Genomic DNA, 57141 nt, shown 5'->3' on the forward strand with positions numbered 1-57141 from the left:
CGCCACACCGATGGCGCTCGCCCCGGGGCACCCGGTCGCGACGGCCCGGATCGACCGCGCCGTCGAGGAGTTCGCGGGGGCCATGGCGTCGGCCCTGCCCGTGTCACCCGCGAACGCGGCAACGGACGTCCTGCGCCGGGTTCCTCCGCGGCTGCGCAGCGGATCCGGACTGCCGGCGATCGCGGGGTGCGACCCGGCGACCGCCATCGCCACCGCGCTCGTCGATCTCGACGACTCGTACCTCGCGGTGCAGGGGCCGCCGGGTACCGGCAAGACGTACACCGGGGGGCGGGTCGTCGCGTCTCTCGTCGCCGAACACGGATGGCGGATCGGTGTGGTCGCCCAGTCTCACTCGGTGGTGGAGAACATGTTGGATGCCGTGGTCGACGCGGGGCTCGACGGCTCGATGGTCGCGAAGAAGGCCGACGCCGCGCCGGGCCACCGGTGGACCGCCCTCCCCACCACCGAGTACCCCCGCTTCCTCGCGGACGCCACCGCCGGTTGCGTGATCGGCGGGACGGCTTGGGACTTCGCGCATTCCGGCCGCGTGCCGGTCGGCAGCCTCGATCTGCTGGTGATCGACGAGGCCGGACAGTTCTCGCTCGCGAACACGATCGCGGTGAGCGCGGCCGCCCGCAATCTGCTCCTTCTCGGGGACCCGCAGCAACTTCCGCAGGTCAGCCAGGGCACCCATCCGGAGCCGGTCGACGAGTCCGCACTGGGTTGGCTCGCCGCGGGCCGCGATTCGCTGCCCCGCGACCGTGGCTACTTCCTCGAACGGACGTGGCGCATGCATCCCGCGCTGTGCGAGCGGGTCTCCCAGCTGTCGTACGAGGGCCGGCTCCACTCGGAGGAGACGGTGACGACCGCGCGACGCCTCGCGGGTCTCGACCCCGGAGTGCACGTCGAGATCGTCGAGCACGACGGCAGATCGACCGATTCCCCCGAGGAATCCGCGGCGATCGTCGCCCGGATCCGGGAACTTCTCGGCCGAGCCTGGACCGATCCGAGCGACTTCGCCGGCACCCGGCCGCTCGGCCAGGCCGACGTCCTCGTCGTCGCTCCCTTCAACGCGCAGGTTGCACGGCTCCGGCAGGATCTCGCGGCCGCAGGACTCACCGATGTCCTCGTCGGAACCGTCGACAAGTTTCAGGGACGTCAAGCGGCGCTCGTCCTCGTGTCGATGACGGCGTCGACGGCCACCGACGCTCCTCGCGGGATGTCGTTCCTGTTGTCCCGCAATCGGCTGAACGTCGCGGTGTCGCGCGCCAAGTGGTGCGCGATCGTCGTGCGCTCGCGCACGTTCACGCACTACCTGCCGCCCACCCCCACCGCCCTCGCCGAACTGGGCGCCTTCCTGCGATTGGCGCCCGAGCCGGCCGGGGACCGCGACCGCGAGTCACCGGGTCAGCCGAAGCTCATTCCTTCGCCGCGGTAGGTCGGGGTCGCCGTGGCGCGCCCGTCCTCGTCCACGAGGTGAACCTGGGTGAAGCGCTCGCACAGCTCGCCGGCCTTCGCGTGCCGGAACCACACCCGGTCCCCGACGGCGAGTTCGGCTGCGGCGGCGCCCGTCACCGGGGTCTGCACCTCGCCGGCGCCCTCGTTGCGCAGCAACGTCAATCCGGTCGGCCACACCGGCGCCGGTACGCGCGTCTTCCCCGCGGGACCCGACGCGATGTAGCCGCCGCCGAACAGCGTGGTGATCTTCGGGGTCGGCTTCCGGACCGCGGGCAGCGCGAAGAACATGGCCGGTCGCGGCCTGAACGAGTGGTAGCGGTCGAACAGGGTCGGCACGTACAGGCCGGAGCCCGCGGTGACCTCGGTGACGACCGAATCGGCCGAACTCACCTCGATCGAGCCGGTCCCACCGCTGTTGACGATCTCGAGCCGCCCGACCTCTGCGGTGACGGCGTCGACGACAGCCGTTCGCCGCGTGGACAGTTCGGCCGCGGACGCCTTCTTCACCATCCGCACCGCGAAGCTGGTGTCGGGTAGACCGGCGATCTGTGCCTCGTAGAACATGACACCGACGACGGCGAATCCCCGATCGGCCGCGGTCCGGGCGAGCCGGGCCACCTGGCCCGGCTCACGCAGCGGCGACCGCCGCACCCCGAGGTGCGCCGGTCCGAGCCGCAGCGAGGCGTCGACGTCGAGACAGATTCTCGGCCGCACACCGGCGGAGCCGACCGCGTCGCGGATCAGGTCCAGCTGCGCGACGTCGTCGACCATGAGCGTGATGCGTCCGAGCAGTGCGCTGTCGGAACCGAGTTCGGCGAGCGCGCCCCGATCCACCGTCGGGTAGCCCATCAGCACGTCTTCCGCGCCCTGCCGCGCCAGCCATACGGCCTCCCGCAGCGAGTACGCCATGATGCCCCGGAAGCCGCCCGACGCGGTCAGGCCGGAGCCGAGCGCGATCTCGAGGACGGCTCGGCACCGCACCGACTTGCTCGCGACCCGTACCGGCGTACCCTCCGCGCGCCGCACCAGGTCTTCCGCGTTCGTACGCAACGTCGCGAGATCGAGGGCCGCCAAGGGCGGATCGAGGCTCGCGGTCGCGGCGTTGAGACGGTCGATCGTCGCAGTCACATCAGTTCCGTTCGTCGGTCCCGTCGAACACACGGGAGGCAGGCGTCCGGATCAGTCGATCACTCCCCTGAACGATTGTCCAGGTCCGTACCCGCCTCGACGGCCTTGCTGCCGACGATGCGAACCAGGTCGTCGAGTTCGGTGAGGATCGCGGCGCTGTCGCGATCGACCAGCCAGCGCAGGACGATTCCGTCGATGACGGCGAGCGCGAAACGCGCGATCGCCTCCACCGGCTCGGTCCACGTGCAACCCGTCCGCCGCGCGCTCTCCTCGAGGAACACGGTGGCCTCGATGTCCATGACCCGGTACTGCTCGTCGGCGACGCTCCCGGCGAGCGGCGCGCCGGCCGCACGATGGCGCAGCGCGTAGGCGGTGATCTCGTAGGTGAGCAACTGACGATCGGCCGTGGCCTCGATCAGGGGCCACATGCCGGTCAGGCCGGTGTGCAGCACCTCGCGCAGGTCGCGGAGTCCGCTGAGTTCCTGTGTGTCCCACACCGACGCGAACGCCTCGCGCATGCCCCCGCTGAGCTGCAGCACCAGACTCTCGGCCATGGCCGCGACCAGCGCCTCCTTGCTCTCGAAGCAGTAGTGCACCACCCCGAGTGAGACCCCCGCCTCCTCGGCCACGGCACGGATCGTCACTGCCGCAATGCCACCCCGTTCGGCAATGTTCAACGCCGCTTCGACGAGCTGGGCGCGGCGCTCTTCCGCTGGAAGCCGATTCAACATCCCATGATCGTAAAACCCGGAGACGAAATTTCGTGTCTCATTTGCCTGGACGCTCGTCCAGGTGAATAGTTGCGGGAATGGCACAGGACACGTGGCGCAACTGGGCGGGGACCCACTCGTCGACACCTCACCGATTCGAGACCCCTCGATCGGTAGCCGAACTGAGCACGCTGGTCGCGCAGGCGACCGAGCAGGGATTACGCGTCAAAGCCGTGGGGGCGGGCCATTCGTTCACCGGGGTGGCCGTCACCGACGGCGTCCTCGTCAGCCTCGACAACATCTGTGGCATCGAGTCGGTCCGGCAGACGCCGGAAGGCCCGGTCGCCACGGTGCTGGCCGGGACACGTCTGCGCAGCCTCAACGAGCAGTTGTGGGAGCGCGGGCTGGCGATGATCAACCTCGGCGACATCGACGTGCAGTCGATCGCCGGCGCTCTCGGGACCGGCACCCACGGAACCGGCGCCCGCTTCGGCGGCCTGGCGACGCTGATCCGCGGACTGCAGATCGTGCTCGCCGACGGCACCGTCGCGGACTGCTCGGAGACGGAGAATCCCGAGCTCTACCAGGCCGCCCGCATCGGGCTCGGCGCGTTCGGCATCATCACCAAGCTCGACCTGGCGGTCACCTCGGCCTACGCGCTGCGCGCGGTCGAGGGCCCGGCCCGGCTCGACGACACACTCGACGGACTCGAACACGATCTCGCGACCGTCGACCACTTCGAGTTCTACTGGTTCCCGCACACCAATCGCGTACTGACGAAACGCAACACCCGACTCCCGGGCGACACACCATTGGAACCGGTGAGCCGGATCCGTGGCTTCCTCGACGACGAATTGATGTCGAACACGCTCTTCGAGGGCATCAACCGGATCACCACGGCTTTCCCGGCGGCGATTCCGCAGATCAACCAGATCTCGGCGCGCGCGCTGTCGGCGCGGCAGTTCGTCGACCGCAGCTACCACGTGTTCGCGTCGCCGCGCCGGGTGCGTTTCCGCGAGATGGAGTACGCGGTGCCGGTCGAGACCGTCAAGGACACGTTGCGGGAGATCTCGACCTGGCTCGATCGGTCCGGCTGCAACATCGCGTTCCCCGTCGAGGTGCGCTTCGCGCCCGGCGACGACGTGTGGCTGTCGACCGCGAACGGTCGTGACAGCGCGTACATCGCGGTGCACCAGTACCACCGGCGCGATCACCGCGAGTACTTCGACGCGGTCGAGGCGATCGCGCGCGCTGTCGACGGTCGCCCGCACTGGGGCAAGATGCACGGGCGCACCGCCGACGATCTGCGTCCGACGTACCCACGCTTCGACGACTTCTGCACGGTGCGCGACAAGCACGACCCCGCGCGCACGTTCGACAACGCCTACCTCCGACAGGTTCTGGCCTGACACGGCCTCGATCGACCGAATTACCGGTCGGCGCATGGCTAGTCTGAGCGATGTGCCGACCGGACCGGAGCGACCACGACTCGATCGCCGCGCGTTCCTCCGCGCGAGCGCGGTGGCCGTGATCGCGGGCGGGGCCACCCTGGCGGCGGGCTGCGGTGACGGACCCGAGGATCCCGGTGTTCCGCCGCTGCCGGGCGGGAACGTCGTCCCCGAAGACAAGTCGATCTGGCGGGTCATGGGCGATCCACTCGTTCCCGCAACCGGTTCCGGCCCCACGAGCGGCCTACGCGTCGCCGTCACCGACCTCTTCGCGATCGAGGGACAGCGCATCGGCGCCGGCAACCCGGCCTGGCTGGGTCAGGCGGCGACGGAGACCGCTACGGCCGACAGCGTGGCTCGTCTGCTCGCGGGAGGCGCGACGGTCGCCGGTATCGCGCAGACCGTCGGCTTCGGGTTCGGGCACTCGGGAATCAACACGTCGTACGGGACGCCTCCGAACGCGGCCGCCTCGGGACGCGTCCCCGGCGGCGCGACGTCCGGGGCGTCGACCGCGGTGGCCCGCCGCACGGCGACCGTCGGCCTGGGTCCGGACACCACCGGGTCGATCCGGATCCCCGCCGCCTACCAGGGGATGTACGGGTTCGGCCCCACGCACGGTGCGGTCTCGACGGCCGGGGCGATGCCGCTCTCGCGAACCTTCGACAACGTCGGCTGGGTGTGCGCCGACGCGCCGACACTCGCCACCGTCGGCGATGCCCTCCTCCCCTCCGCACCCGAGATCGAATTCGACGCGGCCGTCACCTGGCCGGGACTGCTCGCCGTCGCCGACGCCGACGTCCAGCCCGCGGTGCGTGCCGCGCTGGCGCAGTGGAAGCGGTCCGGTCTGCCGCCGCTCACCGAGGAGGACCTCGACATCGCCGCGCTGCCCGACTGGTACGACGCGGTCGTCGCCGTACAGGGATACGAGGCGTGGCAGCAGTACGGCGGCTGGGTGTCCACCGCGACCGGTTCGGTCACGGACGAGGCGCGGGTGAACTTCCTTGCCGCATCCAAGGTTTCGGCGTCCACGTACGACCGCAGCCTGGCCGACGTACGCCGGGCCGCGCAGACCGTCCGCGACTTCCTCGGCTCCCGGGTGCTGCTGCTGCCGACCACGGGATCGGCGGCGCCGTCGTCCTCCGACGACCCCGGAAGCGTCCACCTCGCCGCCACGCTGCGCACCACGGGACTGCTGATCACGGTGGCGACCGTCGCCGGACTGCCGGTGGCCACCGTTCCGGTGCGGTCCGAAGGGGGCTTACCGGTGGGGCTCTCGGTGATCGGTCCCGCCGGGCGTGACCGGGACGTGCTCGCGCTGGTCGGCCGGATCGTCCGGGCCGGCGTCGCAGTGTGACGAACGGCGTTACCGACGGCCGGTCATCAGCACATTTCTTGAACTGATTACACTCGATCCACTTACCTTCGGAGAGAGTGAGGCGACATGCGTGACGCAGTAATCGTCGAGGCAGTACGTACCCCCATCGGCAAGCGCAAGGGTTCACTTGCGGATGTGCACGCGGTGGAGCTGTCCGCCCACGTGCTCCGCTCGATCGCTCAGCGCACCGGGATCGATCCCGCGATCGTCGACGACGTGTACTGGGGCAACGTCAACAGCGTCGGCATGCAGACGGGCAACATCGGCCGCATGGCCGTCCTCGGCGCCGGCTGGCCCGAGTCCGTTCCCGGCCTGACCGTCGACCGCCAGTGCGGCTCGTCGCAGCAGACCATCTCGATGGCCGCCGCGTCGGTCATCTCCGGGCAGGCCGACGTCATCGTCGCCGGCGGTGTCGAGATGATGACCTCGGTTCCGCTCGGCTCCTCGAACGTCCCCGGTACCGGCGATTCCGCCGGCCCGGCCCGTGAGCGCTACGCCGCGCAGCTCGAGGCGCCCGGCTTCAACGGCCGCTTCAACCAGGGCGTCGGCTCCGAGCTGATCGCGCAGCAGTGGAACATCTCCCGCGCGCAGCTCGACGAGTACTCGGTGGCCTCGCACGAGCGCGCCGCCGCCGCGCAGGACGCCGGCGCCTTCGACGCCGAGATCGCGCCCTTCACGCTGGCCGACGGCACCGTGTTCTGCGCCGACGAGGGCATCCGCCGCGGTTCCACGACCGAGAAGCTCGGGCAGCTGAAGTCTCCGTTCCTCGAGGGTGGCGTCATCACCGCCGGCAGCGCGTCGCAGATCTCCGACGGTGCCGCCGCGGTGCTGGTGATGACCTCGGAGAAGGCCAAGGCCCTGGGCCTGACGCCGCTCGCGCGCATCCACACCGCCGTCGTCGCCGGCGACGACCCGGTCAAGATGCTGACCGGGCCGATCCCGGCGACCGCGCTGGCGTTGAAGAAGTCGGGACTGTCGATCGACGACCTCGACGCCTTCGAGGTCAACGAGGCGTTCGCCTCGGTGCCCATGGCGTGGCAGCTCGAGACCGGCGCGTCGATGGACAAGATGAACCCGCTGGGTGGCGCGATCGCCCTCGGCCACCCGCTGGGCGGTTCGGGTGCACGTCTCGCCGCGACGCTGGTGCATCACCTGCAGCGCACCGGCGGCCGCTACGGCCTGCAGACGATGTGTGAGGGTGGCGGCACCGCGAACGCCACCATCTACGAGCGCATCTGACGCGCGACGCGAACAGTGAAGGCGGCCGCCCCTGCAAAGGGTCGGCCGCCTTCGGCGTTCCTCAGGACCGACGCGCGTGCACCGCGAGCGCCGGGACGATCAGCAGGGAGACCAGCCCACCGAGGATTGCCAGCCAGCCGTAGCTCGCGGCTCCGACGACCATGCCCGACGTCAATCCGCCGCCGGCGCCGGCGATCGCGATCGTGAGGTCCACGGTCCCCTGGGTGCGGGCGCGGGTGGCGATCGGCACGGAGTCGGTGATGATCGCGGTTCCGCTGACGAGTCCGAAGTTCCAGCCCAGGCCGAGAAGGGCGAGTGCGACCGCGAGCGCGAGGACCGACTCCGCCGGCGCCGCCGCGGCAGTGACACCGGCGGCCAGCATGGTCAGCGCGGCTGCGCCCGCGACCGGACGCGGGCCGAACCGGTCCGCGAGTCGTCCCGACAGCGGCGACGGCAGGTACATCGCCGCGACGTGGATCGCGATGACCAGCCCTGCGGCGCCCGTGCCGTGACCGTGGTGGAGCATGTGGATCGGGGTCATCGTCATGACCGCAACCATCACGAGTTGGGTGAGGACCATGACCGTCGCTCCGAGGGTCACCGACGGGTTCCAGGTCCGGGCCGCCGCCTCCTCGTCCGCACTGCCCGCGGCGCTCGAGACGAATTCGCCCGCCGCGGCGTCGATGTCGCGGGCGAGCAACAAGGGATCCGGTCGCAGCATCGACCACAACACCGCCGCGGCCGCCGCGTACGCGACGGCGGCCAGGATGAACGGCCCTGCGAGCGCGGGGATTCCGAGGCCGTCGGCGACACGGCCCATCACCGTCACCAGATTCGGGCCCACGACGGCGCCGAGGGTCGTCGCGACGAGCACGGTGCTCACCGCCCGGCCACGATGCGCGGGCTCGGCCAGATCGGCTCCTGCATAACGCGCCTGCAGATTTGTCGCCGTCCCCGCCCCGTAGACGAACAGCGCGATCAGCAGCAACACGACGTTGTCGACCGCGGCCGCGGCCACCACGCCCACGCTGCCGAGGGCGCCGACGCCGTATCCCGCGGCCAGGCCGGCCCGGCGACCGAGGCGTTGCGAGAGCCGACCGACGGCCACCGCCGCCGCGGCGGAGCCGATCGTGAACAGCGCACTGGGGACGCCCGCGAGCCCGGTACCGCCCAGCATGTCCTGGGCGAGCAGGGCACCGACGGTGATCCCGGCAGCGAGCCCGGCACCGCTGAGGATCTGCGCGGTCACCAGCACCGCCAGCACCCGGCGCTGGGCGCCCGCGACATCGGGCGTCGTCGTCACATTCTCCGAGGTCACGACACGAGATCCTAGCGACGGCGCTCAGCGCAGTTCGGCGACCGCAGCGTCCGCGTCGGCAACGCGCCGGTCCGCGTGCTCGGCGGCATCGTGTGCGGTGGCGAGCGCGTCCACGGCCGCGACCTCCGCTCGCGTCAGGAACTCCGCACGCTCCTCGAGCTGCGCGAGTTCACGTCGCACGCTCTGCAGACGTCGTTCCCCGTCGGCCACGTCGGACCGGATGCGCGCCAACTCGTCCTCGGCCGCCGACAGCGCCTCCTGTGCGGCCTCCGCTTCGGCCCGGGCCGCGGCCGCCGCGAGCTGCGCGCGCTCGCGCTCCGCCGCGCGCTCGGCCTCACGCCCGCCCTCGCCCTCGCCCTCGCGGTTGCCGGGATGCGACTCGGGCCGGTCCTCGACGGCCTCGAGCCCGGACGGGCCGAAGCCGCTGTAGGTGGCTGCGCCCAGCAATCGACCTCGACGTACGGTGTCGGCGAGTTCGCGGTCGGCCATCGCCGCGTGCAGGGTTTGCGAAACCTCCCGCAGCGCAGATTCGTTCAGCGCTCGGCCGTGCTCGCGCACGAGCTTCTGCGCCCGCGTCGTGAGCGAACGCACCAACCGCTGCCGCTGCTCGGTGAGCCCGCGCAGGGTCTCGGAATCGAGTCGGCGCTGTGCCCTCTGGAGTGCGTCGCCCAGCGCGAGGACGGCGTCGACCTCGTCCGGCAGTTCCCGCGCCAGGAGGTTGACAGCCCACCCCACCACCGTCGGCTTCTTCAGGCGGGCGATCGCGGTGGCGGCCTCTCGGTCCTTCGACGCCTTCGCCTCCGCGACCCGAGTGGTGCGGGCCGCGACGAAGCCGGAGGGATCGAGCGCGTAAAGCTCGTCGGCCACCTGGTCGACATTCGTCATCGGTCGATCTTGACACCGGGATGCACGCTCGACCAGCAGGCCGAACACCCCGCTCGACCTGCGGCAACTTATCTGCCGTGCGCGACATAGATTTTGTAGTACGGTTGGAGACGACAACATCACTTCTCCGAATAAGGGTTGCATCCGGCGAATCGGATGCATGAACCCCGCGGCGAAGGGGAATACCTGGAGAGGACGAAAGGACAGACGATGACGAACTTCACGGTTCCGGGACTGACCGCCGAACAGGGCTCCGAAGTCGCCCAGACTCTGCAGAACCGGCTCAGCGCCTACAACGATCTGCATCTGACCCTCAAGCACATCCATTGGAACGTCGTCGGACCCAACTTCATCGGCGTGCACGAGATGATCGACCCACAGGTGGAACTGGTCCGCGGGTACGCGGACGCGGCGGCCGAGCGCATCGCCGCTCTCGGCGCCTCCCCCAAGGGCACGCCGGGCGCCATCGAGAAGGACCGGTCGTGGGACGACTACTCGGTCGGCCGCGACAGCGCGCAGGCCCACCTCGCGGCGCTCGACCTGGTCTACACCGGACTGATCGAGGACAACCGGAAGGCGATCGGCAAGGTCGGCGAGATCGATCCCATCACCGAGGACATGCTGATCGGTCAGACGGCGGAACTGGAGAAGTTCCAGTGGTTCGTCCGCGCCCACCTCGAGAACTCCGGCGGGCAACTCGCGAACGAGGGCGAACCCACCGAGAAGAAGGCGGCCGCTGCGGCCCGCTGATCCACCCGACCGAAACGATCCACCCGACCGTCAACTCCCCGAGGGGAAAGGAACCGCGATGACCGAACAGCGCAAGAGTGGGCCCGCTGAAGCCGTCGAAGGCGTCGTCGAAGGCATCAAGGGCAAGGTGAAGGAAGTTGCCGGCGCCGTGACCGGACAGGACTCGCTGCGCCGCGAGGGCGAGGCCCAACAGGACAAGGCAGAAGCGCAGCGCGAGGTCGCTCAGAAGGAAGCCGAGGCCGAGAAGGCCCGAGCCGAAGCCTCCGCGCAGGAAGCGCGCCAGCGCGCCGAGCAGTAGACACGCGCCGGACGAATCCTGGTCCGGGTGCCGGTCGGGGGTGCCCGGACCGGCCCGGACCGCCCTCATCTCGAAAGGACCGCCATGCTCTCTCTCGGAATCATCGGTTGGATCATCATCGGCGGTCTCGCCGGCTGGATCGGCAGCAAGGTCATGAAGACCGACGAACAGATGGGAATCATCCTCAACGTCGTCGTCGGCATCGTCGGTGGTCTCATCGGTGGCTTCATTCTCAGCGCGTTCCTCGACGTCGAGGGCGGCGGCTTGATCTTCAGCTTCTTCACGTGCCTGTTCGGCGCGATCATTCTGCTGTTCCTCGTCAAGCTGGTCACCGGTCGACGCTGACGGCCACGATCACGGAATGGGCCCGGCCACCTCGAGGTGGCCGGGCCCATTCGTCTGCGGAGACACCGACAGGCGTCGGCGCCACTCGGTCAGACGGCGAGCAGCTCCGCCTTTCTCGCATCACTCGCGAACGATGCCTCGATCGAGTTCCGCGCCAACGTCTCGACCTCGTCGTCCGTGAGGCCGATTCCGCGCCGAAGTTGAGCGAAGTTCTCGCCGACGTCCCCGCCGAAGTACGCCGGGTCGTCGGAGTTGACGGTGACGCGCAGACCGGCCCGGAGCATCGTCCGCAGCGGATGGTCGTCGATCGTATCCACCACGCGCAGGCGCACGTTGGACAGCGGGCACACCGTCAACGGAATCTCCTCGTCCACCAGACGCGCCACCAGGGCCGGGTCCTCGAGACAGCGCACGCCGTGATCGATCCGCTCGGCGCCGAGCAGATCGAGCGCCTGCCAGATGTACTCGGGTGGCCCCTCCTCCCCCGCATGCGCCACCACGTGCAGGCCCTCGGCCCGCGCCCGTGCGAACACGTCCTCGAACAGCGTCGGCGGATAGCCGACCTCCGCCGAATCGAGGCCCACACCGAGTAGCGGCGCTCGCAGGCGCAGCAGTTCCCCGAGCGTCTCCTCGGCGTCGTGCACCGGCTGGTCTCGGAGGAAGGCCGCGAGCAGACCGCTGCTCACTCCGAATTCGCGCTCGCTCGAGTCGAGCGCATCGAGCAGGCCGTCGAGCACCTCCTGGAGGGGGACACCGCGACTGACGTGCGCCTGTGGGTCGAAGAAGATCTCCGCGTGCCGCACCCCGGCCGCCGCGGCGCGGCGCAGGTAGTCGCGGGTGAGGTCGGCGAAATCCTCCGCGGTCCGCAGCACCGCCATGTTGGCGTAGTACAGATCGAGGAAAGACTGCAGGTCGGTGAACTCGTAGCGCGACTCGAGGTCGGCCAACCCGCTGTAGGGAAGATGCATGCGGTTGCGCTCGGCCAGCGCGAAGATCAGCTCCGGCCCCAGCGCACCCTCGATGTGCATGTGCAGCTCCGCGAAAGGTGTCACGCCCACGATCGTCAACGCCCCTTCCACACGGGTGCGCGCTTTTCCGCGAATGCGGTGGCACCCTCGCGCGCGTCCTCGGAACCGAAGACCGGCCCGATCACCTCGAGCTGCCGGGCGAACGCCTCGTCGGCGGCCCACTCGCCGGATCGGACGAGTACCTCCTTCGTCTTCGCGACGGCGAGTGGCCCGTTGGCGGTGATCCGGTCCGCCAACGCGAGGGCGCCGGCGAGTGCACCGCCGGGTTCGGTCAGCGTGTTGACGAAACCGTATGCGGCGGCCTCCTCGGCGGTGAACGGGTCGCCGGTGAGCGCGTACTCCATCGCCTTCTGATACGGAATCCTCTGAGGCAGACGCAGGAGCCCTCCCGCACCGGCGGCCAACCCGCGCTTGACCTCGGGGATACCGAAACGGGCCTCACGCGAGGCCACCACCAGGTCGGTGGCGAGCACCAACTCGGTACCGCCCGCGAGCGCGTAGCCCTCGACCGCCGAGATGATCGGCTTGCGCGGCGGCGACTCCGTGAAGCCGAGCCCCCGGCCCGGAGCCACGATGTTCTCACCGGCTACGAACGCCTTGAGATCCATACCGGCGCAGAAGTTTCCGCCCGCTCCCGTGAGGATCGCGAGCGACAGACCGTCGTCCTCGTCCAGCTCGTCGACCGCCGCCGCCAGGCCCCGGCTGACCGCACCGTTGATCGCGTTGCGGGCCTGCGGGCGATTGATCGTGATGACCAGCACCCGCCCCCGGCGCTCGAGGAGAACCTCATCCGACATCTGCGTTTCCCTTCGTCGTGGAACACGAATTCTCCAACCACGCGCGCACCGACGGCCGATCGACCCGTCCGGTCGATCCTCGCGGCAGGTGCCGCACACGCGCACACAGCCGAGGCGGCAGACGGTGCCCGAGGGGGCCGTCGAGGTACTCCCGGACCGCGTCGAGATCGAGCGCGACGCCCGGCGCCGGCACCACCGCGACCGCGAGGTCGGGTCCCCGTGGCGTCGACACTCCGACCACGACGGCCTCCTCGATTCCCGGGAAGTCCAGCAGGACAGCCTCCATCTCACGGCTGTAGACCACCCCACGCGGGATCTCGACTGCATCCGCCGCCCGACCGACGAGCCGGACCTCGCCACCCCGGCCCATCCGTACGACGTCGCCGGTGTGCAGCCATCCCCCGGCGATCGTGCGCGCTGTGGCTGCGGGGTCGCCCCAGTACCCACGCATCACGCTCGGCCCCCGGCACCACAACTCGCCGATCCCGTCCTCCGAGCCGGCGACCGCGAACTCCATTCCCCCGTGCGGCGATTCGGGGCGATCGGCACCCGAACTCATCTGGACCACGAGCCCGGCACCGCCGGTCTCGGTCATCCCCCAGCCCGAGACGACGTCCGCGGCGGGAAAACGCTCGCGCAACAGGCGCAGGGTGGCCCCGGACAGCAACTCGTCGTCGTGGGCCAGGACCCGTAGCCGCCCGAGACGGGCCGAGGAGACGCGTGCCACCTCCCGGCACAACGGAGCGGGAGCCGAAAGACGTTCGATACCTTCGCTTTCGATCGCGTACAGCACGCTGTCGGCGTCGAACTCGGGAGCGAGAACGACGGTCCCGCCAGCCACCAGGGTCGGCAGCAACTGCGCGACACACGCGGCCGCCGAACTGAGCGGCAACGCCACCGCGTGCCGGACCCCGTCCGCCCCGCCGGCCCACGAACCGATCACCGCCTCGACGGTGGACAGAACGTTCTCGTGGCTCAGTTCGACGCCCTTGGGGGCTCCGGTCGTCCCGCCGGTGTAGAACAGCAGCGCCGTGTCGGGGGGCGACGCGCCGTCGTCGATGAAGGGTGTGCCGCTGGGGAGTTCACCGTCGAGCACCAGCAGACAGCCGCTGTCCGCGAGAACGTGCCGGAGCTGCCGGCTCCCGTGTCCCGGGTGCACCGGCACCGGCACACCGCCGGCGAGCAGCACTCCCAGGAAGGCCTGCACCCATCGCACGCCGTTCGGCATCCGGACCCCGACCCGGTCACCGATGCCGACTCCCTGCTCGAGCAGACCGCCGGCGACTCGGGACGCCGACGTCCACAACTGCGCGTAGGTGAGCCGCGGCCCGCCGCCCGCCTCGACGACGGCCTCGCGCCCGCCGTACCGGTGCGCGGAGATGTCCAGCAGTTCGGTGAGGCACGGCGTCAGCCCGGTGTAGTGGAGCAGGCCGTCGGCACGGCGCACCATGCGGCCGCCGAGCGACGGGTCCGCGACGGCCGGATACTCGAGCAGCGACGCCATTGCCACCTCCACCGGGTCGGTTTGGCCCCGACTATATGACCCGCGTCACAGAAGTGGCGAGCGAACCACGCGGCACCGGCCGGCCTCACCGGCCGGTGTAGGTCGCGTGCCCGGGTCCTACGTCGAGGAAACTACGGACCGCCCGGCGCAGGTCGTCGGTGTCGAACAGTTCGCCCGACACCTCCGGAGTGACCGAATCCGCGTGCGTCACACCGCCCGCCCTCCAGGCGGCGACGATCTTCTTGGTCGCGGCGTGGGCACGGGTCGGGCCGTTCGCGAGTCGCTCGACGAGTGCTCGCGATTGCGCGTCGACGTCCTCGTGCACGTAGTTCACGACACCCCACTCACGCAGGGTGGGCGCGTCGTACAGGTCGGCGGTCATCACCAGTTCCCGGGCCCGGCCGGAGCCGGCCCGTTCGGCCAGCCGCTGCGGGCCACCCATCGACGGAGTGAGGGCGACAACCGTCTCCACCAGCCCGAACCGGGCCTTCGGTCCGGCGACGACGATGTCGCACGCGAGCGCGATCTCGAATGCCGCGGTGAGCGTGAGCCCGTGCGCCGCGAACACCACAGGGCACGGCAGCGCCTCGATCGGATGGCAGATGCGCGCGAACAACGACTCCCAAAGCTCGCTTCCCTGCTCCGGCGTCAACCCGTCGAACACGTGGACGTCGACACCCCCGGAGACGACCTTCCCCTCGGCCCGCAGCAGCACGGCCCGCGGCGGATGCGCCGTGAGGTCTGCGATGTCGGCGACGACGGCGTCGAACATCGCCTGGTCGAAGAGATTCAGTGGCCCGTTGTCCAGGGTGAGCACGGCGACCTCGGCGCCACCGGCAGTGGCGACGCGTTCGAGTCGGGTGGGACGGACACTTCCGGACGCCTGCGCGGATGACTCGGTCATCGCCCCAGCGTCGCACAGGCCGTCAGGCCGCGGCACTCGTCGTCGACAGCAGGACACTGCCCATCGCCCGGCCGAAGCCGTCCGGGTCCCCGATCAACCAGCCGTGGCAGCCGGCGACCCGGTGCACCTGCGGCTCTCGCAGCGCAGTTCGCAACGACTCGAAACTTGCGCGGGGAATGAAGGTGTCACCACTGCTCCACACCAGTGTGGCCGGTACGCCGCGGTCGACGACCTGCTCGGCTTCGGCACGCAGATCCGCGGACCGGGCCAGTTCCCCGATCCGCCACAGCGCGGCCGGATCCCGTACCGCGTTGCGCAGGCTGGCGCCCGCGATGGACGCGATCGCCGACCCCGGGGTTCCCGTGAGGACCGCGTCGGCGAGCGCGGACGCACCCCACCGCCACAGCGGCCGGTGCCGGATCTCGCGGACGGTGCCGCTCGGGGACCACGCGCCGCCGCCGACGGAGTTGACGAGCACGAGTTGCGACACCCGGTCGACGCGCGCGTGGGCGGACGCCAGCGCCACGCCGCCGCCGAACGAATGACCGACCACCGGGACGGGTTCGTCGATGCCGACCGCGTCGAGGAAGCGGGCGACCCAGTGGCCGTAACCCGCGAAACCGTGCTCGCGGTGCGGCAGGGCGCCGGTGCCACCGAAGCCGGGCAGCGCGGGCGCGTACACGCGCACGCCGACGGCGGCCAACCGCTCCACGGCAGCGGCGTAGGTGCGCGGCGCCAGCCCGAATCCGTGCAGGAACAGCACCGGAGTACCCGACCCCGCGATCCCGTACGGCACGGTGCGCCCGTCGACCGGCACGTCGCGCCAGCGCAGGCGGGGCCGGACCTCGGGCACGACTGCGGCGGCCGGGTCGATCGAACGATGGACGGGCGGCTGGTGATGCAAGGCGGCACCTCGACTTCCGGTATGCGTTGCATCACACGTTTCCGGCCGCCCGCGGATACCGGGACGGTGGATCTACCCGTTTCGGCTACCTGTTTCCGGCTCGGGCGCCATCGCGGATCACGCCCGGTTCCGCTCCGCCACCCATGCCGCGATCTGGGTGCGGGATCCGAAGCCCAACTTGGCGAGCACCCGCTCGACATGCCCCTCCGCGGTGCGCTGCGAGATCACCAGGGTCTCGGCGATCTCCCGGTTCGTCATGCCCTGCGCGACCAGATCGGCGACCTGCCGTTCCCTCCGGGTGAGGCCCGGCGACTCCTCCGCGGGCACCACGATCCGCATGGGGGCCGTCGGGGCGTCCATCTCGCCTCGGGTCAACCCCGAACTGTCGCTCCGGTGCAGCGCGTAGTCCGTGGCGTCGGCGAACTCCAGTGCGGCCCCGCGAGCGAGTGCGCCCTCGAACGCGCGCTCACCGAGCAGCGCGCGGGAGCGGCGACGGCACTCCTCGTGGAACATCAGCATGGTCGGTATCAGCACCGGGGGTACCCCCATCGTCTGCCGGAGGGACTGTGCGGCGCCGGAGAGCACTGCCGCCCGGTCGCCGTCCCGCGCCTGGGCCGCCTCCCAGGCCAGCGCCTCGATACACCCCGCGCCCGCGAACCGGTCGTCCACCAGGACGGCCAGCGCCAGCGCCTCGGTGAACAGTGAGCTCGCACGTTCGTATTCGCCCTGCCGCCACAGGCTCAGCCCCAGGAGGAACATCGCCCGCGCGCGGTACTCCGACTCGCCACGCGAACGGGTGATGGCGAGCACTTCCTCGAGGCAGGCCCGTGCGACGCCGACGTCCCCGCTCATACCGGTCACCAAGCCCAGTCCCAGCAGCGCCCAGATGAGCCCGTGCGGATCCGGCAGGCTCCGCATGGGCCCGACCGCACGCTCGAAGAACCCGATCGACTCGGCCAACTCGCCCCGGTACAGCGCCTGACGCCCCCGGGCATGCGCGACGAGGGCGTCCACGACGGGATCACCGATCACCACCGCGAGCTGCCCGGCCTCGGCGACCAGCGCCGCTCCCGCCGTGAAGTCCTCCTGCATGCCCGCGAGTTGGCTGGCGAAGCACAGAGCCGAGATCCGCGCCCGGCCCGGACCGGCATCCGACGCGTCGAGCGCCCGTGCGAACCAGTGCCGTCCCTCGCCGAGCATCCCGCGGCAGAACCAGAAGGGGTACAGGGCGTTCGCCATCCGCACCGCGTACTCGCCCGAGCCGGGCTCGGTCACGCCGAATTCGAGGGCGTCGCGCAGGTTCGCCCGCTCCCGGGTCAGTCGAGCGATCCGCACCGGCTGCTCGGGGCCCACCCAATTCGCGTGCGAACTCTCGGCGAATCCGAGGTACCAGTCCCGGTGCCGCGTCCGACACTCCCGGCACAGGCCCGACTCCTCGAGCTTCTCCTGCCCGTAGTCGCGCAGCGTCTCGAGCATGCCGTAGCGCACACCGGCCGCCGACTTCTCCACCGTGAGGATGGACTTGTCGACCAACGAGGCCACCAGGTCGACCATGTTGCCCGCACCACCTCGATCGGCGCAGATGCTCTCCACGGCGTCGAGTTCGAATCCTCCCGAGAACACCGACAGCCTGGCCCACAATCGCTGTTCCTCCCGGGTGCAGAGGTCGTAGCTCCAGTCGACGCTCAGGCGCAGGGTCTGCTGCCGCGTCGGCGCCACACGGCTCCCCGCAGTGAGGATGCGATAGCGGTCGGTCAAACGTTCGAGAATCTGGTCGAGCGAGAGCGCCCGAAGCCGTGCCGCAGCCAGTTCGATCGGCAGCGGCAGCCCGTCCAGTCGGTGACAGATCCGGACCACCGTCTCCCGGTTGTCGTCCGTGACCGCGAAATCCGGGACGGCCGCGCGGGCGCGTTCCTCGAACAGCGTCACCGACTCGTATCCGGGCAACGCCTCGAGGCTCGGTGGCCGGTCGGGATCCGGCACCGCCAGCGGGGGGACGCGCAGGACGGCCTCACCGCCTACCCCGAGCGGCTCCCGGCTCGTTGCGACGACCCGAACCCCCGGGCACTCCCGCAGCAGTTCGTCGACGAGCTTCGCAGCCGCGTCCAACAGGTGTTCGCAGTTGTCGAGGACGATCAGGGCGTTCCGGCTCGTCAGGTGTTCCGCCAGCAGGTGGGACGGCGACTGCGCAGCCTGGTCGTGCAGTCCGAACACCGCCGCGACCGTGTCGGGCACCAGACCCGGATCGTGCAGATCCGCGAGTTCGACGAACCATGCACCGTCCGGGAAGTCGCGCCGCACATCCTCGGCCACCCGCAGCGCCAATCGCGTCTTGCCGACTCCGCCGATTCCGATGAGTGTCACCAGCCGCGACTCGGCGAGCAACCTCTTAGCACCGGTGACATCGCGCCGCCTACCGACGAAGGTCGTCAACGTGGAGGGGAGGTTTCCCAGCCCCGTGCTACGTGCGGTGGGCGACATGAGCACTCACGCTCCCTCGATCCGCCTTGCTGATTCGACGGTACGCCCATCGGCGCCGGATCAGTGGTCCGCGGCAGGCACTACCGTTGTTCGCGTGGACGGCCATCAGATCGACATCATCCGGCTGGCGTGGGCCCGGGAACTGGGGCTTCCGGACCGCGCCCTCGGCGAGCCCGGCACCCGCCACGTGCGGGTCGACGAGACGACGGACCGGATCCGGTTCGTCACGGTCTCGGGTGCGAGTGCGCTCGTGGGTCCGGACTGGGCGGTGGAACGGGCACGGCTGCACGACGACGACGAACTGGTCCACGGCGGCGGGCTGCTCGCCCTCGCGAAGGACCACGCCGGACGCTGTTCGGGTCCCGTGGAACTGGGCTGGGCGGCCGACTTCGGCAAGAGCATCGCGGTCGACGAGCCGCTCGTCTCGCACGAGCGCGAGCACGTCGTCGCGCTCCAGAGTCTGTGCCCACCGGACGACGTCGCCGAAGCCGGCCTCACCGGCAAGTCCACGTGGTACACGATCGTCGACGACGATCACCGTCCCCTCGCATCCGCCGGTTACACGGAATGGCAGGGCATCGTCGCCGACATGGGCGCACTGACGGCCCCGTTCGCGCGGCGCCGCGGGCTGGGGATGACCGCGGCGCAGCTGGCCACCAACGACGCCCTCGATGCCGGCCTGATCCCGCAGTGGCGCGCCCACCGCGACAACGTCGCGTCCCGGCGGCTGGCGGCCCGGCTGGGCTACGAAGAACTCGGAACCCACCTGTCGATCGCGGTCACCCCCAGTACCGTGTGAGAAGGACCGACACACGGAGCTGATGCGCGATGAGTGACGACGGGGACGACCGCACGGACAGCACGTCCGAGACGGGAGCGGGCGCCGATTTCGTGGAGCCCGGCAAGGAATTCACGCGCGACACCCGCTACATCACCACCCGGATCACCGCCGACGGCCGGGACGGCTATCCCGTAGAGCCCGGGCGGTACCGGTTGATCGTGGCCCGCGCGTGCCCGTGGGCCAATCGCGCGATCATCGTCCGCCGCCTGCTGGGCCTGGAAGATGTTCTGTCCATGGGCATCTGCGGTCCCACGCACGACGAGCGGAGCTGGACGTTCGACCTCGATCCGGGCGGTGTCGATCCCGTGCTGCGGATCCCCCGACTGCAGGACGCCTACTTCGCCCGCTTCCCCGACTACCCGCGCGGCATCACCGTGCCGGCGATGGTGGAGATCACCACCGGGCAGGTGGTCACCAACGACTTCGCCCAGATCACTCTCGACCTGTCGACCGAGTGGAAACAGTTCCATCGCGAGGGCGCCCCCGACCTGTATCCCGAAGATCTGCGCACCGAGATCGACGAGGTGTCCGATCTGGTGTTCCACGACGTCAACAACGGAGTGTACCGCTGCGGCTTCGCCGGATCACAGGAAGCCTACGACGCCGCCTACGACCGACTCTTCGCCCGACTCGACTGGCTCACCGAACGCCTGTCGACACAGCGCTTCCTGCTGGGCGACACCATCACCGAGGCCGACGTCCGGCTGTTCACGACGCTCGCCCGATTCGACGCCGTGTACCACGGACATTTCAAGTGCAACCGCAGCAAGCTGTCGGAGATGCCTGTGCTGTGGAACTATGCGCGAGATCTGTTCCAGACGCCCGGGTTCGGTGACACCATCGACTTCACCCAGATCAAGCAGCACTACTACATCGTGCACCGCGACATCAATCCGACGCAGATCGTGCCGAAGGGTCCGGACCTGTCGCACTGGCTCGAACCGCACGGCCGCGAAGCGCTGGGCGGACGCCCCTTCGGGAACGGCACCGCGCCACATCCTCCGCGGCCGGAAGAGGTTGTGCCCCCGTCACACTGGGCCACCGAACGGCACGAGTGAGCGTGGTTCACTCACCGGTGTAGGTACCGAAACTCCAGTACACGCCCTCCGGATCGCGGCACGTGAATCCGCGCGAGCCGTAGTCCTCGTCGCGCAGACCGTCGACAACGGAGGCGCCTGCATCCACCGCCCGCAGGTACAGCCCGTCCGGGTCGTCCGTAACGAGGTACACCGCCCCGACGCCGCTGGGCAGCTCGCCGAGCACGGAGTCCTCACGCGGGGAGCCGAGCATCACGCCCCCGCCGCCCGGCCACACCAACTCGGCGTGGTCGACGCGGCTGCCCTCGCCGTACACCGCCTTCTCCTCGAAACCGAACGCCTCGACGAGGAACACGATCGCCGCACGGGCGTCCGCGTATCGCAGGGCGGGCCAGACCCGGGTCGCACCGGACATGTCGAACACCTGCTCTCGGCTCGGCGTCACGGACCGGTCCAGCCTATCCGCGCCACCACCACCCGAGCGGGGAATTCGGCGGTCGTCTCGCCCGTTTCCATATAGTTGGCTGACGACCGCCCGGACCGCCGACACCGGAAACCGATGTGAGGACCGACGATGGCCGATAAGCAGAGCCGAATGGAGTCGACGATCGTGTCCGTCCTGGACAACGCGAGCCGACTGCAGGCCCCAGCGGTCGCGAAGTACGTCGAACGCGTGCGGCGCGCCCACCCCGATGAGACGCCCGCGCAGATCGTCGCGCGCATGGAGAAGATGTTCCTGAGGGCCGTCACCGGCAGCGGCAGCGCGGTCGGGGCCACCGCTGCGGTTCCCGCGGTGGGCACGGTGGCGTCGATCGCCGCGGTCGGCGCCGAGACCGCATTCTTCCTCGAGGCCTCGGCACTGCTCACGCTCGCGATCGCGTCCGTTCACGGCATCTCCCCCGTCGACCACCAGCAACGTCGCGCCCTCGTCCTGGCCGTGGCGCTGGGCGAATCCGGAATGGAGATCGTCGAGAAGGCCACCGGAATCACCGCGACCAACTGGGCGCGACTCGTCACCGGCCGGATTCCGTCCGGGACGATGAAGACGATGAACACCTCCCTGGTCCGCAAGTTCGTGACCAAGTACGCCGCCAAGCGCAGTGCCCTGGTCCTCGGCAAACTCCTGCCGGCGGGTGTCGGCGCCGTCATCGGTGGTGCGGGAAACCGCGCGATCGGACGTGGTGTGATCGACAATGCTCGTGAGGCTTTCGGACCGGCACCGGTGCTGTGGCACGACCGGGCCGGTCTGTCGGGCGAGGCGCGACTGCACGTGGTCGAGCCTCCCGACAGTGAGACCCGCGCCATCCGGCGCTGAGGACCGGGGCCGGACGAGGAAAGGTAGGGCGCCCGTGCGTTCCGAGACTCCTGACCCACCCCACGTCCTGGCCGTCGGCGCCGGGGACCGCACCGTGGTGCTCGTCCACGGGTACTCCGACCACGGCGGCACGTGGCAGAAGGTGATCCCGACGCTCGCCGAGCGATATCGGGTGCTCGCGGTGGACCTGCCCGGTTTCGGGCGCAGCTCCGGGTACTGGCGCGAACCGCTCATCGACGGCTACGTGGAGGCCCTCGCCGATCTCGTCGCCGACGAACCGGAGCCCGTGAGCGTGATCGGCAACTCGCTCGGATCGGTGACGGCACTCGCCTTCGCTTCGCAGCGGCCGGACCTCGTCGCGAACGTCGTGCTGTCGGACATGCCCGGCGTCACCGGAATCCCGCGCACGTGGACGCGGGGCACCCAGCTGCGGCTCGACAGGATCACCCGGCTGCTCACCGCACCGCTGCCCGACCGCTACCTACAACAGATGATGGGCGCCGTCTATGCGGGCCTGGCGCTGCGTCATCCGCTCCGCGCCGACGCGGCCGTCCGCGCCGGATACAGCGAGCACTACGCGACGCGGCAACAGGTCTCGAACCTGCTCGCGATCGGCACCGTCGTCATCCGCGAGATCGCGGATCTCCCGATTCCCCGGATGCTCGACGAGCTGACCGTGCCCGCACTCCTGCTGTGGGGCGAGAACGACCTCCTCACCCCCGCCAAGGCCGCGCGCCGGGTGACCGTCACCGCGGACCGCGCCGTCGCCGTCATCCCGAGTTGCGGGCATTGTCCGCAGCTGGACTGCCCCAGCGAGTTCCTCGCGGAGGTGTTGCCCTTTCTGGCCCGGTGACCGACCCTTCCGGTCGGTACAGTCGAAGGCATGCCCGGCCAGCTTCGAGTGACGTTCGCTCGACTCGTGGCCCTCTGCGCGCTCACTCTCGGTGTTCTCGCGATGCATCACGTGACGACGGGCACGCTCGCGGAGCCGACCGCCTCCAGCCACCACGGGCCGGGACATGACGGCCACCCCGCACCGGACCCGAGCGGTGCGCCCGACGACACCGACCACGCCCCGGATCACGGGGCCTTCCACCTCTGCCTCGCAGTGCTCGTCGCGGCGACCCTCACCCTCGCGATCTGGTTGCTCCTGCGGACCGCCCGGACCCGGCGCATCCGCCTGCCCCGAGCAGCGGGACCTGCAGGCCGCGCCGGCCGCGGGCCACCGTTCGCCCCCACCACGTCGGCGTTCCTGTCGTCGCTCTGCATCCTGCGGGTGTGACAGGGCCACTGCGGCGCGGCTTCTCCGCCGTTCCGGCCGCAGTCCGGACCCCGATCACCGAATACGTGAGGAAAGTACGAATCATGAACAGCAAGCGCATGCTCGTCGCCGTCGGATCCGCAGCAGCGGTCGTCGCACTCCTCGCCGGATGCACCAGCGACGAATCCGACGACAACGCGACCACCAGCGCCACCACGAGCGCCTCGGTCAGCGCGTCCGGCACCGCCGAACAGGGCGGCCCGCACAACGACGCGGACGTGGAGTACGTCCAGATGATGATCCCGCATCACGAACAGGCCGTCGAAATGGCCGAGCTGGTCCCGAGCCGCACCGGGAATCCCGACATCATCGCGTTGGCCGACCAGATCGAGAAGGCCCAGGGCCCCGAGATCGAGCAGATGGAGGGTTGGCTGAAGGCGTGGGGCGCACCGGAGCCGAGCAAGGCCGAGGCCCCCGGCGCCACCAGCGACGGCATGGATCACGACGGCATGGAGGGTGACGGGACGTCGATGCCCATGCAGTCGATGCCCATGACGTCGATGAACTCGATGCCCGGCATGGAGGGCGGCGGCCACGGCATGATGTCCGCCGAGCAGATGCAGGCACTCGAGAACGCGAAGGACGCCGAGTTCGACAAGATGTGGCTCGAGCTGATGATCGCCCACCATCAGGGCGCGGTCGCCAGTTCCGAGCAGATCCTGCAGACCGGTGAGAGCGAGCAGGTGCGCCAACTGGCGCAGCAGATCGTGTCCTCTCAGCAGGCGGAGATCGCGCAGATGGAAGCCCTGCTGAACAAGTAGGTCCGCGCCCGTCGGGATGTCGGGTGCCCGGCTCGTCCTTCGACGCCGGGCACCCGTCGTCCGAACCGGTCGGTACCCTCGTCGGGATTCGATCGCCACCGGTCGACACGAGGGGGGACATTCGTGAGTGTGCAGATGGGACCGCCGGCCGCGATCGAAGCGCGCGGGCTGTCCAAACAGTTCAAGACCGTACGGGCCGTGACCGACCTGAGTTTCACCGTCCCGCTCGGGTCGATCACGGGATTCCTCGGCCCCAACGGTTCCGGAAAGACGACGACCCTCCGGATGCTGCTGGGCCTCGTCCGTCCGACCGGCGGCGACTCTCGCATCCTCGGGGTTCCGTTCCACACCATCGAGGAGCCCGCGCGTGCCGTCGGGGTCGTCCTGGACTCGCGCGGCCTGCATCCCGCCCGCACGGCGCTCGACCACCTCCGCGTGTACGCGTCGGCCATCGGCGTCCCGGACGGACGCGCCGCTCAGATGCTGCACCTCGTCGGCCTGACCGAGGCCGCCGACCGTAAGGCCGGCACGTTCTCGCTCGGCATGCGTCAACGGCTGACCATCGCCACCGCCATGCTCGGCGACCCGCAGATACTCGTCCTCGACGAGCCGTCGAACGGCCTCGACCCCGAGGGCATCGCGTGGCTGCGCGACTTCCTGATCGGTTTCGCGCGCTCCGGACGCACCGTGCTCGTCTCCAGCCACCTGCTCCGGGAGGTCGAGCAGATGGTGAGCCATGTCGTGATCGTCAGCCGCGGCACGCTCGTCCACCAGGGATCGATGGACGCGCTGCGGGCCGCTCACCGGGCGCGCCTGCTGGTGTCGTGCTCGGATCCGGCCCGCCTCGCGACCGCACTGGCTGCGACCGGCGTCGTCGACATCCAGCACCTCGCGGACGGCCGCATCGCGATCGGCGGAGCCGATCCCGCCACTGTCGGCCATGTCGCTGCGGAAGCGGACGTCACGGTGTTCGGTGCGGTCACCGAACACGTGGACCTCGAGCAGGTGTTCCTGGCCATGACGTCCGGGCAGTACGCCGCCGCACCGGGCTCCGGGTTCGCGCCGGGCTACGGACCGCCGCCACCCGGCTACGGCGCCCCTCCCGCATACCCGCAGGCCCCGATACCGCCACCGGTCCAGCCGTGGTTCGGTCCCACGAACGGCGGTGGACCGCGATGAACCGACTGCTGACCGCCGAGTTCCGCAAGATCACCACCCTGCGTCTGTGGTGGGCGCTCGGGCTGGCTCCGCTCCTGATCGGCCTGCTCTCCGGCGCGATCAGTGTGCCGTTCGTGTCGGCACTCGCGCAGGAGACCGAGTCCGACGAGCTCGCGATCGCCGTCGCTGCAATCGGCCTGTTCGTCGCGCTCGGTTCGGTGTTCCTGTTCGCGGCGCTCTTCGGCGCGCTCAACGCCGGTGCCGAATACCGGCACAACACGTTCGCCGGCACCTTCCTCACCACCCGCGGCCGCGACCGGGTCGTCGCCGCCAAGCTCCTCGCGACGGCCGCCGTCGGACTCCTCTACTGCCTGGTCGTCGAAGTCGTCAGCGTGCCGCTGCTGCTCGCCTTCGCACCCGACGACTTCCGGGTCGATTCCACGATCGTCGGCGTGCTCCTGATCGGACTGGTCGCGTCCACGCTGTGGACGTTGCTCGGTGCCGGACTGGCACTGGCGACGGCGTCGTCGATCGGCAGCGCCGTCGGCATCGTGGCCTGGTACGTGGTCGGCGAAGGGACAGTGCGTCTCGTGCTGTCCGGACTCGGACTGGGCACCGTCGCCCAGTGGCTACCAGGATCGGTGACGCTCACCGCTTTCGCCGCTGTCGTCGACGACAGCATCACACCCGGTTGGCCGCAGTGCCTGGTCGCGTTGGCACTCTGGGCGGCTGCGTCGTGCGGACTCGGATGGTGGGCCACCCGGCGCCGCGACATCACCTGATCCGGTATCGCCCGATCCGGGGCCTCGGCGCCCCCGACATGACTGTCGGGGGACCGGACTACCGTTGATCGGGATGGCAACACAGGATGCGACACCGGTCACCGACATTCGCCGCGGCTGGATACGACGACTCGCCGCGGAGTGCTTCAGCCACCGGAGGACCGCCGTGGGCGCGCTCGCGGTGACGGCGGTGGCGGCGCTCATCGACATCGTGTTCCCGCTGCTCACGAAGGTCGCGGTCGATGCGGCGTCGGGCGGCGAATCCTCCGCCACCCGTGTCATCGCGGGCATCGCCGCGCTCATCGCGCTCCTCGGCCTCGTTCGGTTCGGATGCCAGTACGGGCGACGAATGCTCGCGGGACGGCTGTCCCTCGACGTGCAGCACGACCTGCGGCTGGGCCTGCTCGGCTCCCTGCAGCGGCTCGACGGCCGCGGCCAGGACCAGATCCGCACCGGCCAGGTGGTGTCGCGGTCGATCACCGACCTGCAACTCGTCCAGGGGCTGCTCGCGATGGTGCCCATGTCGGCGGGCGTGGTGCTGCAGTTCGTCCTCGCGCTGGTGATCATGGCGTGGCTCTCGCCGCTGCTGACCCTCGTTGCGCTCGTGGTGGTGCCCGCGGTCGCCCTCGTCGTGTACCTGGTGCGGCCCACACTGTTCGCGGCCACGTGGTCTGCCCAGCAGCGCGCCGCCGACCTCGCCCAGCACGTCGAGGAGACCGTGACCGGCGTGCGGGTGGTCAAGGGCTTCGGACAGGAATCCCGGGCGGTGGATCAGCTCGAGGGCCTCGGACGCACGCTGTACGCCGAGCGTCTGCGAGCCGCCCGGATCAACGCTCGGTTCGCGCCGTCGATGGCAGCGATCCCCCAGCTCGGCCTCGTCGGTGTCGTGGCGCTCGGCGGGTACCTGGCCCTGCACGACCGGATCACCGTCGGCACGTTCCTCGCGTTCGCCGCATACGTCGCCACCATGACGGCCGCGACCCGCACACTGTCGCAGGTCGTGATCATGGCGCAGCTGTCGCGGGCCGCGGTCGAGCGGGTGTACGAAGTCATCGACACCGAACCCGAGGTGTCGGATCCACCGCACCCGATCGACCTTCCGGACGGCCCGCTCGGCGTCCGGCTCCGTGACGTCGGTTTCGGCTTCGACGCCGACCGGGCCGTCCTGTCCGGCCTCGACCTGAACATCGCGCCCGGCGAATCCGTCGCTGTCGTCGGCCCGGCCGGATCCGGCAAGACCGCACTGTCGCTGCTGCTCCCCCGCTTCTACACCCCGAGTGCCGGAACCGTCGCGCTCACCGCCGACGGCCGAGAGTTCGACGTCGCCGACGTGCGCGCCGACCAGCTTCGCGAGGCCGTCGGTCTGGTGTTCGACGAGCCGTTCCTGTTCTCGGACACCATCGCGGCCAACATCGCGCTCGGACGCCCGGACGCGAGCGCCGAAGAGATCCGGGCCGCCGCGAAACTCGCCCAGGCCGACGAGTTCGTCTCCGCGCTCGCCGACGGATACGACACCGTCGTGGGCGAGCGGGGTCTCACCCTGTCGGGCGGTCAGCGCCAGCGCGTCGCGCTCGCCCGCGCGCTGCTCGTCGACCCGCGCGTCCTGATCCTCGACGACGCGACGTCCGCGGTGGACGCGACCACGGAGGCCGTCATCTTCGACGCCATCCGCAGCGGACGGGAGCGGACGACGCTCATCCTGGCGCACCGGCGGTCCACGCTCACGCTCGCCGATCGCGTCGCGGTCCTGGACGAGGGCCGGATCATCGACATCGGCACGGTCGACGAGCTCGACGAGCGGTGCCCGCTGTTCCGTGCGCTGCTCGCGTCCCCGGATCCGACCGACACCACCGAGGACGCCGCTCCCGTCGCCACCGCGCCGGACCCCACCGAGGCCCAGCTGTGGCCGGACGTCGAGGACGACGACGGCGAGTACGCAACCGGCGACGGCACCCCGGCCCGACCGGGCCACGGGCACGGCGGTGGCGGCGGAAACATGAGCGGCGCACTCGGCGGGGTGGCGGCGACACCGGAGTTGCGGCGTGCGGTCGATGCACTGCCGCCCGCCGACGAGGACCCCGAGACCGACACGCGCAAGCTGCGTCGCGACGACCCCGAGTTCCGGTTGAGCCGGCTGCTGCGTCCGGTGCGGTGGATCCTCGCCGGCGTCGTCGTGTGCCTGGCGCTGGACTCGCTGATCGGCATCACCTTCCCGGCGATCGTCCGGTACGCGATCGACCACGGCATCGTCCCGGGCGATTCGGGACCGCTCTGGGCGGCCGCGGCTCTCGGCACGGTGCTGGCCCTGATCGGTTGGCTCGTCGTCGCGGTCCTCACGGTCATCACGGCCCGGGCCGGCGAGCGGGTGCTGTTCGGGCTGCGCGTGCGCAGCTACGCCCACCTGCAGCGGCTGGGCCTGGACTACTACGAGCGCGAGCTGTCCGGTCGGATCATGACGCGGATGACGACCGACGTCGATGCGCTGTCGTCGTTCATCCAAACAGGCCTGTCCACGGCCGTGGTGTCGCTGTTGACCCTGGTCGGGATCGCGGTCGCGCTGCTCGTCACCGACGTCACCCTGGCTCTCGTCGCGCTGGCCGCGCTCGTGCCGTTGACGATCGCGACCGTCGTCTTCCGTCGCGTCTCCAGCACCGCGTACTCGGTGTCGCGGGAGCGTATCTCGCTCGTCAACGCCGAGTTCCAGGAGAACGTCGCCGGCCTCCGCGCCGCGCAGGCGTACCGCCGCGAGGAGTTCACCGCACAGCGGTTCGCCGAGCGCGCGGACAGCTACCGCCGCAGCCGGATGCGCTCGCAGCGGGCGATCTCGGTGTACTTCCCGTTCATCACGCTGCTGTCCGACCTGGCGCTGGCCGCGGTCGTGTTCGTGGGCGCGCAGCGGGTGGCCGACGGGTCCGCGACCGCCGGCACGCTCGTCGCGTTCGTGCTGTACCTCGGGCTTCTGTTCGGACCGATCCAGCAGCTCTCCCAGGTGTTCGACGGCTACCAGCAGGCCGACGTGGGCCTGCGCCGGATCGGGGATCTGCTCGCCACCCCCAGTTCGATCGAGACAGCCGGCGCCGAGCACACCGTCCCGATCAGCGGCCACCTGCGCGGCGACGTGACCTTCGACGACGTCAGTTTCCGGTATCAGGGCGCCGAGTCCGACGCGCTCAGCGACGTCTCACTGCACATTCCGCCCGGCACCACCGTCGCGCTCGTCGGGCGTACCGGCGCGGGCAAGTCGACCGTCGTCAAGCTCCTCGCCCGCTTCTACGACCCGACGACGGGCTCGGTGCGGGTGGATTCCGAGGACCTGCGCCGCTATCCCCTGCACGACTATCGGCGTCGCCTCGGGGTCGTGCCGCAGGAGGCACACCTGTTCACCGGTACCGTCGCGAGCAACATCGCGTACGGGCGGCCGGAGGCGAGCCGCGCCGAGATCGAGGCGGCCGCACGTGCGGTGGGCGCGTTGCCGACGATCGCGGCGCTCCGCGGCGGCATGAATCAACCGATCGGTGAGCGGGGCCAAGGTCTGTCCGCCGGGCAGCGTCAGTTGATCGCGCTGGCACGCGCCGAGATGGTCGATCCGGACGTGTTGTTGCTCGACGAGGCGACCGCGACCCTCGACCCCGCGACCGAGCGGCTCGTCCTCGAATCGAACCGCATGGTCACCCGGAAACGCACGTCAGTGGTGGTCGCGCACCGACTGGCGACCGCCGCCCGCGCCGATCTCGTCGTGGTGGTGGACGGCGGCCGGATCGTCGAAAGCGGTGCTCACAGCGCACTTCGTCATGCGGGTGGTCACTACACGCGACTGTGTGATGCGGCAGCGCGCGAACAGGGGAATAATCGGTCGGCGAGAACCGTCTTCGATGGTGACCCCATCGCAACAGTGTGAGACAGCCGACACGCGGCGGACCGGATGGCCGAGCCCGACGCGCGGAGGCTAGCCTCATGTGTATAGGCGCTCTGATCGGGTACCGAAGAAAGAAACGAGGCGAACACCTGCCGTGAGCAGCAGCTCTACTTCCCAGTTCGGACAGAACCAGTGGTTGGTTGACGAGATGTACCAACGCTTCCAGGATGATCCCTCATCCGTGGACGCGAGTTGGCACGAGTTTCTGACGGATTACTCGCCCGACGCGGCGAATGCCGCCGGGAACGGTGAGGCGCTCAACGGCGCCGGTGATGTCGCCACCAAGGCCGCGAACGGGGCCACCGCCCCCGCACCGGCTGCTGCAGCTCCCGCCGCACCGGCACCCGCTGCGCCCCCGGCCGCGCCTGCCGCTCCGGCACCCAAGCCCGCCGCCGCCCCGGCGCCCAAGGCTGCGGCACCGAAGGCCCCGGCCCCGAAGGCTGCGGCACCCAAGCCCGCCGCGGCTGCTCCCGCGGAGACCTCCACGCAGGACACCAACCAGGTCCTGCGCGGTGCGGCCGCCACCGTGGCCCGCAACATGTCCGCCTCGCTGACCATCCCGACGGCCACCAGTGTTCGCGCCGTCCCGGCCAAGTTGATGTTCGACAACCGCATCGTCATCAACAACCACCTCGCCCGTACCCGTGGCGGCAAGGTCTCCTTCACCCACATCCTCGGCTACGCGATCGTGCAGGCGGTCAAGTCGTTCCCGAACATGAATCGGCACTTCGCCGAGATCGACGGCAAGCCGAACGTCGTCACCCCGGCGAGCACCAACCTGGGTCTGGCCATCGACCTGCCGGGCAAGAACGGCAGCCGTTCGCTGGTCGTCGCAGCCATCAAGGGCTGCGAGTCGATGAACTTCGTGCAGTTCTACGGCGCCTACGAGGACATCGTCCGGCGTGCGCGCGACGGCAAGCTCACTGCCGAGGACTTCTCCGGTGTCACGATCTCGCTGACCAACCCGGGCGGCATCGGCACCGTGCACTCCGTGCCGCGCCTGATGCAGGGCCAGGGCGCCATCATCGGCGCCGGCGCGATGGAGTACCCGGCCGAGTTCCAGGGTGCCAGCGACGAGCGCATCGCGGAGATGGGCGTCGGCAAGCTCATGACGCTGACCTCCACCTACGATCACCGGATCATCCAGGGCGCCGAGTCCGGCGACTTCCTGCGCACGATCCACAACCTGCTGATCAGCGACGAGTTCTACGACGAGGTCTTCCACTCGCTGCACATTCCTTACGAGCCGGTCCGCTGGCGCAAGGACGTGCCGGAGGGCGCCGTCGACAAGAGCACCCGCGTGCTCGAGATGATCGCCGCGTACCGCAACCGTGGCCACCTGATGGCCGACACGGATCCGCTGCAGTTCGTCAAGGACAAGTTCCGCAGCCACCCGGACCTCGACGTCACGAGCCACGGCCTGACGCTGTGGGACCTCGATCGCGAGTTCAACGTCGGTGGTTTCCACGGCAAGTCGCGGATGAAGCTGCGCGACGTCCTGTCGATCCTGCGCGACGCGTACGCCCGCCACATCGGCGTCGAGTACACGCACATCCTCGAGCCGGAGCAGCAGGCATGGCTGCAGGAGCGGGTCGAGGCTCCGCACGTCAAGCCGACGGTGGCGCAGCAGAAGTACATCCTGAGCAAGCTCAATGCCGCCGAGGCGTTCGAGACGTTCCTGCAGACCAAGTACGTCGGCCAGAAGCGCTTCTCGCTCGAGGGTGCCGAGTCCGTCATCCCGATGATGGACGCGATCATCGACCAGGCAGCCGAGCACAAGCTCGACGAGGTTGTCATCGGCATGCCGCACCGTGGTCGCCTGAACGTCCTGGCGAACATCGTCGGCAAGCCCTACTCGAAGATCTTCACCGAGTTCGAGGGCAACATGAACCCGGCGGCCGCGCACGGCTCCGGCGACGTGAAGTACCACCTGGGCGCCGAGGGCACCTACATCCAGATGTTCGGCGAGAACGACATCAAGGTCTCGCTCACCGCGAACCCGTCGCACCTGGAAGCGGTCGACCCGGTCCTCGAGGGCCTCGTCCGCGCGAAGCAGGACCTGCTGGACAAGGGCCAGGACGGCTTCACCGTCATGCCGCTGATGCTGCACGGTGACGCGGCGTTCGCTGGTCAGGGTGTCGTGGCCGAGACGCTGAACCTGGCGCTGCTGCGCGGCTACCGCACGGGCGGCACCGTGCACGTGGTCGTCAACAACCAGGTCGGCTTCACCACCGCCCCGGAGCACTCGCGTTCGTCCGAGTACTGCACCGACGTCGCGAAGATGATCGGCGCGCCGATCTTCCACGTCAACGGCGACGACCCCGAGGCCTGTGTCTGGGTTGCCCAGCTGGCCGTCGACTTCCGCGAGAAGTTCGGCAAGGACGTCGTCATCGACCTCATCTGCTACCGCCGTCGCGGTCACAACGAGGGCGACGACCCGTCGATGACGCAGCCGGCGATGTACGACCTGATCGACACCAAGCGCAGCGTTCGCAAGAGCTACACCGAGGCGCTGATCGGCCGCGGCGACATCTCGCTCAAGGAGGCCGAGGACGCGCTGCGCGACTACCAGGGCCAGCTGGAGCGGGTGTTCAACGAGGTTCGTGAGCTCGAGAAGTTCAAGCCGGAACCGTCGGAGTCGGTCGAGCTCGACCAGACCCCGCCTGCCCGCCTGACCACGGCTGTCGATGCCGCGACGCTCGCCCGTATCGGCGACGCGTTCGTCAACGTGCCCGACGGCTTCACGGTGCACCCGCGCGTCAAGCCGGTCATCGAGAAGCGCAAGGAGATGTCCCGCGAGGGCCACATCGACTGGGCGTTCGCCGAGCTCCTCGCGTTCGGTTCGCTGGCCGAGCAGGGCGCCCTGGTGCGCCTGGCCGGTCAGGACTCGCGCCGCGGCACGTTCACGCAGCGCCATTCGGTGCTCATCGACCGCAAGACCGGCGACGAGTACAACCCCATCGCGGAGCTCGCGACGGCAGCCGACAACGGCGGCAAGTTCATGGTGTACGACTCGGCGCTCACCGAGTTCGCGGGCCTGGGCTTCGAGTACGGCTACTCGGTCGGCAACCCCGACGCCCTCGTGCTGTGGGAGGCGCAGTTCGGCGACTTCGTCAACGGCGCGCAGACCATCATCGACGAGTTCATCTCGTCCGGTGAGGCCAAGTGGGGTCAGCTGTCCGACGTCGTGCTGCTGCTGCCGCACGGCCACGAAGGCCAGGGCCCGGACCACACGTCGGGCCGCATCGAGCGGTTCCTGCAGCTGTGCGCCGAGGGCTCGATGACGGTTGCCATGCCGTCGACCCCGGCCAGCTACTTCCACCTGCTGCGTCGTCACCACCTCGACGGCATCCGCCGTCCGCTCGTGGTGTTCACGCCGAAGTCGATGCTGCGCAACAAGGCTGCGGTCAGCAACCTCGAGGACTTCACCACCGGCAAGTTCCGGTCGGTGTTCGAGGAGCCGTCGTACGAGTCCGAGGGCGCCGACCGCTCCAAGGTCAAGCGCGTGCTGCTGACCTCGGGCAAGATCTACTGGGAGCTGCTCGCCAAGAAGCAGAAGGAGAACCGCGACGACGTCGCGATCGTCCGGATCGAGCAGCTGTACCCGATCCCGCGCCGCCGCATCGCGGAGACGCTGGACCGCTACCCGAACGTCAGCGAGTTCTTCTGGGTCCAGGAGGAGCCGGCGAACCAGGGTGCGTGGCCGTTCCTCGGCCTGGCTCTGCCGGAGCTGCTCCCCGAGCGGCTCGCGGGCATCAAGCGCGTCTCCCGTCGCGCGATGTCGGCACCGTCCTCCGGCTCGAGCAAGGTTCACGCCGTCGAGCAGCAGGAGATCATCGAGACCGCGTTCTCGCCGACGAAGTGATCCCGCTGATCGGCTGACCAGCCGAACACGACACCGGCCCGTCCACTTTCCGAGTGGGCGGGCCGGTGTCGTTCTCTGCCCCGTATCGGGCGTCCCCGCGATAAGTGCGCAAAACGCGAGACCGAGCCGGCGTGCCCCCGCGATAAGTGCGCAAAACGCGGGGCAGGGTCAGCCGCCGAGAAGGGCCTTCGCGGCGCCGGCGCTGAGGGCCACCGCGGGCAAGGCGGTGACAAGTAGTTCGATCAGTTCGTCCCGGGGGATTTCGGGTCCTCGCAGCCACGTGATCGTGGCCTCCTCGACGAACGCGATCCACCCCCGCACCGACAGGGCGATGCGGGCGTCGGGCTCGATTCCGAGACTCGGCAGTTGTTCGACGACGCGTCGCGCCATCTCGGCTCGGGTGCTCTCGAACACCTCGCGCATCGCCGGATCACCACTCGCGGTCCCCCGCAGCAGCGACACGTACGTGTCACGGTTCTCGGAGACGTAGTCGACGTACGCAGCCATGACGTCGCGCAGCATGTCGATGACCGGGAGCTCGAGGTTCGGCGCGGTGCGCGCCAGCATCTCGGCACTGGAGTGGCGCACGATGGCGACATGGAAGTCGTGCTTGGACGCGAAGTAATGGAACAGCAGACCACGGGACACGCCGGCCTGGTCGGCGATGTCCTCGACGGAGATCTGTTCGAGCGGCCGGTCGGCCAGCATCCGGACACCGAGGTCGATGAGCTGGGCACGCCGTTCCTCCGGGCTCAGGCGTACTCGTTTGACGGCATCCATGGACCACACCTTACTGAATTGCAGTCAGTAAGCTATTGACTGCTGATCAACAAGCTCCTACGCTCCCATACATGAGTCTTCCAGTCACAGATACTTCCGCCCGGGCCGCGTCCCCGCGCCAGGTCGACACCCTGATCATCGGCAGCGGCTTCGCAGGCCTCGGCGCTGCTATCAAGCTGGTCCAGGAGGGCAAGCACGACTTCCTGGTACTCGAGCGCGGCAACGACGTCGGCGGCACGTGGCGCGACAACACGTACCCGGGTGCCGCGTGCGACGTCCCGTCCCACCTGTACTCGTACTCGTTCGCACTCAATCCCGAGTGGACGCGTTCGTTCTCGCCGCAGCCGGAGATCCAGAACTACATCGCTTCGGTGGCTCGCAAGCACAACGTGCTCGACAAGCACATCTTCGGGTGCGAGGTGCAGTCCGCTCATTGGAACGCGGAGACTGCGCACTGGGATGTGCAGACGTCGAAGGGCAACTTCGTCGCGAAGATCGTCGTCGCCGCTGTCGGCGCCCTGTGCGAGCCGTCGCTGCCGGACATCGCGGGCATCGAGGGCTTCGAGGGCGAGATCTTCCACTCCGCGCAGTGGAATCACGACGCCGACCTGAACGGCAAGCGGATCGCGGTGATCGGCACCGGGGCGTCGGCCATCCAGATCGTGCCGCAGCTGGCGGCCAAGGCCGCGCAGCTCGACGTCTACCAGCGGACCGCGCCGTGGATCCTGCCGCGGGCCGACCGCGAGTACACCAAGGCCGAGCACCTTGCGTTCAAGTACATTCCGGGATTCCAGAAGCTGTGTCGCACCGGCATCTACTGGATGCGTGAGACTCAGGTGGTCGGTCTGGCGAAGGCGCCGATCTTCATGAAGCCGTTGCAGTTCGCTGCCGAACGGCACCTGCGCCGGCAGATCAAGGACCGGGAACTGCGCCGTAAGGTGACCCCGAACTTCCAGATCGGCTGCAAGCGCATGCTGATCTCCAACAACTACTACCCCGCCCTCGCGCAGCCGAACGTCGACGTCGTCACCGACGGCATCGCCGAGGTGCGCAAGAACTCCGTCGTCGACCGAAACGGGGTCGAGCGTGAGGTCGACGCGATCGTCGTCGCCACCGGCTTCCACGTCACCGACTCCCCCACGTTCGCCGGCATCTTCGGCAAGGACGGCCGGTCCCTCGCGCAGACGTTCGACGAGGGCGGCCAGCAGGGTTACAAGGGGTCGGCGATCGCGAACTTCCCCAACATGTTCTTCCTCGTCGGTCCCAACACCGGTCTGGGCCACAGCTCGATGGTCTTCATGATCGAGTCGCAGCTCAACTACGTGGTCGACGCGATCAAGGTGATCGAGCGCTACGACATCGGCACCATCGAGGTCCGCAAGGACGCGCAGGACGCGTACAACCGCGAACTGCAGGCCAAGCTCTCGAAGAGTGTGTGGAACAACGGCGGTTGCGCCAGTTGGTATCTCGACAAGCACGGCAACAACACCACGCTGTGGCCGGGCTTCACGTTCGAATTCCGCAACATGACCAAGCAGTTCGATCTCGGGGCGTACCGCAGCGTGACGACCGGCGATCTGCCGGCCACGACGACGGTCGCGGACCGCATCGACACCGAACTGACCGATCTCGACGACGACAAGGTGGCGGCACAGTGAGCGAGTTCGCAGGAAAGGTCTGCGTCATCACCGGCGCAGGCTCGGGAATCGGCCGGGCCCTCGCCCTGAACCTGGCCGGCCAGGGCGCGAAACTTGCGCTCTCCGACATGGATTCGGTGGGACTGGCCGAAACCGTTCGACAGGTGGAGGCACTCGGCGCCGACGTCAAGTCCGATCATCTCGATGTCACGCAGCGCGAGGCGGTGCTCTCCTACGCCGACGCCGTGGTGGCCCACTTCGGCAAGGTGAACCAGGTGTACAACAACGCCGGCATCGCCTTCCACGGCGAGGTGGAGCGCTCGGAGTTCAAGGACATCGAGCGGATCATGGACGTCGACTTCTGGGGAGTCGTCAACGGCACCAAGGCATTCCTGCCGCACGTCATCGCGTCGGGCGACGGGCACATCGTGAACGTCTCGAGCCTGTTCGGCCTGCTGTCCATTCCGGGTCAGAGTGCCTACAACGCCGCGAAGTTCGCGGTGCGTGGGTTCACCGAGTCGCTCCGGCAGGAGATGCTGATCGCGAAGCACCCGGTGAAGGTCACGTGTGTCCACCCCGGCGGTATCAAGACCGCGATCGCACGCAACGCCACGATGCCCGACGGTGACGACCAGGCGACGTTCGCGCAGTTCTTCGACAGGCGCCTCGCCCGCACGACACCCGAGGAGGCCGCGAAGACGATCACCACCGGTGTCCGTAAAGGCAAGCCGCGGGTGCTGATCGGTGCGGACGCGAAGTTCCTCGACGCGTGGGTGCGAATCGTCGGCCCGAGCTACCAGCGGGTGGTCGCGACGGTCACGTCCCGCGTGCTGCCCAAGTCGAAGTAGCGGAGGTATCCACGGTGCGTGCGGTCCGCCTTCCCCTGCCCGTCGTCGAAGCGAGCATCAGGCCGTTCTACCGACTCGCGCTCGACGCGCGTCTCCCGGTCCGGGTACAGCGGGCGCTGTTGGACCTCGCCGCACCGATCCAGACCCTGCCCGACGGGACGGTCGTCGAGAGGACCACTCTCGCCGGCCGTCCCGCCGAGCGGATCACCGTCGGCGCCACCGAGCGGCGGCACGCGGTGCTGTATCTGCACGGCGGGGCGTACACCATCGGATCGCTCGGCACCCACCGTTCGCTCGCCGCGTACCTGGCACGCGAATCCGCCTCGGCCGTCTACACCCTCGACTACCGGCTGGCCCCGGAGCATCCGTTTCCGGCCGCTCTCGACGATGCCGTGGCGGCGTTCACCGAGTTGGTCACCGACCACGGGTTCACGGCCGACCGGGTGGCGGTCGCCGGCGATTCGGCGGGCGGCGGGTTGGCGCTCGCGACGGCCCGCCGGTTGATCGACACTCGGGGCCTGTCCCCGGCCGCACTGGCGCTCATCTCGCCGTGGGTCGATCCGGGTTCGCGCGAGGCCCCGTTCGATCGCGACACCGTGGTGAACACCGCGTGGGCCCACTCGTCCGCCGGGGCCTACCTGGGCGGCGGCGACCCGGCCGATCCGGGCTACGCGCCACTGCACGGCGATCCCGCGGGGCTGCCACCCACCGCGGTCCACGTCGGCACGGCCGAGGTCCTCTACCCGCAGATCGTCGAGTCGGCCGCGCGCCTACGCGCGGCGGGGAACCGTCTCCACTACGTGGAGTACCCACGCCTGTGGCACGTCGCGCACCTGCAGGCGTCGTTGCTCGGGGAAGCCGCGGACGCCGTGGCCGACCTCGGCGGCTTCCTCCGCGGGGCTTTCGATTCAGGCGTGCTCTTCGAGCCAGACGCCGGCGGCGTCGGCTGACGAGATCTCGCCGTCACGCACTCGCGCCGCCATCGCGGTCAGGTCGTCGGTGCTCAGTTGCAGGACCACGCTCAGACTTCGGACGTCGTCCGCGGTCAGCACACCGCTCCGGAAGAGCGGGATCACGTTCTGGGCCGTGAACGCGCCCTCGTCGTCGGTGAGCACGACCAACTCGTCCTGCGCGATCACCGGGTCGGCCGCGGTGGTCCCGCGCACCGGAGATGCCCCGACGACGGCCAGTTCGCGGGTGGCACCGGCCGGCGATCGGGTGGGCACCACCTCGGCGAACGTGCACCCGTACCGCGCCTGCAGCCGGTCGAGAGCGCCCGCGTCGGAAGCGAAGTCGTCGGACGCGTGGAGTGAGAGCGTCGAGCACCGGGGTGCGAGGTCGGCAACCGAACTCGCGCCCCACGACTCCGCCTGCTGCTCGGTCAGCACGAGCGCCGACCGGTCGTCGGCGGGGGCGTACTCGGACACCGAAAGACCCTGCGGCAAGGACCTGCTGAGGGCGTCGTACACGTCCTCGGCCTCGGTGGCGTCCGCCGTCGGGTCGAAGCGGTGCAGCAACCGCCCGGTGTGCTCGGGCACGAGCGAGACGCGGTCGGCGTCCAGCGCGGCCAGGCGGTCCGCCTGGTCGCCCAGGCCCAGGACGAGTTCCGTGGACCGACCGCTCGCGCCGAGGGCACCCGCGTACAGACGGGCGACGAGTTCGCTCTCCACCGTGTCGGCCGCGCCGATCACCACCGTGGGAGCGGTGGGACCGCCCGTCCGGCTGCTCGTGTCGACCCCGCACGCCGTGGCGATCACGACTGCGGGAACCACCGTCAGCCAGGCCGCGAGACCTGCCGCACGCCCGAGGATGCCCCCATTTCCGTTCGGTGCCACCGTGTCCCTCTCCGATCGACGTCTCGTGCGACCCCGGCATCGTCGTGCCGTGCGGTTGTCGTACCTATCGTTACACTGAGTTCGCGCACCATCACGAGCGGTCGACAGATCCGGCTTGCTTCACCGCGCGGCGACCGTTCTCCGGGGATTGCGGGGTGGCGTCACGCCGGATCCGATGGAAGGACGACATGAAGGTTTCCCGGATTCGCACGCGCCGCCGTTTGGGCACGGGGCTGATCGCCCTGCTCGCACTGTCCCTCGCCGCGTGCGGTGGAGATCCCCTGGACAGCGGCGGATCGGGCGGCGACACCGACGCGATCGTCGTCGGATCGGCGAACTTCCCGGAATCGGAGACCGTCGCGTTCGTCTACGCCGAGGCGCTGCAGGCCAACGGGTTCGACGTGCAGACCCGAATGAACATCGGCTCGCGCGAGGTGTACATCCCGGCACTGCGCGACGGATCGCTCACGCTGATCCCCGACTACACCGGGAACCTGCTCGAGTACATCGATTCCGCGTCGACGGCGACCACGGCCGCGGAGATCGACGCGGCGCTGCCGGCTGCGTTGGCGCCGGATCTCGCGATCACGACACCCGCACCGGCCGAGGACAAGGATGCCGTGGTCGTCACCCGGGAGACGGCCGAGAAGTGGAACCTGACGTCCATCGCCGACCTCGCGGCGCACTCCGCCGAGGTGACGTTCGCGGCTCCGGCCGAGTTCCAGGAACGGTCGGTCGGGCTGCCCGGACTGCGTGAGAACTACGGTCTCGACATCGCGCCGGCCAACTTCGTGCCGATCGGCGACGGCGGTGGACCCGCAACCGTCAAGGCACTCACGTCCGGGCAGGTGACGGCCGCGAACATCTTCACGACCTCCCCCGCGATCGAGGCGAACGACCTTGTCGTGCTCACCGATCCCGCGAACAACTTCCCCGCGCAGAACGTCGTTCCGCTGATGCGGGCATCGGCGAAGACCGACCAACTCTCGCGTGTCCTCGACGCGGTGTCCGCCAAGCTCACCACCGAGGAACTCGTCGACCTCAACGACGCAGTGTCCGGCGACAGCAAGACCGAACCGCAGGCCGCCGCGAAGCAGTGGGTGGCACGACAGGGCCTGGACACCCCCGTCTCGTGATCTCCTTCTCCGCTGTCTCCAAGCGTTTTCCGGACGGCACGGTGGCCGTCGACGGACTGGATCTGAAGATCGACGCCGGATCGTTCACGGTCTTCGTCGGCCCGTCCGGCTGCGGCAAGACCACGTCGATGCGGATGATCAACCGGATGGTCGTGCCCACCGCGGGCACCGTGACCGTCGACGGCCGCGACGTCGCGACCACGGATGTCGTCGAACTGCGGCGCAGCATCGGGTACGTCATCCAGGGCGGCGGTCTGCTGCCGCACCGCACCGTCGTCGACAACGTGGCGACGGTGCCCGTCCTGCGGGGGCAGTCCCGCCGTGCCGCCCGACGCGCGGCGCTGGACGTGCTCGATCGGGTGGGGCTCGACCGCGCGCTGGCGAACCGCTATCCGGCGCAGCTGTCGGGTGGCCAACAGCAGCGGGTGGGGGTGGCGCGGGCGCTCGCGGCGGACCCGCCGATCCTCCTGATGGACGAGCCTTTCAGCGCGGTCGATCCGGTGGTGCGCGCCGAACTGCAGTCCGAGATGCAGCGGCTGCAGGCCGAACTGCGCAAGACGATCGTGTTCGTCACCCACGACATCGACGAGGCCGTCCGGCTCGGCGACAGGGTCGCAGTGTTCGGCCCGCACGGCCGGCTGCAACAGTACGACGCCCCGGCCACCGTACTGTCGGCTCCCGCAACCGATTTCGTCGCCGATTTCGTCGGCCGTGACCGTGGCTATCGCGGGCTCTCCTTCCGAAGCGCGGATTCGGTTCCGCTGCACGAGATCCGCCGCCTCCGCGAATCCGAGGTGCCCGCCGCGACTCTCGCTCCCGGCGACTGGGCGCTCGTCGTCACCGATGCCGGACACCCCCAGGGGTGGATCGATGCCGCCGGTCTGGACGCCGTCCGGGCCGGTCGGCCGATCGCGGATGCGTCGGCGGCGGGTGGGTCGCTGTTCACGATGGGCACCGATCTGCGGCAGGCGCTGGACGCGGCGATCTCGTCGCCGTCGGGGACAGGTGTCGCGGTCGACGCCTCCGGGGCGGTGGCCGGTGGCATCGATGCGGCCGACGTCGTCGCCCTGCTCGCCGAGCAGCGACGCACCGAGGATCGCCTCCGGAACGACCGGTGACGGCGTGCGCTACCTGACCGAGAACTTCTCGTACGTGCTGGAACTGACGCGCGAGCACCTGAGCTTGGCCCTGCTCCCGCTGCTGCTGGGACTCGTGATCGCGATACCGCTCGGCACCGCGGTCCGGCGCGTGCGATGGCTGCGGCGCACGACGCTCGTGATCGCGAGCGTTGCATTCACGATCCCGTCGCTCGCGCTGTTCGTCACGGTGCCCACCGTGGTCGGACTGCCGATCCTCGATCCCGCGAACGTGGTGATCGCGCTGACCGTGTACTCGACCGCGCTGCTGGTCCGCGCGGTACCGGAGGCGCTCGACGCGGTGCCGGAGGACGTCGTGGACTCCGCCACCGCGATGGGGTTCACCCCGCTGCGCCGGGCGCTGACCGTCGAACTGCCCCTCGCCCTGCCGGTACTCCTCGCGAACGTTCGCGTCGTCGCGGTCACCAACATCTCGCTGGTGTCGGTGGGCGCGCTCATCGGCGTCGGCGGACTCGGTGAGCTGTTCACGAAGGGCTACCAGCGGGACTACCCGGAGCAGATCGTCGCCGGCATCGTCGCGATCGTCGTGCTGGCGTTGCTGTTCGATGCCGCGCTGTACCTCGCCGGCCGGTTCCTGACGCCGTGGCAGCGCGGCGGCACCCGTCGGACCCGGTCGCGGCGCGCGACCGTCGAACTGTCGGAGGGCCCGGCCTGATGTTCACCAGTGCGTGGGACTACCTCGTCGACCCGGCGAACTGGCAGGGTCCGACGGGCATCGGCGCCCGAATCCTCCAGCACCTCTGGTACAGCCTGCTGGCGGTCGCGGGGGCGGCCGTGATCGCCGTGCCGATCGGGTTGGCGATCGGGCACTTCCGCCGCGGCGAGATCGTGGTCGTGGGCGCCGTGAACGCGCTGCGGTCGCTGCCGACGCTCGGTGTGCTGACGCTCCTGGTCCTGCTGCTCGGCCTGGGTCTGGTCCCCCCGATCCTCGCACTGGTGCTGCTCGGCATCCCGCCCCTGCTCGCGGGGGCCTACGCGGGCGTCGCGAACGTGGATCGACAGGTGGTCGATGCCGCCGAGGCGATGGGGATGACGACGCGGCAGGTGCTGCTGCGCGTGGAGGTCCCCAACGCGCTGCCGTTGATCCTCGGCGGGTTGCGCAGCGCGACACTGCAGGTGATCGCGACCGCGACCGTGGCGGCCTACGTCAACCTCGGTGGACTCGGCCGGTACATCTTCGACGGCCTCGCGCTGCGCAGCTACGACCGGGTACTGGTCGGTGCGCTCCTGGTCGCGGCCCTGGCCCTGATCGTCGACGGTCTGCTCGCCGCCGCAGTGTGGGCTTCGGTGCCCGGCACCGGACGCCTGCGCCGCCCGGCGGCGATCACGTCGTCGCCAGGAACTTCAGAATCGTCGAGTTGACCTCGTCGGGCCGCTCCAGTTGCAGGAAGTGGCCGGCCCCGGAGACGACGTGCGCCTCGCTTCCCGGTGGCAGCCCGGATCCGACCCGCGCCGCGAGACGCGGGTCGAGGCACCCGTCGCGGTCGCCGTGGAGGTAGAGCGTCGGGACGATCGGTGAGCGCATCTCCGCGCCCACCCACCGGCGGTAGCGGACAGGGGGACGAGGTAGCGGCCGAGCCATGGTGCGGTAGTAGCCGATCACGGCGCGCCGGTGTGCCGGATCGGCCATGGCCTCCATCACGGCGGGTAGATCGTCCGACGCGTCGTAGCCGGGTGACCAGTCCGCCCACAGGCGCGGAACAATCCGGCCCGCCAACTTCTCGGGCAGCACCGGCAGTTGGTTGAACAGGATGTACCAGCTGTTGCGGAGCTGACGGGGCAGCGCGGGCAGCACCGCCGGGGTGCGCAGCGCGGGAAACGGTGGCACCGAGAGCGCCACAGCGGCGACGAACGGGCTGTCGGGGTGTGCGGCGAGCGCGTTGGCGGTGATCGCACCCCAGTCGTGGCCGATCAGTACCGCGTCGACTTCCCCTCCCGCGCGGTCGTGGACGGCCACCGCGTCGTCCATCAGGGCGGCGACGTGCCCGCTGCCGTCCGCGGGGATCTCGGACGGTGCGTACCCGCGTGTGAAGGGGGCGACCACCCGCCAGCCGGCGTCGGCCAGGACCGGTCCCAGGTGCCGCCAAGTGTGGGCCGTGTCCGGGAAACCGTGCAGCAGGACCGCGAGCCGGCCCGTCGCAGGGCCCCACGTCAGTGCCCGCAGCCGGACCGCGTCGAGCTCGAGGGTGATCTCACGCATGCCGACCATCCTGGACGAGGCGGCCCGCGTGCGCACCCGATCCGGCGACATCACGCGTCAGGGCCCCGCCGCAGTCGCGGCGGGGCCCTGTTCACGCGTCGAGCGGTGCGTCGTCAGGCGACGCCCTCGTCCTTGGCCGCCTGCGCGACTGCAGCAGCCACGGCCGGCGCGACCCGCGGGTCCAGCGGGCTCGGCACGATCTTGTCGACCGCGAGCTCGTCCCCGAGCACCGACAGGATCGCCTCGGCGGCGGCGAGCTTCATGCCCTCGGTGATCCGGCGGGCACCGGCGTCCAGGGCGCCCTTGAAGACGCCCGGGAACGCGAGCACGTTGTTGATCTGGTTCGGGAAGTCGCTGCGACCCGTCGCGACGATCGCCGCGTACTTGGCGGCGATGTCGGGGTGGATCTCCGGGTCCGGGTTCGACATCGCGAAGATGATCGACTCGGGCGCCATCGTCGCGATGATCTCCTCGGGCACGGTTCCGGCAGAGACCCCGAGGAACACGTCTGCGCCGTCGAGCGCCTCGACCAGGCCGCCGCTGCGGCCGGCCGGGTTGGTGCGGGCCGCGAGATCGGCCTTGATCTCGCCCAGGTCCTCGCGATCGGAGGACACGATGCCCTTCGAGTCGAGAACGGTGACGTCGGCGATGCCCGCAGCGAGCAGGATGTTGGCGCACGCGACACCGGCCGCGCCGGCCCCGGAGATCACGACGCGCAGCGCGGTGATGTCACGGTTCTGGACCTTGGCCGCACCGCGCAGCGCGGCGAGCGCGACGATCGCGGTGCCGTGCTGGTCGTCGTGCATGACCGGGCAGTCGAGGGCCTCGATGACGCGGCGCTCGATTTCGAAGCAGCGCGGAGCCGAGATGTCCTCGAGGTTCACTGCGCCGAAACTCGGGCGCAGTCGCACGAGGGTCTCGACGATCTCGTCGGGGTCCTTGGTGTCCAGAACCAGCGGGATCGAGTTGAGGCCCGCGAAGTTCTTGAACAGGGCCGACTTGCCCTCCATCACCGGCAGCGACGCGCGGGGGCCGATGTCCCCGAGGCCGAGGACCGCGGTGCCGTCACTCACGACCACGACGAGACGGTTGGTCCACGTGTAGCGATCGGCCAGCGTCTCGTCGGCGTGAATTGCGCGGCTCACCTGCGCAACGCCGGGCGTGTACGCGATCGACAGCGCACGCTGGGAATCGAGCGGGGCGGTGGTCTCGACCGAGAGCTTGCCACCGATGTGGCCCGCGAAAATTTCCTCGTCGGTTATTTCGACCTTTGGCGTAACGGAAGCTTCAGACACAGGGGACACGATGACACTCCTCTTGAGACCAGACTCACTCGGGTCCTGGTTACTGAGAAGTAACCGAGTCGTGGAGGTGAAAACGACGCGGCACTTGACGAACGCAGGATTGATCGGTTGCAGCTACCGGAACGCGCGATCGTTGCACTGCTAGCCGGAGCGTGATGGCGCCGGGCGGGGTGGGCCCTGGCACAAGTTCTTGCCACCTGAAGAACTCCGAGAAGGGCGGTAGCACCCACGCGGAGTGCAATGATTCTGCACCATCGGAAGGCCGGAATCAAATCTGCCAGAACGGTCACGATCTCACGGAAACAGGCCTCTACCTGTGAGGATGCGTCGGCCCACGACGAACGGTCAGGACCACCACTGGGTCCACAGCAACAGGCCGGTGAGCGCGAGGATCAGTCCCGAGGCCAGGACGGAGGCGGCGCCCCGGCGCCGGTCGGCGAAGATCTGCAGGCCGACGGCGAGCACGCTCACCACCACATGCGCCGCGATCGACTCCGCGCCGGGACCCGGGAAATCCCGGTTCGTGGCGAGGTATGCCGCGACGATCACGACGACGGTCAGCACGACGACACCGCCGGAGACGACACCGGACAGTCCGCGCAGCATCCTCGCGACCCACGGATCACGCGGGCGGCGACGGACGGAACCGAGGTTCTCGTAGGTCATCGACGCGCTCCGTCGGTCGCGGGGACGTCCGTGACCGCGTCGCCGGTCAGCACCGGGACGCCGGTCGCGCGGGCGACGATCTCCTCGAGCGCCTCCGGTGCGGTCGTGTGCTGCCCCAGGGCGATCGTCTTGTTCTTTCCGTGGTAGTCCGAGGACCCGGTGGCGACGAGGTCGAGTTCGGCGGCCAGGGAGCGCAGCAGGGCCGTGTCGGCCGCCCCGTGATCGGGATGATCGACTTCGAGTCCGCCGAGCCCGTGCTCGGCGAGTTCCCGGATGTGTTCGAGATCGAGGAGTCGGCCGCGGGCACGCGCGCGGGCGTGGGCGATCACACTGACACCGCCCGCGTCGGCGACCATCTCGACGGCCCGCTCGAGCGGGGTGTCGGACTTCTCCACGTAGTACGGGCTGCGTGTGGAGAGCAGATCGGTGAAGGCGTCTCCGACAGTGTCCACGACGCCGGCCCGGACCAGCGCCCGCGCCAGGTGCGGACGGCCCACCGCGGGCCCGGCGTCCGCGAGAATCGCCTCCGGATCGATCGGCAGGCCCGCGGCGGCCATCCGGACCGCCATCGCCCGCAGCCGGGTCACCCGCTCGTCGCGCAGACGTTCACGCTCGACGGCGAACTCCTGCGACTCGGGATCGAACAGGTACGCGAGCAGGTGCACCGCGACGGGCCGGCCGTCCTCGCCGCGCCCCTCGCACGACATCTCCATTCCGCGCACCAGTCGCAGCCCGGACGGCAGCGCGGCCGCGGCTTCCTTCCAGCCGGCCGTGGTGTCGTGATCGGTGATCGCGAGCACGTCCACGCCCGAGGCGGCAGCCTTCCGCACCAACTCCGCCGGGGAGTCGGTGCCGTCCGAAGCGGTCGAGTGTGTGTGGAGATCGATACGCACCGAACCAGTGTGTCAGGTTCGCTCCGGCGACGCCGCGCGCCCGCGGTAGCAGTGATCGACCCCCGACGCTTTCGGTTGGCCCGCAACCGAATCGGACATCACCGCACCGACCGGGACGGCGTCAGAGCGCGGCGGCCCCACGACCGGGGTCGCGGACGTCGATGCCCGCCTCCGTCCACGCCTCGCGCAGCGCTGCGGCTCCCTTCAGACGGACCCACGCCGTCTCGGTGCCGGTGAGGGGCACCACCTCGAGGAACTGCACGGGGTCCAGCGGTTCGGGCAACTCGAGGTCCGGGATGTCGCTCTCGCCGAGCAGCACAGCGGTGAAGGGCACGCCCTTCCACAGCGGTTCCCCGAGGTCGATCAGCCCGTCCGGGCGCAGTACCACTCCCTCGACGGCAGGCGCGGCCGCGAGCACCGCCAGCGTCCGATGCACGCCTGAGGCGACGCCCGCGCCCCCGACCAGGCTCAGGACGATTTCTGCCCGTGGACCGCGGGTGGGGTCCGCGATCATGTCGCTCGGATCGCCCATCGGGTGCCGGGAGCACCCCAGGCTGACGTACCGGACGGGCGCGTCGCCGGTGCCCGGATAGCGCAGGACGTCGACGGGTTCCAGACCCAGGAAGGTCACCGACGCCGCCGTGGGCTCGGGACCGCCGATGTGCTGGTCGAGATGGGAACGCACGGCCGAGACAACGCTGTCAGTCACACACCCATCTAACACCGGCGGCGCAGCCGTCTCACCGACGCCTCGAACGCGCTTGCGCGCGAGGTCTTTCGGCCCCGTCTCCCGGCCACAGGGAACGCGACTGTACTTCGGGACGCGGAGCCACTAGTTAAATGAGGTAAACAATTTTGCAGGAGTTACCTTGTCTCGCCCCGATAGGCGCGTGCCCCGCACGGGCACGTCCGGAACGCTGCTCACCGCGGCGCTCTGCTTCGTCATCCTCGTCGTGTCCGTCCAGCAGACGGTCGTGCTCCCGCTGTCCGGGGTCATCAGCCGTCAGCTGGACATCGGCACCACCGCCGTGGGATGGACCCTCACCGCCGGATTCCTCGCCGCCGCCGTCATGACTCCCGTCGCCGGGCGCATGGCCGACCTGCGCAGCAAGAGGACGGTGCTCCTCGCGGTGCTCGGCATCGTCCTCGCCGGATCGGTGGTCGCGGCTGTGACCGAGTCACTGCCACTGCTGATCGTCGCCCGGGTCCTGCAGGGCGTGTCGTTCGCGGCGTTCCCGGTGAGCCTCGCGATCGTGCGCGAGGAACTGGCGCCCGGCAAGCTTGCGTCCGCGATGGGCCTGCTGTCCGGCACACTCGGTTTCGGCGGCGCCGTCGGCATGGTCCTCACCGGACTCGTCGTTCCCGACGGCGCGGACTACCGCCACGCCTTCTGGCTCGCGACCGCCCTGACGGTCGTCGCGATCGTCCTGGTGATCGCCGTCGTCCCCGCACGCGCGAATCCCGCGAGCGGTCGCGTGGACTGGCCCGGCGCGGTACTCCTCGGCATCGGACTCGTGCTGATCCTGCTGCCGCTCTCGGAGGCCAACGCTTGGGGTTGGGCGTCGGCCCGCACGCTCGGCTGCGCGAGCGCGGGCATCGTGGTGCTCGGGTGCTGGTTCGTCCTCGAGCGCCGCATCGCCCATCCGCTGGTGCCGACCGAGATGCTGACGCACCGCCCGGTGCTGTTCACCCACCTCGCGGGGCTGCTGGTGGGCGCCGGCATGTTCGTGAACATCACGACGCTCACGTATTTCGTCCAGACGTCGCGCGAGAACACCGGCTACGGGTTCGGCGCGAACCCCATGGAGTCGGGGCTGGTCTACATCCTCCCGGGCGCGACGGTGGGCGTCGTCGCGTCGATCTGCTCGGGCGCCCTCATCACTCGCTTCGGCGCACGCACCGTGATGACGGCCTCGGGGGGCCTGGGTGTGATCGGCTTCGGATCTCTCGCCGTCGCGCACGACGCTTCGTGGCAGGTGATCGTGGGATCGATGGTGGCGTCGGCCTTCACGAGCCTCGCGTACGCCGCGATGCCGGCACTTCTCGTGGCCGAGGTGAGCAGCGAGAACACCGGAGTCGCGAACAGCGTCAACTCGATCGCCCGCACCGCTGGTAGTTCCGTCGCGAGCGCTCTGCTGGCAACGCTGCTCGCGAGCCTCACGATCGGCGACACCACGTTCGCCCGGGTGGACGCCTACCTGATCGCGTTCGGGTTCGGTGTGGTGTGCGCGGTCGTGTCGACCGTGCTGGTCCACGTCGGCGGCGGAGGCCGACGCCCCACGGGCCTGCGGGACGAGATCCCCGCGCCCGATCAGAGTGCGAGCTTGGCCAGCATGTCGCGGGCCGACTCCGCCGTCTTGGGATCGCAGAGCACGTCGTAGCGGCCGGCCACCAGTTGCATCGTCGACGAGAAGTCGCGTGTGCCACGGGCTGCCGCGTACGGAATCGTGGTCGAGATCAGGCCGAAGACGATGCCGCCGAAGATGCCCACCAACAGCGGTCCGAGGAACTGACCGGTGAAGATCCCGAGCAGCAGACCGAAGAACACGCCCAGCCAGGCACCCGAAACGATGCCACCGCCAATGACTTTGGCCCAGGTGAGGCGTCCGAGCACGCGCTCGACCTGCATGAGGTCGACGCCGACGATCGTGACGTCCTCGACCGAGAACTGTTGATCCGACAGGTAGTCCACCGCACGCTGCGCCTCGGCGTAGGTGGGGTACGAGCCGATGGGCCAGCCGGTGGGCGGGGTCGGCAATCCGCGCCCCTGTCGGTTCGGCTGCGAGAGTGGATTCGTCATCGTCTTCGTCTCTCCTGCTCGGGCGTGCGGTATGTCCGATTTCTACCGGTGGCCGGTCCTTGATATCAATTGTGCCCGCACCGCTGGCCGGACGCCCCCTAGTCGGACGGGGGCGTGAACGTCGACGTCCGGGTCATACCCGCGGCGCGCCCCTTGGCCGAGATGACCAAGGCCATCTTGCGACTCGCCTCGTCGATCATCTCGTCGCCGAGCATCACCGCCCCGCGGGCGCCACCGGCGGCGGAGGTGTGGAACTCGTACGCGTCGAGGATCAACTCGGCCTGGTCGAAGTCCTCCTGACGCGGGCTGAACACCTCGTTGGCCGCATCGATCTGGGAGGGGTGCAGCACCCACTTGCCGTCGAACCCGAGCGCGGCGGTGCGCTGCGCCGACCGCCGGAACGCCTCGACGTCTCGGATGGCGAGGTACGGGCCGTCGATCGCCTGCAGATCGTGCGCCCGGGCCGCCATCAGGATGCTCATCAGGATGTGGTGGTAGGCGTCGCCGCGGTCGTAGCCGTCGGGCTGTTCGCCGACGACCAGGGTGCGCATGTTGATGCTGGCCATGAAGTCCGCCGGGCCGAAGACGAGGGTCTGCACGCGCGGGCTCGCCGCCGCGATCGCGTTGATGTTCGTGAGCCCGATCGCGTTCTCGATCTGCGGCTCGATCCCGATCCGGCCGACCTCGAGGCCGTTGGCCTTCTCGATCTGGGTGAGCAGGAGATCCAGCGCCTGAACGTGACTCGCGTCCGGCACCTTCGGCAGCAGCACGGCGTCGAGATAGGCGCCAGCCCCGCCCACGACGGTTGCGATGTCGGCGTGCGTCCACTCGGTGGTCCAGTCGTTGACCCGCACCACCTTGAGCTGGTCGCCCCACCCGTCCTCGCCCAGGGCGTCCACGATCCGGGCCCGCGCCTCGGCTTTGGCGATCGGCGCCACCGCGTCCTCGAGGTCGAGGAAGATCGCGTCCGCCGGAAGACCCTTCGCCTTGTCGATCATCTTGCGGCTGGATCCCGGGACAGCGAGAACCGACCGACGCGGCCTGAAGCGAGAAGTCATGACCGGCGGCCTCCGAATTCAGTGGATATCCCAATGAGGATTTAGCCTTTTCATCATGGCAGCTGTGAACAAGGTATTCGCAGCCAGGCTCGCCGGCCTGGTGGTTCTCGGACCCGACGGCGAGTCGATCGGTCGTGTGCGCGACGTCGTGCTCACCATCCGAATAGGCAGACAGCCGCCGCGAGTGCTGGGTCTCGTCATCGAGATGTTCACGCGCAAGCGCATTTTCGTTCCCATGCTCCGCGTCACCGCGATCGAGCCGGCGTCGGTGACCCTCAAGACCGGCAACGTCAGTCTGCGCCGGTTCGACCAGCGTCCCACCGAGATCCTCGCGCTCGCCCAGGTACTCGATTCGCGGGTCCGCATCGACGATCCGGAGGTCACCGAGGCCATCGGCACCGAGGCCGTCATCGTCGACCTCGGCATCGAACTCACCCGCACCCGCGACTGGGTGGTGTCCCGGGTGGCGGTGCGTGCCCAGCGGGGCCGGCTCGGCCGGCGCTCGGCGATCCACGTCGTCGACTGGCAGCACGTTCACGGATTGACCCCCACCGCGCTGTCGATGCCGGGTCAGGGCGTCTCCCAGTTGCTGATGCAGTTCGAGGGCATGCGCGCCGCCGACGTCGCGCACGCGATGCGGGAACTGCCCGAGAAGCGACGGCACGAGGTGGCTCTCGCGCTCGACGACGAACGACTGGCGGACGTCGTCCAGGAATTGCCGGCGGACGACCAGACCGACCTGCTGCTGCACCTCGAGGTGGAACGCGCGGCCGACGTGCTCGAGGCGATGGACCCCGACGACGCCGCCGATCTGCTCGGTGAGTTGCCCGAGACCGACGCCGAGTCGTTGCTGCAGTTGATGGATCCCGAGGACTCCGAGCCGGTCCGGCGGCTACTCGAACACTCCCCCGACACGGCCGGCGGTCTCATGACCCCCGAGCCGGTGGTGCTGACGCCGTCGACGACGGTCGCCGAGGCCCTCGCCCGTGCCCGCAACGCCGATCTCACCCCGGCCCTCGCGAGCATGGTGTTCGTGGTGCGCCCGCCCACCGCGACGCCCACCGGTCGCTATCTGGGCTGTGTCCACCTGCAACGGTTGCTCCGAGAACCGCCCGCCAACCTGGTGGGGGGCGTCCTGGACGACGACCTGCCCCGCCTCGATCCGGAGGACTCGCTCGCGACCGTCACCCGGTTCTTCGCGACCTACAACCTCGTGTGCGCACCCGTCGTCGACGACGAGCACCACCTGCTCGGCGCGGTGACCGTCGACGACGTCCTCGACCACCTCCTGCCCACCGACTGGCGCGAGGAGGACCACAACCATGAGTGAGCTGAGCGGACGTCAGCGGCTCGAGACCCCTCGCGGTACCCGGGGTCTGCGATTCCACATCGACGTCGAGGCCGTGGGGCGGGTGAGCGAGAACATCGCCCGCTTCCTCGGCACGGGCCGCTACCTGCTGATCCAGACGGTGATCGTGATCGTGTGGGTGGCCCTCAACGTGTTCGCGGTCCGGTTGCAGTGGGATCCGTACCCGTTCATCCTCCTCAACCTGGCGTTCTCGACGCAGGCCGCGTACGCCGCACCGTTGATCCTGCTGGCCCAGAACCGGCAGGAGAACCGCGACCGGGTGTCACTCGAGGAGGACCGGGCACGCGCCGCCCAGACGAAGGCCGACACCGAGTTCCTGGCCCGCGAGCTCGCGGCCCTGCGGCTCGCGGTCGGCGAGGTCGCGACCCGCGACTACCTGCGCCGCGAGCTCGACGACATCCGCCAGATGCTGACCGACCTCGCCGAGCGGGAATCCGGACGCGACGAGGACGAGCCCAGGCCGACCACTCCCAAGCCGCGCAGCCGCAAGTAGCGGACCGGTGCCCCGACCTCCGTCGGCAAGCCGTGGCGAACGCTCGGCCCGTTCTCCGACACGACCCGTCACCAATATGTAACGTGTGTCACATCGATCGAGATGTAGCGGACGGCGACGCTCGGTCGTGCAACACGAGTGGATGCGGGTTTGCCGCAAGGAGGGGTCTGAAGAGTGCGTGTGCGTGGAATTCTCGGTACGTCGTCCCTCGTCCTCGCCGGAGTCGTGACCGCAGCGGCATCGATCGGAGGCGTTTTCGACACCTCGTCTCCGGAACCGGCGTCGCCGGCCGCGGCTGTGTCTTCGTCTTCGTCGCTCGCCACCACGACCGAGGCGCCGGCGGCGCAGGCCGCGATGGTCCCCACCGTCGGACTCGTTCCCGCCGCGCCCCGGCCCGAACGGCAGCTGCGCACCGCCAAACCGGCGCCGGCGCCCACGCTCCCGGACCCGACCGCGCTGCTCGCGGGAGCCGCGCCGCGGTCGGTGCCGGTCCCCGTGGTCGTCGGGCCGCTCGGCATCCCCGAGATCGTCCTCAACGCGTACCGATCGGCAGAGCTGGCGATGGCGGGCGCGCAACCCGGATGCGGCCTGCAGTGGAACCTCCTGGCAGGCATCGGCAAGATCGAATCCGGACACGCCGGCGGCGGCCAGACCGACGCCGCGGGCACCACGGTGACGCCGATCCTCGGTCCCACCCTCAACGGCCACCTGGCCGGCAACGAGATCATCACCGACACCGACCGCGGCGCACTCGACGGCGACCCGGTGCACGATCGGGCGGTGGGCCCGATGCAGTTCATCCCGAGTACCTGGGTGCGCTACGCGTCCGACGGCAACGGCGACGGCGTCGCCGACCCGAACAACGTCTTCGACGCGACGCTGTCGGCCGCGCGGTACCTGTGTGCGGGCGGATTGAATCTGAACGACCCGTCCCAGCTGACGCGCGCGGTGCTCCGCTACAACAACTCGTCGACGTACATGGCGAACGTGCTGTCGTGGTCGGCCGCCTACCGGACCGGTGGCACGCCGGCCCCCGCCGTTCCGGTCGCCCCGGCACCACCCGAGCGTTCCCCCGACACGGAGGCGGTGGCCGAGGCCGCACCGACGCCGGTTCCGTCGCCGACCGAGCCCACGACGACCCCGGCCGCACCACCCGCCGAGCAGCCGGGGGCGACCGTCCCCGCCCCCATGCCACTGCCGACCGTTCCGGGTCTGCCGCAGCTGCCCTGCCTCGTCTTCTGCTCACCGCCGGCACCCGCGCCGACGCCGGGGCCCGCCGCATAGTGGGTGCCGCTTAACATGGGGGCATGGCAGCCCTGACCGAGACCGCCGTCCGCACCGCATTGTCGAAGGTGCAGGACCCCGAGATCCGTAAACCCATCACGGAACTCGGCATGGTCAAGAGCATCGACATCGGCGACGACGGCAGCGTCGACGTCGGCATCTACCTGACCACGGCAGGATGCCCCCTGCGCACCGAGATCACCGAGCGGGTCACCAAGGCCATCGCGGACGTCGAGGGTGCCGGCGCGGTCCGCGTCGAACTCGATGTGATGAACGACGAGCAGCGCACCGAACTGCGGCGCTCGCTGCGGGGCGACTCCACCGAACCCGTGATCCCGTTCGCCCAGCCCGGATCGCTCACCCGCGTGTACGCCGTCGCGTCCGGCAAGGGTGGCGTCGGAAAGTCCAGCGTCACAGTCAACCTCGCGGCCGCGATGGCGGCCAAGGGGCTGTCGGTGGGTGTGCTCGACGCCGACATCTACGGTCACTCCGTCCCCCGCATGCTCGGCACCGACGCCAAGCCCACGCAGGTGGAGCGGATGATCATGCCGCCGCAGTCGCACGATGTGAAGCTGATCTCCATCGCCCAGTTCACGCAGGGCAACACCCCGGTCGTGTGGCGCGGACCGATGCTGCACCGCGCCCTGCAGCAGTTCCTGGCCGACGTGTTCTGGGGCGATCTCGACGTGCTGCTGCTGGACCTGCCGCCCGGAACCGGCGACGTCGCCATCTCGGTGGCCCAGCTCATCCCGGGCGCTGAGATCCTCGTCGTGACGACTCCGCAGCAGGCGGCCGCCGAGGTGGCCGAGCGGGCCGGAGCGATCGCGCTGCAGACGCGTCAGCGCATCGCGGGTGTGGTCGAGAACATGTCGTGGATGGAGCTGCCGGACGGCACCCGGATGGAGGTGTTCGGCTCGGGCGGCGGCCAGGCTGTCGCCGACCGTCTCACGAAGGCCGTGGGCGCCACGGTGCCGCTGCTGGGTCAGATCCCGCTCGAGCAGGCGGTCCGCGAGGGCGGCGACGCCGGGCTCCCGATCGTCCTCGGTGCCCCGGACTCCCCCGCCGGTACGGCGCTGCGCGACATCGCGGACAAGCTGTCGGTGCGTTCGCGTGGCCTCGCCGGTATGTCGCTCGGGATCGACACCGTCCGCCACCTCTGACCCGGGACCGCTCGTAGCACAAGAGCCGGATCGCGTACGCGATCCGGCTCTTTGCGCTGCTCTCCCGGCGGAGGTCAGGTGGCGTCGGGGTCGACCGGCGGCCTCTCACCGGCCGCGAGCGGCTTCGACTCGGGTGCGGCGGCCGCGGCCCCCGGGGCGCCGGTCCCGTTCCCGAAGGGCTTGCCGTCGAAGGTTCCCTTGAGCACCGAGTCGTCGCCGTCCAGCAGATGCTTGGTGATGACGGCGCGCGGGGTCATGCCGCGCAGTTCGTTGAGGTCGGCGAGCGGCTTGCGGAGATCGTCGAACTCCGGGCCCAGTTCGTCCTTGAGCTGTTGGCTGGCACCGCTGGCGTAGTCGCGGACCTGCCGGATCGATTTGGTGACCCAGCTGACGGCGCCGGGTAGCCGCTCGGGACCGAGGATGACGAGCGCTGCGATGAGGAGCACCATGAACTCGCCCCAGCCGATGTTGCCAAACACGGGTTCAGAGTACGTGTCCGCACGCGGACCCGCTCGTGCGATACGTAAATTTCACATACGCGACGCATTCCGTCAGTCCGATGTCGGGGTCACTTCCACGTCGACGGACCGTCCGGACCGGAACAACTGCACGGTCACCGGTTTGCCGACCTCTTGGTCGTGCACCGCGACGATCAGTTCGTCGGCGCTGGACACCGACCGATCCCCGACGTTGACGATCACGTCGCCCTCGACGATGCCGGCCTTCTGTGCGGGGCTGTCCGCCTGCACGTTCGCCACCTCGGCGCCGCTGGTCGCGTCGTTGATGACGGTCCGCGCATTGACGCCGATCTCGGGGTGGTGGACGACTCCGTTGCGGATCAGCTCCTGCGCGACCGCCGTGACGTCGTCGATCGGAATCGCGAAGCCGAGACCCACCGACCCACCGCTCTCCGAACGGATCGCCGAGTTGATGCCGATGACCCGGCCGTCCATGTCGATCAGCGGGCCACCCGAATTGCCGGGGTTGATCGCGGCGTCCGTCTGCACGGCGTCGATCACCGCATCGGTGTCGGTGCCCGCACCGTTGAGCCGGACGGGCCGGTTGAGGGCGCTGACGATTCCCCGGGTCACGGTTTTGTTCAGCCCGAGCGGTGACCCGACGGCCACGACGTCCTGGCCGACCTGCACCTCCGAGGACTTGCCGAGATCGGCAACCGTGAGGTTGCGCGCGTCGGTCTTGAGGACCGCGAGGTCGGTCTTGATGTCGCGGCCGACGATCTGCGCCGGCACCTTGGTTCCGTCGGAGAACGTCACCCGGATCGTCGCGCCCTCCGGGGCGGTGGCGGCCATCGAGATGACGTGGTTGTTGGTGACGATGTATCCGGCGCCGTCGACGACGACGCCCGAGCCGGTGCCCGACTGCTCGCCCTGCGCCACCTGGATGGAGACGACCGACGGCAGGACCGCGTCGGCGACCGCCGCGATCTGTCCCACCGGTTCCTCGCCGTCGTCGCCCGACTGCGACAGCGTCACGCTGCGACTGGTGAGGCTGTCCCGATCCGACGTCGCCGCGATTCCGATGAGCCCACCGACGAGCCCGATCGCGAGCGCGAGCGCCGCCAGCCCGGCCAGCGCCTTGCCCTCGACGTGGCCGCCGAGCAGGACGTCCCGCACACCCAGTTTGGGTGCGTCGGGCATCCGGGCCGGACCGTCGCCCGCCTCGGCGGGCGCGCCGAGGCGCACGGGTGCATCGGGATCGCGCCACGGATCGGCGGGAGTGTCGTCGGCGGCCGGGATCTCGACCACGGGTTCGGGTGCGCGCTGGATCGAGTCGGACTCGCCGTCGGGGCGGCCGAAAGCCTCGGCCAGCACCGGGTCGGGTCGTCCGACTCGGATCGGGGACGGTCCACCGGCCCGGGGATCGGCGGCGCGGACGAACGAGCCGGTGACGTCCGCGGGACGACCGAAGGCGTGCGTGGCGGCCGGATCCACCTCGGGGCGGTACACCGGGCGCGGGGCCAGACGGGGCCCCTCGGGTCGATCCGATCCGGCGTCCGCCGCTCCGGGCGTCCTCGAGTCAGCCGTCACGCGCGTGTATCCCCCTCGTGTGCGTCGATCACGGATGCCAGTATCGCCGATTCGGGCGACCGCGCGGGTCGCGGCACGTCAGCGCCGACGGCGGAAGGGCCAACGCCGGGCGATGTCGCTGTCGCGTTCGAAGGAGATGATCCCGGGCACGGAGTCCTGCCGGGGCGCGGGATCGGGCTCGGCCGGATGACACCGGGGAATCTGGCTGAGGAGGCCGAGCAGGGAACTCGGCATCGACACCTCGGAGGCGGCGCGGCGCAACGCGATGCGGGCCTGCTGCTGCGCCTCCACCTCGGCCGCGCAGTCCGGACACAGCGCCAAGTGCTGCGACGCGCGCAGATAGGCGTTCATCCGCAGTTCGCCGTCCACGTACGACGCGATCGCTTCGCTCGCAAGGTGCTCGGTAGAGCCGAACTGACGAGGTCTGCGCGCCTGCGTCATCAAACCCTCCTGCATTGCCTACCCGACACCGATCTGGTCGGCATCAACCTTTCCATTCGCGGCGAGGTGCTCACGCAGCGCCTGTCGTCCACGATGGATCCTGCTGCGAACAGTACCCAGCTTGACGCCAAGTGTCGCACCGATCTCCTCGTACGACAGGCCCTCGATGTCACACAGGACCACGGCGGCGCGGAACTCCGGCGCGAGCGAGTCCAGCGCGGACTGCAGGTCGGGGGCCAGCCGGGCGTCGTGGTAGATCTGCTCGGGGTTGGGCGAGTCGGAGGGGACGCGGTCGTAGTCCTCCGGCAGCGCCTCCATGCGGATGCGGTTGCGGCGGCGGACCATGTCCAGGAAGAGGTTCGTGGTGATGCGGTGCAGCCAGCCCTCGAACGTGCCGGGCTGATAGTTCTGCAGCGATCGGAACACGCGGATGAAGGTGTCCTGGGTGAGATCCTCGGCGTCCT

Annotated in this window: 53 protein-coding genes (2 of these 53 running past the window's edge); 29 read left to right on the forward strand and 24 right to left on the reverse strand. The window is 69.7% G+C overall.

Annotated features, from left to right (window positions below; genetic code table 11):
* Positions 1–1438 carry the 3' end of a TM0106 family RecB-like putative nuclease gene (locus PSS76_RS09800; RefSeq protein WP_084968165.1) on the forward strand. It extends 2093 nt beyond the left edge of the window, so 1438 of the gene's 3531 nt are visible here — the last part of the coding sequence; its start codon lies beyond the left edge, outside the window; the stop codon is at positions 1436–1438.
* Here PSS76_RS09800 and PSS76_RS09805 read toward each other — a convergent pair.
* Together PSS76_RS09805 and PSS76_RS09810 are read right to left on the reverse strand one after the other, a co-directional pair.
* A complete protein-coding gene (locus PSS76_RS09805) occupies positions 1408–2586 on the reverse strand; it encodes an amino acid deaminase/aldolase (protein WP_081122825.1) in 1179 nt (392 codons plus the stop codon). The genes PSS76_RS09800 and PSS76_RS09805 overlap by 31 nt on opposite strands.
* A gap of 59 nt (positions 2587–2645) precedes the next feature.
* Positions 2646–3317 (reverse strand): TetR/AcrR family transcriptional regulator, encoded by a 672-nt coding sequence (locus PSS76_RS09810; RefSeq protein ID WP_005514390.1) that lies wholly within the window; start codon positions 3315–3317, stop codon positions 2646–2648.
* Between the two features lie 77 nt (positions 3318–3394).
* Here PSS76_RS09810 and PSS76_RS09815 point away from each other — a divergent pair, with 77 nt between their 5' ends.
* The 3 genes from PSS76_RS09815 to PSS76_RS09825 all read left to right on the forward strand — a co-directional run bounded on the left by PSS76_RS09815 (position 3395) and on the right by PSS76_RS09825 (position 7358).
* On the forward strand, positions 3395–4705 hold the full coding sequence (locus tag PSS76_RS09815) for a D-arabinono-1,4-lactone oxidase (protein ID WP_081185650.1): 1311 nt from the start codon (positions 3395–3397) through the stop codon (positions 4703–4705).
* 34 nt (positions 4706–4739) lie between these two features.
* Positions 4740–6098 (forward strand): amidase family protein, encoded by a 1359-nt coding sequence (locus PSS76_RS09820; RefSeq protein ID WP_236723310.1) that lies wholly within the window; start codon positions 4740–4742, stop codon positions 6096–6098.
* A gap of 87 nt (positions 6099–6185) precedes the next feature.
* Positions 6186–7358 carry a thiolase family protein gene (locus PSS76_RS09825; RefSeq protein WP_084968166.1) on the forward strand — a complete coding sequence of 391 codons (1173 nt, stop codon included), beginning with the start codon at positions 6186–6188 and terminating at the stop codon, positions 7356–7358.
* 61 nt (positions 7359–7419) lie between these two features.
* On the opposite strand, the gene PSS76_RS09830 is transcribed toward PSS76_RS09825, so the two are convergent.
* Both PSS76_RS09830 and PSS76_RS09835 read right to left on the reverse strand, forming a co-directional pair.
* Entirely contained in the window at positions 7420–8676 is a 1257-nt protein-coding gene (locus PSS76_RS09830; protein WP_201790086.1) for an MFS transporter, read from the reverse strand.
* Positions 8677–8700: 24 nt separating this feature from the next.
* Positions 8701–9561, reverse strand: coding sequence for a hypothetical protein (locus PSS76_RS09835; protein ID WP_084968167.1), 861 nt, complete (start codon positions 9559–9561; stop codon positions 8701–8703).
* A 210-nt stretch (positions 9562–9771) separates the two neighbouring features.
* On the opposite strand from PSS76_RS09835, the gene PSS76_RS09840 reads away from it, so the two are divergent.
* The 3 genes from PSS76_RS09840 (at position 9772) to PSS76_RS09850 (ending at position 10954) form a co-directional block, all read left to right on the forward strand.
* Positions 9772–10311: a Dps family protein gene (locus PSS76_RS09840; protein WP_013415427.1), complete on the forward strand. Its 540-nt coding sequence runs from the start codon at positions 9772–9774 to the stop codon at positions 10309–10311.
* A 58-nt stretch (positions 10312–10369) separates the two neighbouring features.
* Complete coding sequence (mbp1, locus tag PSS76_RS09845) at positions 10370–10609, forward strand: microaggregate-binding protein 1 (RefSeq protein WP_005514401.1); 240 nt, start codon at positions 10370–10372, stop codon at positions 10607–10609.
* Positions 10610–10693: 84 nt separating this feature from the next.
* Positions 10694–10954, forward strand: coding sequence for a GlsB/YeaQ/YmgE family stress response membrane protein (locus PSS76_RS09850; RefSeq protein WP_005514402.1), 261 nt, complete (start codon positions 10694–10696; stop codon positions 10952–10954).
* 89 nt (positions 10955–11043) lie between these two features.
* Here PSS76_RS09850 and PSS76_RS09855 read toward each other — a convergent pair whose 3' ends face one another.
* From PSS76_RS09855 to PSS76_RS09880, 6 genes are all read right to left on the reverse strand, one after another.
* Positions 11044–12012 carry an adenosine deaminase gene (locus PSS76_RS09855; RefSeq protein WP_258013374.1) on the reverse strand — a complete coding sequence of 323 codons (969 nt, stop codon included), beginning with the start codon at positions 12010–12012 and terminating at the stop codon, positions 11044–11046.
* A gap of 5 nt (positions 12013–12017) precedes the next feature.
* Positions 12018–12779 carry a crotonase/enoyl-CoA hydratase family protein gene (locus PSS76_RS09860; RefSeq protein WP_005514407.1) on the reverse strand — a complete coding sequence of 254 codons (762 nt, stop codon included), beginning with the start codon at positions 12777–12779 and terminating at the stop codon, positions 12018–12020.
* A complete protein-coding gene (locus PSS76_RS09865; RefSeq protein ID WP_069856063.1) occupies positions 12769–14283 on the reverse strand; it encodes a class I adenylate-forming enzyme family protein in 1515 nt (504 codons plus the stop codon). Before PSS76_RS09865 ends, PSS76_RS09860 begins: the two co-directional genes overlap by 11 nt.
* An 85-nt stretch (positions 14284–14368) precedes the next feature.
* Positions 14369–15187: an enoyl-CoA hydratase/isomerase family protein gene (locus PSS76_RS09870; RefSeq protein WP_013415423.1), complete on the reverse strand. Its 819-nt coding sequence runs from the start codon at positions 15185–15187 to the stop codon at positions 14369–14371.
* Between the two features lie 22 nt (positions 15188–15209).
* Positions 15210–16091, reverse strand: coding sequence for an alpha/beta fold hydrolase (locus PSS76_RS09875; protein WP_081185658.1), 882 nt, complete (start codon positions 16089–16091; stop codon positions 15210–15212).
* Positions 16092–16208: 117 nt separating this feature from the next.
* Positions 16209–18572 carry an ATP-binding protein gene (locus tag PSS76_RS09880; protein ID WP_069856355.1) on the reverse strand — a complete coding sequence of 788 codons (2364 nt, stop codon included), beginning with the start codon at positions 18570–18572 and terminating at the stop codon, positions 16209–16211.
* 94 nt (positions 18573–18666) lie between these two features.
* Between PSS76_RS09880 and PSS76_RS09885 the strand changes: the two genes are divergently transcribed.
* Both PSS76_RS09885 and PSS76_RS09890 read left to right on the forward strand, forming a co-directional pair.
* Positions 18667–19371: a GNAT family N-acetyltransferase gene (locus PSS76_RS09885; protein ID WP_041674058.1), complete on the forward strand. Its 705-nt coding sequence runs from the start codon at positions 18667–18669 to the stop codon at positions 19369–19371.
* A gap of 29 nt (positions 19372–19400) precedes the next feature.
* Entirely contained in the window at positions 19401–20471 is a 1071-nt protein-coding gene (locus tag PSS76_RS09890; protein WP_084968168.1) for a glutathione S-transferase family protein, read from the forward strand.
* Between the two features lie 7 nt (positions 20472–20478).
* Here the strand turns inward: PSS76_RS09890 and PSS76_RS09895 are convergent, their stop codons facing one another.
* Positions 20479–20865, reverse strand: coding sequence for a VOC family protein (locus PSS76_RS09895; protein WP_037085474.1), 387 nt, complete (start codon positions 20863–20865; stop codon positions 20479–20481).
* 180 nt (positions 20866–21045) lie between these two features.
* On the opposite strand from PSS76_RS09895, the gene PSS76_RS09900 reads away from it, so the two are divergent.
* From PSS76_RS09900 to PSS76_RS09935, 8 genes are all read left to right on the forward strand, one after another.
* On the forward strand, positions 21046–21765 hold the full coding sequence (locus PSS76_RS09900) for a hypothetical protein (protein WP_081185663.1): 720 nt from the start codon (positions 21046–21048) through the stop codon (positions 21763–21765).
* A 34-nt stretch (positions 21766–21799) separates the two neighbouring features.
* Positions 21800–22618 carry an alpha/beta fold hydrolase gene (locus tag PSS76_RS09905; RefSeq protein ID WP_237170981.1) on the forward strand — a complete coding sequence of 273 codons (819 nt, stop codon included), beginning with the start codon at positions 21800–21802 and terminating at the stop codon, positions 22616–22618.
* Positions 22619–22648: 30 nt separating this feature from the next.
* Complete coding sequence (locus tag PSS76_RS09910) at positions 22649–23047, forward strand: DUF6153 family protein (protein WP_139809641.1); 399 nt, start codon at positions 22649–22651, stop codon at positions 23045–23047.
* Positions 23048–23130: 83 nt separating this feature from the next.
* Positions 23131–23847 (forward strand): DUF305 domain-containing protein, encoded by a 717-nt coding sequence (locus PSS76_RS09915; protein WP_084968170.1) that lies wholly within the window; start codon positions 23131–23133, stop codon positions 23845–23847.
* 135 nt (positions 23848–23982) lie between these two features.
* Positions 23983–25026: an ABC transporter ATP-binding protein gene (locus tag PSS76_RS09920; RefSeq protein WP_175271445.1), complete on the forward strand. Its 1044-nt coding sequence runs from the start codon at positions 23983–23985 to the stop codon at positions 25024–25026.
* The gene (locus PSS76_RS09925; RefSeq protein WP_005514422.1) at positions 25023–25787 is read left to right on the forward strand and encodes an ABC transporter permease; all 765 of its coding nucleotides are present in this window, start codon (positions 25023–25025) and stop codon (positions 25785–25787) included. Before PSS76_RS09920 ends, PSS76_RS09925 begins: the two co-directional genes overlap by 4 nt.
* Before the next feature lie 73 nt (positions 25788–25860).
* Positions 25861–29685 carry an ABC transporter ATP-binding protein gene (locus tag PSS76_RS09930; RefSeq protein WP_084968171.1) on the forward strand — a complete coding sequence of 1275 codons (3825 nt, stop codon included), beginning with the start codon at positions 25861–25863 and terminating at the stop codon, positions 29683–29685.
* 112 nt (positions 29686–29797) lie between these two features.
* Complete coding sequence (locus PSS76_RS09935) at positions 29798–33568, forward strand: multifunctional oxoglutarate decarboxylase/oxoglutarate dehydrogenase thiamine pyrophosphate-binding subunit/dihydrolipoyllysine-residue succinyltransferase subunit (protein ID WP_013415411.1); 3771 nt, start codon at positions 29798–29800, stop codon at positions 33566–33568.
* A 168-nt stretch (positions 33569–33736) separates the two neighbouring features.
* On the opposite strand, the gene PSS76_RS09940 is transcribed toward PSS76_RS09935, so the two are convergent.
* Positions 33737–34348 carry a TetR/AcrR family transcriptional regulator gene (locus PSS76_RS09940; RefSeq protein ID WP_005514426.1) on the reverse strand — a complete coding sequence of 204 codons (612 nt, stop codon included), beginning with the start codon at positions 34346–34348 and terminating at the stop codon, positions 33737–33739.
* A 71-nt stretch (positions 34349–34419) separates the two neighbouring features.
* Here PSS76_RS09940 and PSS76_RS09945 point away from each other — a divergent pair, with 71 nt between their 5' ends.
* The 3 genes from PSS76_RS09945 to PSS76_RS09955 are packed head-to-tail and all read left to right on the forward strand — an operon-like array spanning position 34420 to position 37783.
* Positions 34420–36006, forward strand: coding sequence for a flavin-containing monooxygenase (locus PSS76_RS09945; protein WP_005514427.1), 1587 nt, complete (start codon positions 34420–34422; stop codon positions 36004–36006).
* On the forward strand, positions 36003–36833 hold the full coding sequence (locus tag PSS76_RS09950; protein WP_013415409.1) for an SDR family NAD(P)-dependent oxidoreductase: 831 nt from the start codon (positions 36003–36005) through the stop codon (positions 36831–36833). The genes PSS76_RS09945 and PSS76_RS09950 overlap by 4 nt, the downstream gene beginning before the upstream one ends.
* Positions 36834–36847: 14 nt before the next feature.
* The gene (locus PSS76_RS09955) at positions 36848–37783 is read left to right on the forward strand and encodes an alpha/beta hydrolase (RefSeq protein ID WP_337456159.1); all 936 of its coding nucleotides are present in this window, start codon (positions 36848–36850) and stop codon (positions 37781–37783) included.
* Here PSS76_RS09955 and PSS76_RS09960 read toward each other — a convergent pair.
* Positions 37742–38668, reverse strand: a complete 927-nt coding sequence (locus PSS76_RS09960) for an ABC transporter substrate-binding protein (protein ID WP_013415407.1) — start codon at positions 38666–38668, stop codon at positions 37742–37744. The genes PSS76_RS09955 and PSS76_RS09960 overlap by 42 nt on opposite strands.
* A gap of 188 nt (positions 38669–38856) precedes the next feature.
* Between PSS76_RS09960 and PSS76_RS09965 the strand changes: the two genes are divergently transcribed.
* From PSS76_RS09965 to PSS76_RS09980, 4 genes are read left to right on the forward strand one after another with little or no spacing between them, the layout of a single operon-like run.
* The gene (locus PSS76_RS09965; protein ID WP_005514432.1) at positions 38857–39804 is read left to right on the forward strand and encodes an ABC transporter substrate-binding protein; all 948 of its coding nucleotides are present in this window, start codon (positions 38857–38859) and stop codon (positions 39802–39804) included.
* Positions 39801–40922 carry an ABC transporter ATP-binding protein gene (locus PSS76_RS09970; protein WP_013415406.1) on the forward strand — a complete coding sequence of 374 codons (1122 nt, stop codon included), beginning with the start codon at positions 39801–39803 and terminating at the stop codon, positions 40920–40922. Before PSS76_RS09965 ends, PSS76_RS09970 begins: the two co-directional genes overlap by 4 nt.
* Positions 40923–40926: 4 nt before the next feature.
* Positions 40927–41616 (forward strand): ABC transporter permease, encoded by a 690-nt coding sequence (locus PSS76_RS09975; RefSeq protein ID WP_064058095.1) that lies wholly within the window; start codon positions 40927–40929, stop codon positions 41614–41616.
* On the forward strand, positions 41616–42323 hold the full coding sequence (locus PSS76_RS09980) for an ABC transporter permease (RefSeq protein ID WP_005514435.1): 708 nt from the start codon (positions 41616–41618) through the stop codon (positions 42321–42323). The genes PSS76_RS09975 and PSS76_RS09980 overlap by 1 nt, the downstream gene beginning before the upstream one ends.
* Here PSS76_RS09980 and PSS76_RS09985 read toward each other — a convergent pair.
* From PSS76_RS09985 to PSS76_RS10005, 5 genes are all read right to left on the reverse strand, one after another.
* The gene (locus tag PSS76_RS09985; RefSeq protein WP_337456160.1) at positions 42286–43161 is read right to left on the reverse strand and encodes an alpha/beta fold hydrolase; all 876 of its coding nucleotides are present in this window, start codon (positions 43159–43161) and stop codon (positions 42286–42288) included. The two genes, PSS76_RS09980 and PSS76_RS09985, sit on opposite strands and share 38 nt — an antisense overlap.
* A gap of 113 nt (positions 43162–43274) precedes the next feature.
* Positions 43275–44465 carry an NAD(P)-dependent malic enzyme gene (locus tag PSS76_RS09990; protein WP_013415403.1) on the reverse strand — a complete coding sequence of 397 codons (1191 nt, stop codon included), beginning with the start codon at positions 44463–44465 and terminating at the stop codon, positions 43275–43277.
* Between the two features lie 345 nt (positions 44466–44810).
* Entirely contained in the window at positions 44811–45131 is a 321-nt protein-coding gene (locus PSS76_RS09995) for a hypothetical protein (protein ID WP_081185684.1), read from the reverse strand.
* The gene (locus PSS76_RS10000; RefSeq protein WP_005514441.1) at positions 45128–46024 is read right to left on the reverse strand and encodes a PHP domain-containing protein; all 897 of its coding nucleotides are present in this window, start codon (positions 46022–46024) and stop codon (positions 45128–45130) included. The genes PSS76_RS09995 and PSS76_RS10000 overlap by 4 nt, the downstream gene beginning before the upstream one ends.
* 121 nt (positions 46025–46145) lie before the next feature.
* Complete coding sequence (locus PSS76_RS10005) at positions 46146–46733, reverse strand: suppressor of fused domain protein (protein ID WP_337456161.1); 588 nt, start codon at positions 46731–46733, stop codon at positions 46146–46148.
* Between the two features lie 181 nt (positions 46734–46914).
* On the opposite strand from PSS76_RS10005, the gene PSS76_RS10010 reads away from it, so the two are divergent.
* Complete coding sequence (locus PSS76_RS10010; protein ID WP_337456162.1) at positions 46915–48405, forward strand: MFS transporter; 1491 nt, start codon at positions 46915–46917, stop codon at positions 48403–48405.
* On the opposite strand, the gene PSS76_RS10015 is transcribed toward PSS76_RS10010, so the two are convergent.
* Complete coding sequence (locus PSS76_RS10015; protein WP_064058073.1) at positions 48336–48824, reverse strand: YflT domain-containing protein; 489 nt, start codon at positions 48822–48824, stop codon at positions 48336–48338. The genes PSS76_RS10010 and PSS76_RS10015 overlap by 70 nt on opposite strands.
* Before the next feature lie 98 nt (positions 48825–48922).
* The gene (locus PSS76_RS10020; RefSeq protein WP_337456163.1) at positions 48923–49882 is read right to left on the reverse strand and encodes an HpcH/HpaI aldolase/citrate lyase family protein; all 960 of its coding nucleotides are present in this window, start codon (positions 49880–49882) and stop codon (positions 48923–48925) included.
* 55 nt (positions 49883–49937) lie between these two features.
* Between PSS76_RS10020 and PSS76_RS10025 the strand changes: the two genes are divergently transcribed.
* The 4 genes from PSS76_RS10025 (at position 49938) to PSS76_RS10040 (ending at position 54188) form a co-directional block, all read left to right on the forward strand.
* Positions 49938–51212 (forward strand): magnesium transporter MgtE N-terminal domain-containing protein, encoded by a 1275-nt coding sequence (locus tag PSS76_RS10025; protein WP_005514447.1) that lies wholly within the window; start codon positions 49938–49940, stop codon positions 51210–51212.
* Complete coding sequence (locus PSS76_RS10030) at positions 51205–51744, forward strand: DUF1003 domain-containing protein (protein WP_069856068.1); 540 nt, start codon at positions 51205–51207, stop codon at positions 51742–51744. Before PSS76_RS10025 ends, PSS76_RS10030 begins: the two co-directional genes overlap by 8 nt.
* Before the next feature lie 174 nt (positions 51745–51918).
* Positions 51919–53028: a lytic transglycosylase domain-containing protein gene (locus PSS76_RS10035; RefSeq protein WP_081185694.1), complete on the forward strand. Its 1110-nt coding sequence runs from the start codon at positions 51919–51921 to the stop codon at positions 53026–53028.
* A 23-nt stretch (positions 53029–53051) separates the two neighbouring features.
* Entirely contained in the window at positions 53052–54188 is a 1137-nt protein-coding gene (locus tag PSS76_RS10040) for an Mrp/NBP35 family ATP-binding protein (protein WP_013415395.1), read from the forward strand.
* A 74-nt stretch (positions 54189–54262) separates the two neighbouring features.
* Here the strand turns inward: PSS76_RS10040 and tatB are convergent, their stop codons facing one another.
* The 4 genes from tatB to sigE all read right to left on the reverse strand — a co-directional run.
* On the reverse strand, positions 54263–54667 hold the full coding sequence (gene tatB, locus PSS76_RS10045; RefSeq protein ID WP_081185697.1) for a Sec-independent protein translocase protein TatB: 405 nt from the start codon (positions 54665–54667) through the stop codon (positions 54263–54265).
* A 72-nt stretch (positions 54668–54739) separates the two neighbouring features.
* Positions 54740–56236, reverse strand: coding sequence for a S1C family serine protease (locus tag PSS76_RS10050; RefSeq protein ID WP_337456164.1), 1497 nt, complete (start codon positions 56234–56236; stop codon positions 54740–54742).
* Between the two features lie 78 nt (positions 56237–56314).
* Complete coding sequence (locus tag PSS76_RS10055; RefSeq protein ID WP_022594862.1) at positions 56315–56677, reverse strand: cupin domain-containing protein; 363 nt, start codon at positions 56675–56677, stop codon at positions 56315–56317.
* A gap of 18 nt (positions 56678–56695) precedes the next feature.
* Positions 56696–57141, reverse strand: the 3' portion of a protein-coding gene (sigE, locus tag PSS76_RS10060; protein ID WP_005514455.1) for an RNA polymerase sigma factor SigE. Its footprint extends 229 nt past the window's final position; only the last 446 of its 675 coding nucleotides appear in the window; its start codon lies off the right edge, out of view; it ends in the stop codon at positions 56696–56698.

Source organism: Prescottella sp. D32 (genome assembly GCF_037287305.1).
GTDB lineage: Bacteria > Actinomycetota > Actinomycetes > Mycobacteriales > Mycobacteriaceae > Prescottella > Prescottella equi.

Coding starts and splice junctions, on each gene's coding strand:
- PSS76_RS09835 (WP_084968167.1), bottom strand. CDS start 9,561: ATGACGAATGTCGACCAGGTGGCCGACGAGCTTTACGCGCTCGATCCC.
- PSS76_RS09910 (WP_139809641.1), top strand. CDS start 22,649: ATGCCCGGCCAGCTTCGAGTGACGTTCGCTCGACTCGTGGCCCTCTGC.
- PSS76_RS09890 (WP_084968168.1), top strand. CDS start 19,401: ATGAGTGACGACGGGGACGACCGCACGGACAGCACGTCCGAGACGGGA.
- PSS76_RS10020 (WP_337456163.1), bottom strand. CDS start 49,882: ATGACTTCTCGCTTCAGGCCGCGTCGGTCGGTTCTCGCTGTCCCGGGA.
- PSS76_RS09945 (WP_005514427.1), top strand. CDS start 34,420: ATGAGTCTTCCAGTCACAGATACTTCCGCCCGGGCCGCGTCCCCGCGC.
- PSS76_RS09815 (WP_081185650.1), top strand. CDS start 3,395: ATGGCACAGGACACGTGGCGCAACTGGGCGGGGACCCACTCGTCGACA.
- PSS76_RS09825 (WP_084968166.1), top strand. CDS start 6,186: ATGCGTGACGCAGTAATCGTCGAGGCAGTACGTACCCCCATCGGCAAG.
- PSS76_RS09980 (WP_005514435.1), top strand. CDS start 41,616: ATGTTCACCAGTGCGTGGGACTACCTCGTCGACCCGGCGAACTGGCAG.
- PSS76_RS09965 (WP_005514432.1), top strand. CDS start 38,857: ATGAAGGTTTCCCGGATTCGCACGCGCCGCCGTTTGGGCACGGGGCTG.
- PSS76_RS09930 (WP_084968171.1), top strand. CDS start 25,861: ATGGCAACACAGGATGCGACACCGGTCACCGACATTCGCCGCGGCTGG.
- PSS76_RS09995 (WP_081185684.1), bottom strand. CDS start 45,131: ATGACCTACGAGAACCTCGGTTCCGTCCGTCGCCGCCCGCGTGATCCG.
- PSS76_RS10025 (WP_005514447.1), top strand. CDS start 49,938: ATGGCAGCTGTGAACAAGGTATTCGCAGCCAGGCTCGCCGGCCTGGTG.
- PSS76_RS09900 (WP_081185663.1), top strand. CDS start 21,046: ATGGAGTCGACGATCGTGTCCGTCCTGGACAACGCGAGCCGACTGCAG.
- PSS76_RS09920 (WP_175271445.1), top strand. CDS start 23,983: ATGGGACCGCCGGCCGCGATCGAAGCGCGCGGGCTGTCCAAACAGTTC.
- PSS76_RS09820 (WP_236723310.1), top strand. CDS start 4,740: ATGGCTAGTCTGAGCGATGTGCCGACCGGACCGGAGCGACCACGACTC.
- mbp1 (WP_005514401.1), top strand. CDS start 10,370: ATGACCGAACAGCGCAAGAGTGGGCCCGCTGAAGCCGTCGAAGGCGTC.
- PSS76_RS09870 (WP_013415423.1), bottom strand. CDS start 15,187: ATGACCGAGTCATCCGCGCAGGCGTCCGGAAGTGTCCGTCCCACCCGA.
- PSS76_RS09925 (WP_005514422.1), top strand. CDS start 25,023: ATGAACCGACTGCTGACCGCCGAGTTCCGCAAGATCACCACCCTGCGT.
- PSS76_RS09840 (WP_013415427.1), top strand. CDS start 9,772: ATGACGAACTTCACGGTTCCGGGACTGACCGCCGAACAGGGCTCCGAA.
- PSS76_RS09810 (WP_005514390.1), bottom strand. CDS start 3,317: ATGTTGAATCGGCTTCCAGCGGAAGAGCGCCGCGCCCAGCTCGTCGAA.
- PSS76_RS09865 (WP_069856063.1), bottom strand. CDS start 14,283: ATGGCGTCGCTGCTCGAGTATCCGGCCGTCGCGGACCCGTCGCTCGGC.
- PSS76_RS09860 (WP_005514407.1), bottom strand. CDS start 12,779: ATGTCGGATGAGGTTCTCCTCGAGCGCCGGGGGCGGGTGCTGGTCATC.
- PSS76_RS10040 (WP_013415395.1), top strand. CDS start 53,052: ATGGCAGCCCTGACCGAGACCGCCGTCCGCACCGCATTGTCGAAGGTG.
- PSS76_RS10055 (WP_022594862.1), bottom strand. CDS start 56,677: ATGACGCAGGCGCGCAGACCTCGTCAGTTCGGCTCTACCGAGCACCTT.
- PSS76_RS09985 (WP_337456160.1), bottom strand. CDS start 43,161: ATGCGTGAGATCACCCTCGAGCTCGACGCGGTCCGGCTGCGGGCACTG.
- PSS76_RS09850 (WP_005514402.1), top strand. CDS start 10,694: ATGCTCTCTCTCGGAATCATCGGTTGGATCATCATCGGCGGTCTCGCC.
- PSS76_RS09915 (WP_084968170.1), top strand. CDS start 23,131: ATGAACAGCAAGCGCATGCTCGTCGCCGTCGGATCCGCAGCAGCGGTC.
- PSS76_RS10015 (WP_064058073.1), bottom strand. CDS start 48,824: ATGACGAATCCACTCTCGCAGCCGAACCGACAGGGGCGCGGATTGCCG.
- PSS76_RS09940 (WP_005514426.1), bottom strand. CDS start 34,348: ATGGATGCCGTCAAACGAGTACGCCTGAGCCCGGAGGAACGGCGTGCC.
- PSS76_RS09880 (WP_069856355.1), bottom strand. CDS start 18,572: ATGTCGCCCACCGCACGTAGCACGGGGCTGGGAAACCTCCCCTCCACG.
- PSS76_RS10030 (WP_069856068.1), top strand. CDS start 51,205: ATGAGTGAGCTGAGCGGACGTCAGCGGCTCGAGACCCCTCGCGGTACC.
- PSS76_RS09895 (WP_037085474.1), bottom strand. CDS start 20,865: ATGTCCGGTGCGACCCGGGTCTGGCCCGCCCTGCGATACGCGGACGCC.